At 41.4% G+C, this 57,671-nt stretch carries 50 protein-coding genes, 1 tRNA gene and 7 pseudogenes (1 of these 58 running past the window's edge); 30 read left to right on the plus strand and 28 right to left on the minus strand.

The window, feature by feature from the left end; translation table 11 throughout:
• A pseudogene (locus tag CZ367_RS15670) lies at positions 1-267 on the minus strand (IS66 family transposase); the annotation flags it as partial.
• Positions 268-351: 84 nt separating this feature from the next.
• Entirely contained in the window at positions 352-696 is a 345-nt protein-coding gene (gene tnpB / locus CZ367_RS00110; RefSeq protein ID WP_077195209.1) for an IS66 family insertion sequence element accessory protein TnpB, read from the minus strand.
• A 175-nt stretch (positions 697-871) separates the two neighbouring features.
• Between tnpB (CZ367_RS00110) and CZ367_RS00115 the strand changes: the two genes are divergently transcribed.
• A complete protein-coding gene (locus tag CZ367_RS00115; protein WP_077197305.1) occupies positions 872-2,158 on the plus strand; it encodes an MFS transporter in 1,287 nt (428 codons plus the stop codon).
• 95 nt (positions 2,159-2,253) lie between these two features.
• Here CZ367_RS00115 and CZ367_RS00120 read toward each other — a convergent pair whose 3' ends face one another.
• Together CZ367_RS00120 and CZ367_RS00125 are read right to left on the minus strand one after the other, a co-directional pair.
• Positions 2,254-2,697: a hypothetical protein gene (locus tag CZ367_RS00120; RefSeq protein ID WP_077195210.1), complete on the minus strand. Its 444-nt coding sequence runs from the start codon at positions 2,695-2,697 to the stop codon at positions 2,254-2,256.
• Positions 2,698-2,701: 4 nt separating this feature from the next.
• Positions 2,702-4,105: a Spi family protease inhibitor gene (locus CZ367_RS00125; protein WP_237581422.1), complete on the minus strand. Its 1,404-nt coding sequence runs from the start codon at positions 4,103-4,105 to the stop codon at positions 2,702-2,704.
• 235 nt (positions 4,106-4,340) lie between these two features.
• Here CZ367_RS00125 and CZ367_RS00130 point away from each other — a divergent pair, with 235 nt between their 5' ends.
• Complete coding sequence (locus CZ367_RS00130) at positions 4,341-5,642, plus strand: IS1380 family transposase (RefSeq protein ID WP_077195211.1); 1,302 nt, start codon at positions 4,341-4,343, stop codon at positions 5,640-5,642.
• Between the two features lie 380 nt (positions 5,643-6,022).
• Here the strand turns inward: CZ367_RS00130 and CZ367_RS00140 are convergent, their stop codons facing one another.
• From CZ367_RS00140 to CZ367_RS00190, 11 genes are all read right to left on the minus strand, one after another.
• Positions 6,023-6,769, minus strand: a complete 747-nt coding sequence (locus tag CZ367_RS00140) for a transposase (RefSeq protein ID WP_077195212.1) — start codon at positions 6,767-6,769, stop codon at positions 6,023-6,025.
• On the minus strand, positions 6,735-7,166 hold the full coding sequence (locus CZ367_RS00145) for a transposase (RefSeq protein WP_021668668.1): 432 nt from the start codon (positions 7,164-7,166) through the stop codon (positions 6,735-6,737). The genes CZ367_RS00140 and CZ367_RS00145 overlap by 35 nt, the downstream gene beginning before the upstream one ends.
• Positions 7,167-7,689: 523 nt before the next feature.
• Positions 7,690-9,285: an IS66 family transposase gene (tnpC, locus tag CZ367_RS00150; protein ID WP_077195213.1), complete on the minus strand. Its 1,596-nt coding sequence runs from the start codon at positions 9,283-9,285 to the stop codon at positions 7,690-7,692.
• A gap of 63 nt (positions 9,286-9,348) precedes the next feature.
• A complete protein-coding gene (gene tnpB / locus CZ367_RS00155) occupies positions 9,349-9,693 on the minus strand; it encodes an IS66 family insertion sequence element accessory protein TnpB (RefSeq protein WP_077195214.1) in 345 nt (114 codons plus the stop codon).
• Between the two features lie 131 nt (positions 9,694-9,824).
• A complete protein-coding gene (gene tnpC / locus CZ367_RS00160) occupies positions 9,825-11,393 on the minus strand; it encodes an IS66 family transposase (RefSeq protein WP_449421159.1) in 1,569 nt (522 codons plus the stop codon).
• The gene (gene tnpB / locus CZ367_RS00165; protein ID WP_237581426.1) at positions 11,305-11,508 is read right to left on the minus strand and encodes an IS66 family insertion sequence element accessory protein TnpB; all 204 of its coding nucleotides are present in this window, start codon (positions 11,506-11,508) and stop codon (positions 11,305-11,307) included. The genes tnpC (CZ367_RS00160) and tnpB (CZ367_RS00165) overlap by 89 nt, the downstream gene beginning before the upstream one ends.
• A 174-nt stretch (positions 11,509-11,682) precedes the next feature.
• On the minus strand, positions 11,683-14,934 hold the full coding sequence (locus tag CZ367_RS00170) for a hypothetical protein (protein WP_077195215.1): 3,252 nt from the start codon (positions 14,932-14,934) through the stop codon (positions 11,683-11,685).
• The gene (locus CZ367_RS00175; RefSeq protein WP_077195217.1) at positions 14,931-17,426 is read right to left on the minus strand and encodes an OmpA family protein; all 2,496 of its coding nucleotides are present in this window, start codon (positions 17,424-17,426) and stop codon (positions 14,931-14,933) included. Before CZ367_RS00175 ends, CZ367_RS00170 begins: the two co-directional genes overlap by 4 nt.
• 16 nt (positions 17,427-17,442) lie before the next feature.
• Positions 17,443-17,997, minus strand: a complete 555-nt coding sequence (locus CZ367_RS00180) for a DUF3575 domain-containing protein (protein WP_077195219.1) — start codon at positions 17,995-17,997, stop codon at positions 17,443-17,445.
• Positions 17,994-18,926, minus strand: a complete 933-nt coding sequence (locus CZ367_RS00185; RefSeq protein WP_077195220.1) for a DUF3575 domain-containing protein — start codon at positions 18,924-18,926, stop codon at positions 17,994-17,996. The genes CZ367_RS00180 and CZ367_RS00185 overlap by 4 nt, the downstream gene beginning before the upstream one ends.
• Before the next feature lie 58 nt (positions 18,927-18,984).
• Positions 18,985-19,065, minus strand: a tRNA-Leu gene (locus CZ367_RS00190).
• Positions 19,066-19,260: 195 nt separating this feature from the next.
• Between CZ367_RS00190 and CZ367_RS16380 the strand changes: the two genes are divergently transcribed.
• Together CZ367_RS16380 and tnpB (CZ367_RS00195) are read left to right on the plus strand one after the other, a co-directional pair.
• Positions 19,261-19,383, plus strand: coding sequence for a hypothetical protein (locus tag CZ367_RS16380; RefSeq protein ID WP_262500709.1), 123 nt, complete (start codon positions 19,261-19,263; stop codon positions 19,381-19,383).
• Positions 19,384-19,417: 34 nt separating this feature from the next.
• Positions 19,418-19,762, plus strand: coding sequence for an IS66 family insertion sequence element accessory protein TnpB (gene tnpB, locus CZ367_RS00195; protein ID WP_077195221.1), 345 nt, complete (start codon positions 19,418-19,420; stop codon positions 19,760-19,762).
• 382 nt (positions 19,763-20,144) lie between these two features.
• On the opposite strand, the gene CZ367_RS00205 is transcribed toward tnpB (CZ367_RS00195), so the two are convergent.
• Entirely contained in the window at positions 20,145-21,998 is a 1,854-nt protein-coding gene (locus tag CZ367_RS00205; RefSeq protein WP_077195223.1) for a DUF349 domain-containing protein, read from the minus strand.
• Positions 21,999-22,227: 229 nt separating this feature from the next.
• On the opposite strand from CZ367_RS00205, the gene CZ367_RS14580 reads away from it, so the two are divergent.
• The gene (locus CZ367_RS14580) at positions 22,228-22,383 is read left to right on the plus strand and encodes a hypothetical protein (RefSeq protein ID WP_202613100.1); all 156 of its coding nucleotides are present in this window, start codon (positions 22,228-22,230) and stop codon (positions 22,381-22,383) included.
• 219 nt (positions 22,384-22,602) lie between these two features.
• Here the strand turns inward: CZ367_RS14580 and CZ367_RS00210 are convergent, their stop codons facing one another.
• The gene (locus CZ367_RS00210; protein ID WP_077195224.1) at positions 22,603-24,057 is read right to left on the minus strand and encodes an aminoacyl-histidine dipeptidase; all 1,455 of its coding nucleotides are present in this window, start codon (positions 24,055-24,057) and stop codon (positions 22,603-22,605) included.
• A gap of 34 nt (positions 24,058-24,091) precedes the next feature.
• Positions 24,092-25,102 (minus strand): lysylphosphatidylglycerol synthase transmembrane domain-containing protein, encoded by a 1,011-nt coding sequence (locus CZ367_RS00215; RefSeq protein ID WP_077195225.1) that lies wholly within the window; start codon positions 25,100-25,102, stop codon positions 24,092-24,094.
• A 76-nt stretch (positions 25,103-25,178) separates the two neighbouring features.
• On the opposite strand from CZ367_RS00215, the gene rsmA reads away from it, so the two are divergent.
• The 6 genes from rsmA to CZ367_RS00240 all read left to right on the plus strand — a co-directional run bounded on the left by rsmA (position 25,179) and on the right by CZ367_RS00240 (position 29,119).
• A complete protein-coding gene (gene rsmA, locus CZ367_RS00220) occupies positions 25,179-25,982 on the plus strand; it encodes a 16S rRNA (adenine(1518)-N(6)/adenine(1519)-N(6))-dimethyltransferase RsmA (RefSeq protein ID WP_077195226.1) in 804 nt (267 codons plus the stop codon).
• A 20-nt stretch (positions 25,983-26,002) separates the two neighbouring features.
• Positions 26,003-26,128 (plus strand): hypothetical protein, encoded by a 126-nt coding sequence (locus CZ367_RS16385; RefSeq protein ID WP_262500710.1) that lies wholly within the window; start codon positions 26,003-26,005, stop codon positions 26,126-26,128.
• On the plus strand, positions 26,125-26,598 hold the full coding sequence (locus tag CZ367_RS00225) for a GAF domain-containing protein (protein WP_077195227.1): 474 nt from the start codon (positions 26,125-26,127) through the stop codon (positions 26,596-26,598). The genes CZ367_RS16385 and CZ367_RS00225 overlap by 4 nt, the downstream gene beginning before the upstream one ends.
• A gap of 82 nt (positions 26,599-26,680) precedes the next feature.
• Complete coding sequence (gene frr, locus CZ367_RS00230) at positions 26,681-27,241, plus strand: ribosome recycling factor (RefSeq protein WP_077195228.1); 561 nt, start codon at positions 26,681-26,683, stop codon at positions 27,239-27,241.
• Between the two features lie 63 nt (positions 27,242-27,304).
• A complete protein-coding gene (gene rsgA / locus CZ367_RS00235; protein ID WP_077195229.1) occupies positions 27,305-28,249 on the plus strand; it encodes a ribosome small subunit-dependent GTPase A in 945 nt (314 codons plus the stop codon).
• Positions 28,250-28,351: 102 nt separating this feature from the next.
• Positions 28,352-29,119 carry a hypothetical protein gene (locus CZ367_RS00240; RefSeq protein WP_077195231.1) on the plus strand — a complete coding sequence of 256 codons (768 nt, stop codon included), beginning with the start codon at positions 28,352-28,354 and terminating at the stop codon, positions 29,117-29,119.
• 218 nt (positions 29,120-29,337) lie between these two features.
• Here CZ367_RS00240 and CZ367_RS00245 read toward each other — a convergent pair whose 3' ends face one another.
• Complete coding sequence (locus CZ367_RS00245) at positions 29,338-30,264, minus strand: magnesium transporter CorA family protein (RefSeq protein WP_077195233.1); 927 nt, start codon at positions 30,262-30,264, stop codon at positions 29,338-29,340.
• 305 nt (positions 30,265-30,569) lie between these two features.
• Between CZ367_RS00245 and CZ367_RS00250 the strand changes: the two genes are divergently transcribed.
• The 8 genes and pseudogenes from CZ367_RS00250 to CZ367_RS00290 all read left to right on the plus strand — a co-directional run.
• A complete protein-coding gene (locus CZ367_RS00250) occupies positions 30,570-30,881 on the plus strand; it encodes a GNAT family N-acetyltransferase (protein WP_077195235.1) in 312 nt (103 codons plus the stop codon).
• A 51-nt stretch (positions 30,882-30,932) separates the two neighbouring features.
• Positions 30,933-32,336 (plus strand): C1 family peptidase, encoded by a 1,404-nt coding sequence (locus CZ367_RS00255; RefSeq protein WP_077195237.1) that lies wholly within the window; start codon positions 30,933-30,935, stop codon positions 32,334-32,336.
• Between the two features lie 1,540 nt (positions 32,337-33,876).
• Positions 33,877-34,746: an electron transfer flavoprotein subunit beta/FixA family protein gene (locus CZ367_RS00265; RefSeq protein WP_077195241.1), complete on the plus strand. Its 870-nt coding sequence runs from the start codon at positions 33,877-33,879 to the stop codon at positions 34,744-34,746.
• Between the two features lie 4 nt (positions 34,747-34,750).
• On the plus strand, positions 34,751-35,773 hold the full coding sequence (locus CZ367_RS00270; RefSeq protein ID WP_077197308.1) for an electron transfer flavoprotein subunit alpha/FixB family protein: 1,023 nt from the start codon (positions 34,751-34,753) through the stop codon (positions 35,771-35,773).
• 9 nt (positions 35,774-35,782) lie between these two features.
• Complete coding sequence (locus CZ367_RS00275) at positions 35,783-37,492, plus strand: acyl-CoA dehydrogenase family protein (RefSeq protein WP_077195243.1); 1,710 nt, start codon at positions 35,783-35,785, stop codon at positions 37,490-37,492.
• A gap of 396 nt (positions 37,493-37,888) precedes the next feature.
• Complete coding sequence (locus tag CZ367_RS00280) at positions 37,889-38,818, plus strand: DNA adenine methylase (protein WP_077195244.1); 930 nt, start codon at positions 37,889-37,891, stop codon at positions 38,816-38,818.
• Positions 38,819-38,847: 29 nt separating this feature from the next.
• Positions 38,848-38,994, plus strand: a complete 147-nt coding sequence (locus CZ367_RS16585) for a DpnII family type II restriction endonuclease (RefSeq protein WP_144005916.1) — start codon at positions 38,848-38,850, stop codon at positions 38,992-38,994.
• Positions 38,995-39,171: 177 nt separating this feature from the next.
• Positions 39,172-39,516 (plus strand): annotated as a pseudogene (locus CZ367_RS00290) (DNA-methyltransferase); the annotation flags it as partial.
• Here the strand turns inward: CZ367_RS00290 and CZ367_RS00295 are convergent.
• Positions 39,513-40,679 carry a metallophosphoesterase gene (locus tag CZ367_RS00295; protein WP_084793455.1) on the minus strand — a complete coding sequence of 389 codons (1,167 nt, stop codon included), beginning with the start codon at positions 40,677-40,679 and terminating at the stop codon, positions 39,513-39,515. The pseudogene CZ367_RS00290 and the gene CZ367_RS00295 sit on opposite strands and share 4 nt — an antisense overlap.
• 177 nt (positions 40,680-40,856) lie before the next feature.
• On the opposite strand from CZ367_RS00295, the gene CZ367_RS00300 reads away from it, so the two are divergent.
• The gene (locus CZ367_RS00300) at positions 40,857-41,756 is read left to right on the plus strand and encodes a diaminopimelate dehydrogenase (RefSeq protein ID WP_077195246.1); all 900 of its coding nucleotides are present in this window, start codon (positions 40,857-40,859) and stop codon (positions 41,754-41,756) included.
• Between the two features lie 71 nt (positions 41,757-41,827).
• On the opposite strand, the gene CZ367_RS00305 is transcribed toward CZ367_RS00300, so the two are convergent.
• Positions 41,828-42,685, minus strand: coding sequence for a DUF4435 domain-containing protein (locus CZ367_RS00305; protein WP_077195248.1), 858 nt, complete (start codon positions 42,683-42,685; stop codon positions 41,828-41,830).
• Complete coding sequence (locus CZ367_RS00310; RefSeq protein WP_077195250.1) at positions 42,669-43,544, minus strand: AAA family ATPase; 876 nt, start codon at positions 43,542-43,544, stop codon at positions 42,669-42,671. The genes CZ367_RS00305 and CZ367_RS00310 overlap by 17 nt, the downstream gene beginning before the upstream one ends.
• A 206-nt stretch (positions 43,545-43,750) precedes the next feature.
• On the opposite strand from CZ367_RS00310, the gene CZ367_RS00315 reads away from it, so the two are divergent.
• From CZ367_RS00315 to CZ367_RS16035, 5 genes and pseudogenes are all read left to right on the plus strand, one after another.
• Positions 43,751-44,140 carry a PH domain-containing protein gene (locus CZ367_RS00315; protein ID WP_144005917.1) on the plus strand — a complete coding sequence of 130 codons (390 nt, stop codon included), beginning with the start codon at positions 43,751-43,753 and terminating at the stop codon, positions 44,138-44,140.
• On the plus strand, positions 44,137-45,480 hold the full coding sequence (gene dacB, locus CZ367_RS00320; protein WP_077195253.1) for a D-alanyl-D-alanine carboxypeptidase/D-alanyl-D-alanine endopeptidase: 1,344 nt from the start codon (positions 44,137-44,139) through the stop codon (positions 45,478-45,480). The genes CZ367_RS00315 and dacB overlap by 4 nt, the downstream gene beginning before the upstream one ends.
• Positions 45,481-46,216: 736 nt before the next feature.
• Positions 46,217-46,576 (plus strand): Spi family protease inhibitor, encoded by a 360-nt coding sequence (locus CZ367_RS00325; RefSeq protein ID WP_077195255.1) that lies wholly within the window; start codon positions 46,217-46,219, stop codon positions 46,574-46,576.
• A 232-nt stretch (positions 46,577-46,808) separates the two neighbouring features.
• Positions 46,809-47,547, plus strand: a pseudogene (locus CZ367_RS00330) (hypothetical protein); the annotation flags it as partial.
• Positions 47,548-47,562: 15 nt separating this feature from the next.
• A pseudogene (locus CZ367_RS16035) lies at positions 47,563-47,751 on the plus strand (hypothetical protein).
• Between the two features lie 208 nt (positions 47,752-47,959).
• Here the strand turns inward: CZ367_RS16035 and CZ367_RS00335 are convergent.
• Both CZ367_RS00335 and CZ367_RS00340 read right to left on the minus strand, forming a co-directional pair.
• Complete coding sequence (locus tag CZ367_RS00335) at positions 47,960-48,736, minus strand: ABC transporter permease (protein ID WP_077195256.1); 777 nt, start codon at positions 48,734-48,736, stop codon at positions 47,960-47,962.
• Entirely contained in the window at positions 48,733-49,422 is a 690-nt protein-coding gene (locus tag CZ367_RS00340) for an ABC transporter ATP-binding protein (protein ID WP_262500711.1), read from the minus strand. Before CZ367_RS00340 ends, CZ367_RS00335 begins: the two co-directional genes overlap by 4 nt.
• Before the next feature lie 158 nt (positions 49,423-49,580).
• On the opposite strand from CZ367_RS00340, the pseudogene CZ367_RS00350 reads away from it, so the two are divergent.
• Positions 49,581-50,750, plus strand: a pseudogene (locus CZ367_RS00350) (IS1380 family transposase); the annotation flags it as partial.
• Between the two features lie 3 nt (positions 50,751-50,753).
• Positions 50,754-51,011: pseudogene (locus CZ367_RS16695) on the plus strand (IS1380 family transposase); the annotation flags it as partial.
• Positions 51,012-51,256: 245 nt separating this feature from the next.
• Here the strand turns inward: CZ367_RS16695 and CZ367_RS16590 are convergent.
• The gene (locus CZ367_RS16590; protein WP_077195257.1) at positions 51,257-51,574 is read right to left on the minus strand and encodes an ATP-binding cassette domain-containing protein; all 318 of its coding nucleotides are present in this window, start codon (positions 51,572-51,574) and stop codon (positions 51,257-51,259) included.
• A gap of 170 nt (positions 51,575-51,744) precedes the next feature.
• Between CZ367_RS16590 and CZ367_RS00365 the strand changes: the two are divergent.
• The 3 genes and pseudogenes from CZ367_RS00365 to CZ367_RS00375 form a co-directional block, all read left to right on the plus strand.
• A pseudogene (locus CZ367_RS00365) lies at positions 51,745-52,264 on the plus strand (IS1380 family transposase); the annotation flags it as partial.
• A 40-nt stretch (positions 52,265-52,304) separates the two neighbouring features.
• Positions 52,305-53,264, plus strand: a complete 960-nt coding sequence (locus tag CZ367_RS00370; RefSeq protein WP_449421160.1) for a transposase — start codon at positions 52,305-52,307, stop codon at positions 53,262-53,264.
• Between the two features lie 26 nt (positions 53,265-53,290).
• Positions 53,291-53,722, plus strand: a complete 432-nt coding sequence (locus CZ367_RS00375; RefSeq protein WP_144005918.1) for a hypothetical protein — start codon at positions 53,291-53,293, stop codon at positions 53,720-53,722.
• Between the two features lie 96 nt (positions 53,723-53,818).
• Here CZ367_RS00375 and cls read toward each other — a convergent pair whose 3' ends face one another.
• The 3 genes in view from cls to dnaG are tightly spaced (at most 3 nt apart) and all read right to left on the minus strand, a layout consistent with a single transcriptional unit that may run on beyond the window.
• Positions 53,819-55,240 carry a cardiolipin synthase gene (cls, locus tag CZ367_RS00380; RefSeq protein WP_077195260.1) on the minus strand — a complete coding sequence of 474 codons (1,422 nt, stop codon included), beginning with the start codon at positions 55,238-55,240 and terminating at the stop codon, positions 53,819-53,821.
• A gap of 3 nt (positions 55,241-55,243) precedes the next feature.
• Positions 55,244-56,905, minus strand: a complete 1,662-nt coding sequence (locus CZ367_RS00385; RefSeq protein ID WP_077195261.1) for a hypothetical protein — start codon at positions 56,903-56,905, stop codon at positions 55,244-55,246.
• Positions 56,902-57,671, minus strand: the 3' portion of a protein-coding gene (gene dnaG / locus CZ367_RS00390) for a DNA primase (protein ID WP_077195262.1). Its footprint extends 1,171 nt past the window's final position; only the last 770 of its 1,941 coding nucleotides appear in the window; its start codon lies off the right edge, out of view; it ends in the stop codon at positions 56,902-56,904. Before dnaG ends, CZ367_RS00385 begins: the two co-directional genes overlap by 4 nt.

Raw genomic sequence — 57,671 nt, forward strand, 5'->3', positions numbered from 1 at the left:
GGAACCCTCTTTGGCCCACTGCTCGTCAAAAAGCGTACCCGCCCAGCCGCTTGCACTCTCAGGCAGGCGTTTCTCGCTGCGCCTGCCAAATACCATGCGCTCAAGTTCAAGAATACGACGGGACTTTCGTTCCAGCTCAGCATCCTTAATCTTAAGTTCCGCATCCTTACTCTGAAGCTCCGCATCCTTAACCTTAAGCTCAGCATCCCTTTGCTCAAGAAGTTTAACAACAGCTTCCCGAGTTAGAGAATGGTAGTCAGATGTCATTGTGCAATGAGGTGTATCCATAACATTATCAGTTCTTTATATAATGTAAAGGTACGAAAAATATCTGACACTGGCAAGAAAATACTAAGATTTATTGTATCTTTTTCTTCGGTAGCAACTAAGGTTTATCCCTTCAATATAGAGTACCAATTCGTCCCAGCAAAGTTCATAAAATCCAGTTCTCGCCCGTATGATTTTAGGACTCAAGCAGCCCTGTGCCATCTGTTTGTGATAGACGACAAAACCACAGCGCTCCCAGTGAAGCAACTTGATTCGGTTACGGGAGCGATTGTAGAAAACGTAGACAACGCCATCAGAAGGATTGAAGTCATTGCTGCGTACAAATTGGGACAGGCGAAGAATACCCTGACGCATGTCCACAGGAGTGCAACAAACCCGAAAAACATTTGTTTCGTTGAGTACAAACATAAGTTTTTCGGGCAAAGGTAGTAAGGAAGGAAGACCACGCAAAGGCGGCTAATATTGGATGCTTACCTTGCATTTGTTCATATTCGGTTATAATTCTGTTTTTATCTTAGCTTTTTTCTTTACCTTTGCAAACGATGTGCAAATCAGTGCATTATTTTATAGTTCATCTAAGCGTATGTCAAATCAAAATTCTAACAAGAAAATATCTCCTTGGGCGTGGGTTTCTACGCTTTATTTTGCCGAAGGTTTACCTTATGCAGCCGTTACTTTAGTTTCATTGGTATTTTATCAGCAAATGGGATTGACCGATGCTGAAATTACTTTTTATACCTCTTGGTTCTATCTTCCATGGGTTATCAAACCATTATGGAGTCCGTTTTTAGATTTAATTCGTACCAAACGGTGGTGGGTTTTATCTATGGAAATGTTACTTGGAGCAGCTTTTGCAGGTGTTGCATTTACTATTAATACTTCATTTTGGCTGCAAGGAACTATTTGTTTCTTTTGGCTTTTGGCTTTTTCCAGTGCTACGCACGATGTGGGAGCCGACGGCTTTTATATGTTAGGATTGGACGCTCACGAGCAAACTTTCTTTGTTGGCATTCGTTCAACCTTCTATCGCATTTCTATGGTTGTGGGAAAAGGTGGTTTGGTTGCCCTCGCAGGCTTGTTGCAAGAATATATGAAAGTGCAACTTTCGTGGGCTTTGGTGTTCTACGGCTTGGCTGCAATATTTATATGTTTAAGCCTTTACCATAAATATATATTGCCTAAACCCGCTGCCGATGCTGAATATCCAACGCTTTCATCAACAGAATTGCTTAACGAATTTGTAGGAACTTTTGCAAGTTTCTTCCGTAAAAGACAAATTATAATGGCTATTGCTTTTATGCTTTTGTTCAGATTACCAGAGGCTTTGCTTAATCCTGTTGCCCCATTGTTCTTGCGTGCTGATGTTGCAAAAGGTGGATTAGGACTTTCATTAGAGGCTTTTGGTGTGGCAAATGGCATTGTCGGAGTTGTGGGACTGCTCATAGGTGGTATATTAGGCGGATTAATGGCAAGCAAAGATGGATTAAAAAAATGGCTTTGGACGATGACTTTTGCAATAACCTTACCCAATATAGCTTATGTTTACCTTGGTTTTGTCATGCCACAAAGTATTTTTGCGGTTAGTGCTGCCATTTTCATTGAAAATTTTGGTTATGGTTTTGGTTTTAGTGCCTATATGTTATTTATGTTATATTTCAGTCAGGGCGAACATAAAACCAGCCATTATGCACTCTGTACAGGCTTTATGGCATTATCAATGATGTTACCTGGATTTTTTGCAGGTGCTTTAGCCGATGCCGTAGGTTACAATATTTTCTTTGTTATTGTTATGGCTTCTTGTCTTTTCCCTTTCATTGTTGCATCAATGTTAAAGATAGACCCAGCATTTGGGAAGAAAGGTAGAATATAAAGGTCCGAAAAGCCATATCAAAAGCCCCAATCCTCATCGTTTGAGGAGGGTTAGGGTAAAAACTGCTATGGGGTAAAGGAATACCGCATGATACTCTATTCTGCCGACTGAAATACAGTAAACGAAGCACCAGGAATTTTCTGCCCCCAAGCCTCAAAGCATATTCCTCTTTCTTCTTTGATATCATTTTTTTCTACGAGTACTCTAATGTGTCTTTTATCCTTTGAAACAATAAAGGTAATCCAATCATAGTGAATTTTCTGTGTTCCATCACTTAAGGTAGAGATTTGTATCTTCTCTTTTTTTATAGTTCCATCTTCATTATAATCTTCAGTATGCTTAGTGTGTGTAAAAGGATATTTTTCTAACCCTTTAAATGTCCATAAGATTTTTTTTATTTTTATTTGCACAGATTGCTCTCCTCCCTTTGCATCGAAAAAGAGTTTAGGAGTATTAACTTGAGGTTCTCCACTAATGTCATCGCATGATGATAGCATGGAAAGCGAAAAGAGTAAAATTAGCGTTAAGATGTGTTTCATACGTTTAATTGTTTCTTGGCCATAAAATTAAATATGCAACTTTAGAACGATAGTCCATTGCATCATTACTTCCTGTATATTTAAATTCATCATTTACATTTTGAACATATAAATAATAACCATTTGAAAGACCACCCCAACCAGCATTAACATGATAAAGATGTCTTATTCCATTTCTCCACTTTTTAAATAAGCCTGTTCCAAGAAAGCCACTGCCTTTTATTCTTTTTGTAAATTCTACCATTCCATCAATAACGAATGTATGATATGATGTATAATTAAGGCTACCAGCAGAGGCTGTCATTATGACAAAGGCATTTGGATGACTGAAAAAGTCTCTTGCGACTTTTTTGTCTTCAGACCAACCATACCCATCAAAGTCTCCATCACCAACGATACAATTGTCATATCGTGATTCAATATTTCCACCAATAATTTTTCTTAAAAATTTTGTAGCATTAATATTAAATACCATTGTACCTTTCTTAAGGTAAGTAGGCTTACAATTTGCAGCAAACCAACCAAGAAATCTCTTTCTTTCAATTCTCCAGTATTCCGAATTTTCCATGTTCTCCCAAAGAACTTTTTCTCCATTTGAGTACTTTAAATCTTTAAATCCAGGAAAATTCCTTAAGGCATACATAACTTGTCCAAAAGCAACAGGAGTGCATCCAAAAGCCGTTGCCTTACCAGCTGTGCTTCTTAAAGAAATAGAGATATTAGCAGAGATATTATTTATACCTTTATTAAAGTATGCTATAGCATACGGTACTCCATTGGCATTAAAATAAAAATTATCTCCATCTACATGTTGAGTCCAATTTGTTGTTAGGCGAATTCCTGTCTGTCTTTGCATCGCCCAACCATCTCGTAGCATATTATTTATTGCATTTTCGGTATTCTCACCTGGATATCCTTTATGCCCCCTTGTTGTATTTTGGGGTAAACTTTCTCTTATTGTATTATTAAAATCGTTTATTTCCATATTGCTTCCTCTAACCATACCAACTATACAAGAGCGTAAAGTTTCATTATTGTATAAGTCGGTTTCCTTAAACTCTCCTGAGTCTAAAATAGCATAAAGGGGAAAGGTTCTATTGTCTTTTGACACTATCGCATAACCCTGTTTATTCTTGAAAGTAATAACATAGAATTTTTCTGCGAATGTGTTCAGAAAATCATTAGTTCTGGTTTTGGGATTTCTTTCTAAATCTATAACTTGTTCAATACTCCTTGTGTCTTTTGAACTACGTGTTGAGATACTGTTAGAAAGAAATTCTCTTACAGCACTTTGTGCTTCAGAAGGTGTTCTTGTGAAAGGAGATGATTTTGTCTCAGACGTTTGCATTTCTTTTACACTTTGTTGCAACATAGTTTCGTCTTGTTGACAACTTACGATTGTACTCATAATTATACAGAGTAATGAGTACTTGGTTAATTTTTTTATGAACATAATTTTTTTATATCATATTTTAATATTATATTAATGTATCATAGTTTTTTATATTACCTTAATTCCGCAGCATAAATTCTTGTGAGAACTCCAAGTGACTGAGAAACAAAGTTCTCAAAACACTTGGATATGTCAGAAATTTCACCTATCTTGGTGCTGAAAACATAACAAGTAAGCAAAAAAAACTGATATGGCAAAGGTAGCAATTAAAAACGAGAATATCACTTCTTTCGGTGGAATTTATCATATTATGGACGTTTTCTCAAAGTTGGGCTTTGAAAAACTTACCGAATCTGTATTGGGCAAACGTGGAAGTAGCGGCAAAGCATTCTGTTATGGAAGTATTTTTGGATCTCTCTTCTTCAGTTACCTTTGTGGTGGAGAATGCCTTGAGGACATCAATGCGCTTATTGGGCAGTTCAAGCAAAGACCTGATACGCTGTTACCCGGTGCCGACACTGTGGGGCGCGGACTAAAGGAGCTTACCGAGAAAAATATTGTCTATAAGAGCAAGACCTCCGACAAGTCGTATAGTTTCAACACAGCAGAAAAGTTGAATACCTTACTTTTACGGATGATACGAAGAATGGGGCTTATAAAGGTGGGCAGTCATGTTGACTTAGACTTTGATCACCAGTTTATTCCAGCCCACAAGTTCGATGCAAAATATTCTTACAAGCAGGATTTTGGCTATTTCCCTGGTTGGGCTTCCATTGGGGGAATCATAGTCGGAGGTGAGAATCGTGACGGAAACACCAATGTGAGATTCCATCAAGAAGACACGCTCCGTCGCATTATGGACCGTGTAACCTCAGAACTTGGTGTGGTAATAGAGCGTTTCCGTGCTGATTGCGGATCGTTCTCAAAGGAAATTATCCAAACCGTAGAGCAGCGCTGCAACACGTTCTATATACGTGCAGCCAACTGCGGCAGCCGACATGAGGACTTCCGCCAGCTGAAAGAATGGAAGAGTGTTGAGGTTGATTATGAGAGATGCGATGTCACCTCCGTCAGCATAGACAACTTAATAGAAGGAAAGTCATACAGGCTTGTCATACAGCGTAGTCCTTTGAAAGACAAGGATGGCAAGCAACAGACGGATATGTTCGGAGTGATATACACATACCGCTGTATCCTCACCAATAACTGGATGTCTACCGAGAAAGACATCATTACATTTTATAATGAGCGTGGAGCAAGCGAAAAGAACTTCGACATACAGAACAATGACTTCGGATGGTCACATCTGCCATTTTCCTTTATGGCTGAGAACATGGTTTTCATGATGGTTACCGCCATGCTGAAGAACTTCTATCTCTATCTCGTCCGTCATATCAGCGAGAAGGTCAAGCCGTTGAAAAAGACAAGCAGGCTGAAAGCCTTTATCCTCCATTTTGTCAGCGTACCAGCAAAATGGGTGCGCACTGGAAGGCAGAACGTTCTGAACCTATATACAAATAAAAACTACTACGCTGAGGTCTTCATTGAATAAACATCATTTTTTGTGGTTTTTCATACTTCCCCATTGGTTTGGGTGGGGGATTTTATGCTTAGAAAAGACCCAAAAAACACCGAAGCACCTCATACCAACATATAGAGCCCCAAAAAGACATCTCAACATATAAAATTTTCTCACAAGAAAAAATACTGCGGAATTAAGGTATTACTTGCAAAGATAATATATTACTTCCTAACTACAAATATTTTACATCATTTTTTTATTTGTTGTTTACAACAATAGTTAGGGCGCAGAGTCAACCATGCAAGTTCGTGGTATAGAAAAAACTCCTGCAAGTCCATTGAATTTGACGATAATACTCTTTTTGAAGTCTCTCGACCCTGTTTTTTCAAAAAAGAGACAAAGAAGTCCCCTTAGGATTTCATTATGTTTTTAGCGAAGAAGCAAGCTCCTATCCAAGTGTCAGCCGTATCGTTTAGTTTCGCCCAGATGTCGTTTGCCCGGTAAACCCTCTTGGAGGTTCCAAACGTGGCTTCAATCCAGTTCCTCTCACCGACAGCCCTTCTCTTGTCCTCCGCATGCTCATCGTTTTCTTCTTTCGGTGGCCGACCAAGCGGATGGTTGTAACAGTCGACGTGGCATGCCTTGATATACTTTCTGTTCTCCTTTCCAAGGTAGAGTTTGTCGGCCTGAACCTCCCGCAGGAGCATGCCGAAACGCTTTTTGTAGAGTTCCATCTGGGTGACGAGGTCGGACGACTCGTTGTATGCGTCCCAGCTGAGATGATCCACATAAGTGTAGCCGTTGACGATGCTGACACCAACCTTTGCCCCAAACTCGACCTTGGCCTTTGCCTTGCCCCTGACGATGGGACGGAGGTGAGGTTGGTAGATACTGATGATGCGGTCGGCACATCTGCGGACATTCTGCTCGAACATCATTTTCTGCTGCTCGAACATCTTGAATGCTGCATTGAGGCATTTGAAGTCATGCCGACTGAAACATGAGAGAAGGTCACTTGTGTGTCTACCGAGAAAATCAAGAAACGTTTGGAAATCAGCCTTCAAGCAACGTATCTGGATCAGCCTGGTCTTGTCTATGAGCTTCTTTCCCTTGCGCTTTTTCTTAATCAAGCAGATGAAAGCCTGGCTTGCTTCCATCCACCTCTGCAAGCATCAAGGTAAGCATGTTGAAGAAATCATGGTCAAGACGCTTGCGGACAAGGACGAACAACTCGGGAACGAATACCGGCTTTTCCGTGAACTTGTCAAGACCGAGCAGATATTGCATGTAAGGGTTCTCCTGAATGGCCTGAATGGTCTTCTCGTCACTCAAATTCTCCACATGCTTCACTATCAAGACACCTACCACCATGCGGACCGGTTTGTTGCTTGCACCGCAATGACTGTTCTTCAGGTGCTTGTTATATTCCTTCTCAATCCTGTCCCATGGAAGGTTGTCTGCAAGTTTGACCCAGCGGTTCAACTTGCTCAATCCTGAGAGGGACTCTTGGAGTTCAAACAAGTCGTGACTACGATATTGAGAGTAGTATTTCATTGTGCTTCGTTAATATTTTAACAACCAAAGTAGTCATTTTTGGTGAATTACACAAATAAAATAAGGCATATATTGTTGAATATCAGTGGCTTATATTTATTTAGTAGGCCCTAGATAAGTTTTTATTTTTGTGCCGAAACAGTCAAATTAGATGAATGTAGGAAGTCGAAAGCAAGTAAATGTTACCTGCTCGTTTTCAAATCGTTCCACAAGTTACTTTCTGATAATCAAAAGACGCTGATTATCAATTCTATAAATCCTATCATTTGCTTTTATGCGGAAACATCGAAGAATCCGAATTTATCAAAGATTCGAATCTATCGCCCTCTTCATCCAACTTGTCTTTGTTACTCCAAAAGCGGAAATTTTGACCAATTTTATATCTGTTTGAAAATCACAGGGTTACAAGTCATTTTTTTAGACTATTGTTTTGCGTTTCAAAACAATGTAAGCATCCAATATTAGCCGACTTTCACACCAACAAATAACCCTTATATGTCTGGCAGCATATAAGGGTTATTTGTTATTTGAAGTTTGAAGGTAGCATTTTCGTGAGTTCCTCCTCCGTCATGTCGAGCAGGGGTCTTGAAAGAACTTCCTTCATCCATTTGTATGGCTCTATGTCTGCTTCCCTGCAACACGCTATGAAGGTATAGAAGATGGCGTTGTTCTCCGCTCCCTCATTGTTACCACAGAACAGGTAGTTCTTTCTTCCAAGCGTGATGGGTCTGATGGCCTGTTCCATGAGGTTGTTATCTATGTTGAAGCGTCCGTCTTGCACATACCTGCCAATGCGTATCCATACGGCGAAGGCATAACGCAGTGCCTTCTCCATAGCTTCGCCTGGGGTGTACTGTTTGTGTACATCCAACATATAGGTCTCCAAATACTTAAGAATGGGGTAAGCTTTAGCCTTTCGTTCTGTCTCCACTTCCTCGGGTGGTGCTTTCTTGTGTTTGAGGTTTTCCTCCAACTCATAAAGCGTGGCTATCGTTTCGATGATATGGGCGGCGTTCTTATCGTCAGCCGCCAGATGTTCGAACTTACGTCTCACGTGTGCCATACATCCTAACAGCACGATGCCCTGAACGTTCTCAAACCTGCTGTAGACCTCATACCCATCAGACTGTATGGCACCCTGGTAGCCCTTGAAGAGTTCATCTGCCACAGCGCCCGACCGCGACCCGTCCTTCCAATGGAAGAACACACCCTGGGAGTGCATGGCGTCACGCACGCCCCACAGGTATCCCTTGCGCGTCTTTCCCTTGCGGTCGGCAACCTGTACGCTGGTCTCGTCAACTTGAAGATAAGGACTTTGCAGGATCTGTCTTACTTGAAGTTTGTAAAGTGGATAAAGTGCATCGGCGGCATCGTGAACCCAGCTGTTGACGGTTGAGGTGGGGATGTTCACGCCCAGTTCCTTCCATCTTTCACATTGCCTATACTCGGGCTGGTGATAGGCGAATTTGGCGGTGATGATTTCGGCGAGCAGGGAAGCGTCGGCAAAACAATCCACCGCTTGCTTTTTCAAGGGGGCTTCCAGGATGTCGACCTTCGCATCCGTTGGCCGGGCTTCCTTCAGGCGGCAGATGACACGATCTTCTACCCTGACATAAAAGGATGAGGGACGCAGACACAGATGCTCACTTCTGTCATGTCCGATGATGACCATGCGCTCAGCGTCATAACCCTCTGGATATATCTCCGTCACCTGTCGCTCTATATTCTCGGGAACATAGGAGGCGTAGGCCCTACCCTTTCTGGAAGGACGGCTCACACGGCGTGATGACCTGCGTTGTCCGGCCTGCTGTTTTATCTCCTTGATGATGGGAAGGGCTTCCACCTGAGCCAGGGAACCCTCTTTGGCCCACTGCTCGTCAAAAAGCGTACCCGCCCAGCCGCTTGCACTCTCAGGCAGGCGTTTCTCGCTGCGCCTGCCAAATACCATGCGCTCAAGTTCAAGAATACGACGGGACTTTCGTTCCAGCTCAGCCTCCTTAATCTTAAGCTCAGCCTCCTTGTTCTTAAGCTCAGCATCCCTTTGCTCAAGAAGTTTAACAACAGCTTCCCGAGTGAGAGAATGGTAGTCAGACGTTATTGTGCAATAAGGCATATCCATCACATTATCAGTTCTTTATACGATGTAAAGGTACAAAAAATATCTGACACTGGCAAGAAAATACTAAGATTTATTGTATCTTTTTCTTCGGTAGCAATTAGGATTTATACCTTCAATATAGAGTACCAATTCGTCCCAGCGAAGTTCATAAAATCCAGTTCTCGCCCGTATGATTTTAGGACTCAGGCAACCCTGTGCCATCTGTTTATGATACACGACAAAACCACAGCGTTCCCAGTGCAGCAATTTAATTCGGTTACGGGATCGATTGTAGAAAACGTAGACAACACCATCAGAAGGATTGAAGTCATTGCGGCGTACCAATTGGGACAGGCGAAGAATACCCTGACGCATGTCCACAGGAGTGCAACAAACCCGAAAAACATTTGTTTCGTTGAGTACAAACATAAGTTTTTCGGGCAAAGGTAGTAAAGCAAGAATGTTACACAAAGGCAGCTAATATGTAAGCATCCAATATTAGCCGCCTTTCACACCAACAAATAACCCTTATATGTCTGGCAGCATATAAGGGTTATCTGTTATTTGAAGTTTGAAGGTAGCATTTTCATGAGTTCCTCCTCCGTCATATCTAGCAGGGACCTTGAAAGAACTTCCTTCATCCATTTGTATGGCTCTATGCCTGCTTCCCTGCAACACGCCATGAAGGTATAGAAGATGGCGTTGTTCTCTGCTCCCTCATTGTTACCACAGAACAGGTAGTTCTTTCTTCCAAGCGTGATGGGTCTGATGGCCTGTTCCATAAGGTTGTTGTCTATGTTGAAGCGTCCGTCCTGCACATACCTGCCAATGCGTATCCATACGGCGAAGGCATAACGCAGTGCCTTCTCCATAGCTTCGCCTGGGGTGTACTGTTTGTGTACATCCAACATATAGGTCTCCAAATACTTAAGAATAGGGTAAGCTTTAGCCTTTCGTTCTGTCTCCACTTCCTCGGGTGGTGCTTTCTTGTGTTTGAGGTTTTCCTCCAACTCATAAAGCGTGGCTATCGTTTCGATGATATGGGCGGCGTTCTTATCGTCAGCCGCCAGATGTTCGAACTTACGTCTCACGTGTGCCATACATCCTAACAGCACGATGCCCTGAACGTTCTCAAACCTGCTGTAGACCTCATACCCATCAGACTGTATGGCACCCTGGTAGCCCTTGAAGAGTTCATCTGCCACAGCGCCCGACCGCGACCCGTCCTTCCAATGGAAGAACACACCCTGGGAGTGCATGGCGTCACGCACGCCCCACAGGTATCCCTTGCGCGTCTTTCCCTTGCGGTCGGCAACCCGTACGCTGGTCTCGTCAACCTGAAGATAAGGACTTTGCAGGATCTGTCTTACTTGAAGTTTGTAAAGCGGATAAAGCGCATCGGCGGCATCGTGAACCCAGCTGTTGACGGTTGAGGTGGGGATGTTCACGCCCAGTTCCTTCCATCTTTCACATTGCCTATACTCGGGCTGGTGATAGGCGAACTTGGCGGTGATGATCTCGGCGAGCAGGGAAGCGTCGGCAAAACAATCCACCGCTTGCTTTTTCAAGGGGGCTTCCAGGATGTCGACCTTCGCATCCGTTGGACGGGCTTCCTTCAGGCGGCAGATGACACGATCTTCTACCCTGACATAAAAGGATGAGGGACGCAGACACAGATGCTCACTTCTGTCATGTCCGATGATGACCATGCGCTCAGCGTCATAACCCTCTGGATATATCTCCGTCACCTGTCGCTCTATATTCTCGGGAACATAGGAGGCGTAGGCCCTACCCTTTCTGGAAGGACGGCTCACACGGCGTGATGACCTGCGTTGTCCGGCCTGCTGTTTTATCTCCTTGATGATGGGAAGGGCTTCCACCTGAGCCAGGGAACCCTCTTTGGCCCACTGCTCGTCAAAAAGCGTACCCGCCCAGCCGCTTGCACTCTCAGGCAGGCGTTTCTCGCTGCGCCTGCCAAATACCATGCGCTCAAGTTCAAGAATACGACGGGACTTTCGTTCCAGCTCAGCATCCTTAATCTTAANGATACACGACAAAACCACAGCGTTCCCAGTGCAGCAATTTAATTCGGTTACGGGCTCGATTGTAGAAAACGTAGACAACACCATCAGAAGGATTGAAGTCATTGCGGCGTACCAATTGGGACAGGCGAAGAATACCCTGACGCATGTCCACAGGAGTGCAACAAACCCGAAAAACATTTGTTTCGTTGAGTACAAACATAAGTTTTTCGGGCAAAGGTAGTAAAGCAAGAATGTTACACAAAGGCGGCTAATATTGGATGCTTACGCTAATATTGGATGCTTACTCTAAACCACCGCATACAAAAAATCCGATTGCCAAAGGTTGACAATCGGACTTTCTATATCAATAGTAAATATGTAAACGATATGTAGATTAAAAATTATACATCAATCCAAAGTTAATGGCATTTAGAGCTGTTATATTTCCAAAAAGGGTTGTGCCAGGGAGTAAATCTTTATTCCCCATAAACCCAAGGAGGAAGATATTATGATTGTAGAATGCTGACAATCGTTTATTGAGACGATGATCTAAGGTCATTCCCAAATTGATTGCCCCAGCTTTTGTATGCTCCTTGTCTATTTGAATACCTATTGCAGGACCTGTATAAAGGTTCAAGTTCCATTTGCGCTTAGGATTGTAACCACGGAAATAAGCCAACACATCTACTTGGAAATCTACAGCCACAAAAAGAATGTTTCGCTTTTCTTCAATAAGCTCTGTACTTCCGTTCTCGATATAACCATATTTGATGTCGTCCATTACATAATCTAAGCCCAAGCGGAGAGCCGATACTTCGTTTAAACGATAGCCCCCAAAGGCTGTTAAGTTCATCTTCGTTCCACCATCTTTATAACGATGCTTGCTTAAAAGAATATTCCAACCTCCGCCAACGCTTGCAAAGAAGCGATTAGGAGCTTTGTCTGCATACGACTTTAGGTCGGCATCTTCAAAGCGATTGAAACGATTTAAGAGTACGCTCAATCCCAATTTGACAGAGAAAGTGTTGCCCAGCTTCAAAGGTTTTGTGCCAATCTCCTCTGTACGATAGAACTTTGAACCATCATTGTTGGTAAATACCTTATCGTGAGCATTGAGTGTTGCATACATTGGTTCGATATTGAAGCGAAGATCACGACTTAATCGCACCCAGAATTGTACGCCCAATCGGAAACCATCTACTGTAATTTTAGATCCCTTAATGGTGCGTTCCTCATCATTCAGTACCAACAAACCATTCTGATAACCCAACACAAGGTGTCCGCCCACTAACGATTTCCAACTATAATTTTTATTCAGTCCTAAAGGATTAAAGAGCAAATCGCCTGTCAAGGTTGCCATTCCCAATCCGTGAAGTAGTTCTTCTTGTTTGTTTCCGTCCACATTGGTTGTGGTAAGGTCGCTGCCTTTAGCCATATTAAAGCCCACACGTGCACCAAGGAACGAGTTGCCCCACCAGCCAAGCGACAATTGCATTGTAGAACCCCACGAGTCTTTCGCTTTATTTGGAAGCATTGGGAAATAACCATAGCCATACCCATAATCCAAGAAAAAGCGATAACGCCCTGAATTAGGAGAACTCTTCCAAGGCAAATTCTTGATAGTCTTAAAGAACCCATCAAGATTGTACATTGCACCTACGTTCAACACATTAGACACAGCACCTGGTGTGGTGTATATCTGTCCCGAATCGTAATGCTCGCTTGGCATCCAATACACCGTGTGACTATAATAAAGTGAAAGATAAGGCAATACACGATAAGACAACATTCCACCAATATTTGCGCCCAAATCCACTTTCTTTCCATATTTGCTCAATACCAATGAAGGACCGCCATAAACGGATACATTCCATCGTCTACCCGGTCTGTATCCTGTCATTGCGTTGAGCAAATTAAGCTGATAATCGGCTGAAACAAAAGTGTTCTCATAAGTGAACTTGGTGTATTCGTTTCCTTTTTTGTAATTCCAAATTGGATTGGTAACATAGTCTACCATCAACTTGGCAGCGTGATACATATTGAAATTGTACCCCACAAATCCATTTGCATTGAGTAAAAGACCACGATTTTTCTCTGTATATCTCCACTTGTTCACCGTAGTATTCCAACCTAAACCCGCACCAACAAAAAAACCTGTTTCAGGAAGGTCGTTCTTTGCTTCCTCTGTAAGTTCATAATTGCGATGATACTTGTCTCTGAACAATACCGATACGCCCATTTTCATATCCATTTGGTCGTAACGTACACGCCCATCGGGACGGTCAAAATGTTCTATCAATACGTATGAAGGTTCAAAAGTTAGGCGTAAGTCATTTGTAAGCTTTGCCCAAAACTGCCCACCTATGCGATAACCTGCGTAATTGCCACTTGTTTTATCGCTCACATCTGCGTGCACCATCTGCAATTTACCCATCTCGTAACCTGCAAAGAGGTTTACACCGACAGGCGAATCCCATCGATAATGTCGTGAAAAACCAAATGGATTAAGCATTGCATCAACAAATACGCCCGACTTTCCTAATAGCGAGGTCGTGTTCTTTCCCTTTGTCCAAGCCGCATTGGTTATCGTTACGCCACCACGCATACCTATTGCAGACGACATCCATTGCCCCACGCTTGCGCTAATGCTATATCCGAGCGTCTCTTCAAGCTTCAATGGAGTGCGCTGGTAGAATGATGGACCTATGGAATATTCAAAAAACCAAGGTCTACGCCAGTTGGGCGCATTTGGGTCTTCAATAAATAAGCGTTCGCCATTGAGGAAACGACGCTTGAAATCTCCAGCATTGCGCTGCGAAGACATATTGTTATAGAAGTACCAAATGTAAGACAGGTTCACACCATAGCCTATTCCGAAATGATTAAACTTACTTCCTTTCACCAAATCCATTCCTTTCGTTCCTGCCATAATATAAGGTTCGACGGCTAAAGCTGCGTGTGTACCTGCCAAAAACTTAAATTGCAATCCTGTATGAACATTCATTGCAAAAGCATTCTTGCGCATTGCCTTAGCCACGTCCGATCCTTCATACTTTGTAAGCTGCGACTGTTGCACTCCTACACCCAATATTCCCGATACACTCAAAGGTCTGTCAGGTCTGAAACCTAAAAGATAATTAGAGAAATTAAACAAGTAGTCTGCATCAGCGCACATTGTCCAATTCACATTGGGTTCGCCACTTACATATCCCAATTCGCCGCCCACGCCTATGCGGAACGTACTCATCGGACTCAAGTCTTTACCCAATCTCACGTGAATGCCTGCCTGTGGCGTTAGCTCGTAGGTGTTGTTATGTTGATAAAACACAACTCCAGCCCCAAAGTCTAAGAATGTATGCTTCCCAAAACCTCCGCCTTTTACCCACTTATCGCCTTCATAGCGGTGTCTGCCATCTAAACTATATGCAAGCGCATTAAAGTCTTTTTGCTTGCGAGACCCATAATAAGTTGTATCTTTTTCGATTGCAATCTCCTCCTCAGCCATTTTCTTCTCTAAGTCGCTAAGGTCTCTTGCCGTTGTGTCAGTACTATTTACAACCTGTACTTGTGTTGTATCTGTTGGTGTCTGAGCCTGTACAGCTCCCACAACCATTGACGAAAGAACGAACGTAACTATCTTTTTCATTCCTTCACCTCCTCTTTATTGCTTGTTGTTGATGCCTCGCTTGCATCTGTCATCTTATTATCGGTTTTGTTTTCTTCTATATCCACGTTGTCTTCCGTTTCTTTTGGAGCTTCTATTTTCCCAGCTGCAATCATCAAGTCTATAAATTTCTGTCTGTACTCTTCAACCTTCTTTGTGTCGTAAGGATATTTTTTACGCACATCATCAGCAATGTTGGCATCTGAATTATAAAATCCCTTGTATTTGGGCTTCATATCAAAACTATGTTGGAAATAAGCCAAGAAGGTAGGATTGCTATTGTCCGTCATTCTTAATGCCACGTCCACACCATATTTAGTTGCCAATTCCATAAAGTCGTCATCGCTTATTTCAGGCTTTGTAGTCTCTATCACACCCTTCATATACCATTTCTTGGCACTGTTGTCTGGCAGCGAGTCAACTAATACTTCCAACTCATCGTAAGTCTTTCCCAATTCGGGGGCTAACTCAAAGTTGAGTATTGCATAGTTTTCAACATTCGAACGCAATACATAGTCGAGTGCTTCCTTTGCTCTACGCTCTTCATCAGGTGTCTTTCCTTGCTTAAAGAACAAGGTTTCTAAGTCGGTAAACATCTTTATATCCTTATACTCATCTGTGTCAGGAAGCTTGTTTGCCAAGTGATAAGCCTCTCCGAGTTTCATCGCCTTGAAACACATAATAGCCTGATTGGCAACTATTTCACGACGATTGACCATAAATCTATATTCATTATCAAACGATATAGGACGCGAAACTTCCAATCCTGCTTCCATATCTACAAACGGAGCAAGGATAGAAAGGTCTATCGAATCTTCTTCGATTGCATAGCAAGCCACACGATTGGCCAAATAAGCTGCAAAAGCACTATATTTCATTGTGCGTCGTGCTTTGTTTTCTTCCCACGCACGGAAAGTTAGTTTGCGCAATTCTGCCGAGTCGGTTATTTGAGTAAAGAGGTTGTAGTAATCGCCATTCGAGAATACACTCCTTCCCCCTTGTCTATATTCCTTATCGTTATAATATGTCCACAATGCCTCTTTGGCATCTAACACCTTGTTCTGACGTAAGGTGTAAGTGCAACGCATCAAACGTTGGTTTTGCATAATTTCTTGTACCACAGGCAATGCTTTCAACTCACGTATTCCTGCCATATTGTTATTGAAGGCATAATTGCGAAGTGTGGTAGCCTCAGTCTCTAAACCACGGGCTTTCAACGAGTCTGACACATCAAACCAAGTATATACCAATGGAGCTTTCACTTCGAATCCCGCACTCGATATTTTACTGCCTACAATGCTTAAAGCCTTGCGGGCGCGAGCATTGGCCAACTTTGTATTCCTGTCAATATTTCCTTCCGGCGATGATGTTCCCTGCACGGTAAAGTTCATTAAGGCTCTACCATACGATTGCAGTTCTCTCACCAATTGGTCAAGATTTTGCTGATTGGAAACATCAGCGGTCAACTCGTCACGCCCCACCATAAAAGTCAGTTGCAAGTCGCGGGGCACTTCACGCAATTGCGCACGGGCCTGTTCATAGTATTGCGGTGTGAGTTTTATCTCCTTCATAGCCATTGACACATCAAGCAGTTTCCAAGGTTTACGGGTGTTGCAAGTACCATTTTTCGCCCCGTCTTCAAAATAGATGTGCGTATAATCTTCCAATCTCAACACCGAACCCCACTTATAGCTCTTATTAGGGTTAGGCTTTGGATAGGTTACTTCCCATCTAAAGCTAAACGCATCATTGGTTGTAGCCTTGTCTGTTATATAGTAATTGTGCAACGAGTCGTTGCGATTGTAATCAAAGCTCTTTCTTCTTATCTGGTTGCTGTGATACTTCTTGCCTTCATACACTAAGGGTTCAAGGTATTGGATTGTGTCTTCTTCCTCACAATTGATAACCACAGGTTGGAAAATAAGTCGTGAATGGTCTTTTGTGTACCATTCTGGCAAACTTACCGTTACGTCCCAATGCAAGTTAGGACCATCGTCAATAGGCTTCATTTCCACAATGTTTGTTCCCAAACGCTTGCCCACAACAGTGGTATTTGCCAACAAAATGCTCTTCGTATCGCCTGAGAAAACAAAGTCGTAGTTGAGACTCGAACCAATGTTCATCACCTTCACTTCGCCATCGTTTATGACCATCAACGCACCTTTGGCCGACACGTCTGCTTCGAAATGTCCGTCATAGTCGGGCGTTACAGTGGCATTGCTGCGTATCGTAACCTCTTCGCTTACGCCTTTGCTCTTGCTTCTATAATTGTTAGCTTGCTTGTTTGCTTCGTTCTTATTGTCGAATATGTACACTGGAACGGACAGGGGCATCTTGTTTGTGCCGCTATTGTCCAGGCTTTTCATACTTTTATACACATTACCCGTTACGTGCATCACCTGCGCATTGATGTTGTTCGCACACAAAACCATCAATATCCACATCGTTATGCAACGATTCAATAATTGTTTCATCCCTTTATTTTTCTTCTTACCTTATTATATATGACAGCGTAACTCCGATTTTTGTAGGCAATAGCTGATAACCCATATAGCCGTGAGTGGTCAATGTTCCGTTGTTTGCAGAGAGGTCGGGGACACCGTCCATTGTCTTTTTTTGATGATACACCACTACGCCTACACCTGCGTGTGCATCAATCGTCCATCTGTTAGAGAGCGACACTACATAACCAAAGGTTACACCTCCGCCCACTGCAAACCCATCATAGCGTGTGTTTTTTATCTTTGTGTCATAGTCCACTGCCAAACCGCTCACACCCACAAAGTGGTGGTACATTGGCCTGCCACCGAAATAATAACGATATTCAGGTTGTACTCCTACTGCTTTGGTATCTTTTTCCCAATAAGGGTTGTTGGTTGTAAACACACCGAGACCCAAGGTGGAGCGATTGCCAATTGTCATTTCAGCCCCCACATTATAGGTTTGCAACGCCAACATTGCTACATCTGTGTTTACCGCTATCGACTGTGCTTCAACTCCCGTTGCTGCACAAAGACTCACCATTACCGCTACAATCTTTTTCATTTCTTCTCTCCTTTCTTCTTTTCCTCGTTTATACGGGCAGCCTTTGCTTCAGCTTTAGCCTTTTTCTTTTGTTCCTTATCGTATTCTTTCAGACGCTTGTTACGTGCCTTTTCTATGTGTTTAGCCTTCTTGCGCTCTATCTTGGCTGCCTTTAGCGTATCCTTACGATAAGCCTCGTTTGCCAATTTCAGTCTGTAAGTTTCGTCTACCGCCTCACGTTTCTTATAACGATTGGCAACCTTTGTGCCGAAATGGTAAATCAAAGACACCTTCACCACATCTGTTGATGCAGCGTAAACCAAGGGGTCGAATGTTATTTTGTAACAGTTCTGTGGCGCCGTGGTCGTATATACGTGCAGATTGTTTTGCAATTCACGGCTGTACTCTTCCCATTTTGCAAACACTACACCTGCATTAATACCTAAATCGAGGTCAAGACTTGCGCCATTCTGATAGCCATAGAGTTGGCAAATTGTACCAAACGTAAGTCCACCTGTAAACGCATTGCCTCGCTTGCCTGTAGCACTCAGTTTCATATCAAACTTGTTTGCACCGCCATATACGCCCCAATAAAACACTCTTCTCGGGTTGTTGCCGTGCCAATATTTACGCAGCTCTATCTTACCATCATACAAGTCGTACACATTATAAGCAAGGGTTTTAGGCTGTGTATTCCAATTCACACGCCCCGAAAGTCCCAATGTCCATTTGTTCCAACTCTTATCACCCAAGGTAAGTTCCAAACCTACATTTGGGGTAAGCGCAAGCCAATCTATAACGTTGGTTCGCAAACTAAGTCTATCCGAAAATTTTAAGTTTTCTACCTTATTATAATATAGTGCAGCCGCCTGCCCATACGTGTCCATAAGCATTGGCTTTAGACACAAAAACATAGCCAATACATACAGACTTTTTTTGTAGTAAGTCATAATCCTTTAAAAAATAATATAAAATAAGTGGGGCTATCTTATTGCAAAAAGAAAAAAGTGCGCCTGACAGGAATCGAACCTGCACGTCATAGACACTAGATCCTAAGTCTAGCGCGTCTACCAATTCCGCCACAGGCGCATTAATTCGGGTGCAAAGGTACATTAATTATTGTGAAATTCCAAATGTTTTGGGGAGATATTTTTAATTAGATGGCCTCCCCCCCCCAGCCCCTCCGTTGGGATTACTCGTTATACACATCGCTATTTAACAAAAATATTACTAAAAGAAAACTTCTTTTGAAACAGATTTTAATGTGCGCAAGGGGCGTGTAGTTTGGGGAATTGGTCAGACAAGTCGGACGGGTCAGACAGGTCGGACGAGTCGGACTGGTCTGACTGGTCTGACTGGTCTGACTGGTCTGACAGTAAGCATCCAATATTAGCCGCCTTTGTGTAACATTCTTACTTTACTACCTTTGCCCGAAAAACTTATGTTTGTACTCAACGAAACAAATGTTTTTCGGGTTTGTTGCACTCCTGTGGATATGCGTCAGGGTATTCTTCGCCTGTCCCAATTGGTACGCCGCAATGACTTCAATCCTTCTGATGGTGTTGTCTACGTTTTCTACAATCGAGCCCGTAACCGAATTAAATTGCTGCACTGGGAACGCTGTGGTTTTGTCGTGTATCATAAACAGATGGCACAGGGTTGCCTAAGTCCTAAAATCATACGGGCGAGAGCTGGATTTTATGAACTTCGCTGGGACGAATTGGTACTCTATATTGAAGGTATAAATCCTAATTGCTACCGAAGAAAAAGATACAATAAATCTTAGTATTTTCTTGCCAGTGTCAGATATTTTTTGTAATTTTACATCGTATAAAGAACTGATAATGTGATGGATATGCCTTATTGCACAATGACATCTGACTACCATTCTCTCACTCGGGAAGCTGTTGTTAAACTTCTTGAGCAAAGGGATGCTGAGCTTAAGAACAAGGATACTCAACTCAAGAACAAGGATGCTGAGCTTAAGAACAAGGATACTCAACTCAAGGATAAGGATGCTGAGCTCAAGGATAAGGATGCTGAGCTCAAGGATAAGGATGCTGAGCTCAAGGATANTCTGACAAAGTGACTCTAACTCCTAAAAACAAAAAAATCGAGGGTGATCAAAACTGACAAACCCTCGATTTTTGTTTTTATAAGAAGCTATCTTACTTGTTTTCAGCATCAATAACCTTAATTTTTTGCTTTATTTCTTCTACATCGTCTTTCAAGCGTTGTATGCGGCGGTTCATATCATCGATGAGCGAATTGCCTTTCTTGCTGCTGATGTTGAGGAAACCAAGGTTGTTTTCGTAAGTGTTGATTTCTTGTTTCAACTGTTCGTAGCGACGCATTAGGCGGCCACGCTCGTTGTCTAACGCATTTTCGCCACGTGTTGCCACCTTCTTGATATTGTTGCGGAAGTTGTCTACACGCTTGCGTGCAGCCTTTACATTCACATTCTTATATAAGGTGTCTAAGGCTTCGTGATACGCCTTGTAGAGCTTGTCTTTCTCCTTGTATGGTACATGACCGATGCTGTTGAACGCTTCTGTAAGTTTGTGTATCTCCTCTTGGAGGTTGTCTTTTGCCTCTTCGGTAAGCTGCTTGAGCTGTTCTACAATTTCCAACTTCTTCTTCAGGTTTTCTTGCTCCTCGCTGCGTGCGTCAGCGTGTACGGCATTGCGAGCTTCGAAGAAATGGTTGCAAGCTCCAAGGAAGTCGTTCCAAAGCTGGTCGCCCAACTTCTTAGGCACCATACCTATGGTCTTCCATTCCTTTTGTAACGCTACAAACTTATCGCCTGTAACCTTCCAGTCGGTAGAGTCCTTGAGTGCCAATGCTTGGTCTAACAAGGCTTGCTTCTTTTGTGCATTCTCGTTAAACTGTGCTTTAAGGTTGGTGAAGTATTCGCCCTTCTTTGCAAAGAAGTCGTCGCAAGCTGCACGGAAACGCTCAAATATCTTAACATTCATCTTTTGTGGTGCAAAACCTATGGTCTTCCATTCTTTCTGAATGTCTATTATCTCCTTGGTTTGCTTTTCCCACTCGTTAGCACTCTTGTATGTGCCTTGTGCTATAGTTTCCGCCTTTTCGCAGAGGGCTGTTTTCTGGGTAAGATTGTTTTCTTCCTTTGCTCTTATCTCTTCGAAATGCTGCTGGTGACGCTTGTTGATAACCGTACTTGCCGCCTTGAAACGTACCCAAATTTGCTCACGAAGTTCCTTCTCTACAGGACCTGTTTCACGATATTCAGCGTGCAACTCCTGCAACTGGTGGAAAGCACTGATAACATCGCTTTCTTCAGCAAGCTTTTCCGCAGCTTCGCAAAGTTGGGTTTTCTTCTCCAAGTTTTTCTTGAAATCATACTCACGTGCCTCACGGTTAAGGCTCAAGAGGTCGTAAAACTGCTCTACATAAAGCTGATAGTTGCGCCAAAGCTCGTTGCTCTTATCAGCAGGCACTTGCTTTATGGTTTTCCATTCTTGCTGAAGCGTCTTAAAGGTTTGAAAGTTTTGGCTGGCTTCTTCAGGTGTTGTCGCCATTGCCTTTATCTTTTCTATAATTTCTTCCTTCTTCTTTAGGTTTTCTTGCTTCACTGCCTCTTGTTCCAAGAAAGCCTTTTGGCGTTTCGCTTTGATAATGGACATCTTTGCTTTAAACATTTCTTCGTCCTCATCTGGCACGATTTGATATTTTTCAGGGTCACCTCCAGCGTCTAAGAAGGCCTTTTGCTGTGCTTCACGTTCTGCAAAGTGGAACTTATAGAACGTAGTTTTAAGATAGTCTACTTCAGCTTTTTCGGGTGTGTCTTCACTGTCTGCCAATGCCACAACACGCGCTACAATTTCTTTTTTAGAGCTATAGTGTCTATGGTTAGGAGTTTCTGCTTCTTCAGCTGTTGGGTTGTTTACCTCTGTTGTAGTGGTTGCGTCTGATGCTGTTGCTTCTTGTGCAACACCTTCATTCTGCTTCACTTCTTCTGTGCCCTGACTAAGAGCCTTCTCTTGAGAGTCCATCATTTCACTATTAGTTTATGATTCGAGTATTTTCATTCTATGTTGGCTTAGTGGGGCAAAATGTGCTCCGCTATGGCACAACCTGTTAATAAGGTGCAAACTTAGGTAAAAACTTTTAATCTACCTAAGATTAACTAATTTTTTTTGAGATTAGAACAGTATTTAGAAAGATTATTCTTGATTTATAGGGAAAAGGGGGAGTGTAGGGGGCAAATATTATATTGGTATAGTTTTGGCGAATTTGTCAGACAAGTCAGACCAGTCGGACGGGTCGGACGGGTCGGACGGGTCGGACAAGTCTGACTGGTCTGACTGGTCTGACAAAACTACAACCTCCAAGGTATTGGCTCTAACTCCTAAGCGAGGGACGAGCGGTAGCTCCACTTAACTCCTCTAACTCCTAAAAAGCTGAACTCGGTGAACCGAGTCCCTATACGCCTTGCACACATTAAAATCTGTTTCAAAAGAAGCTTTCTTTTAGCAATATGGGGATACAGCAAAAGCCACTGCCAACTTATTGCGAATGCACTTGTTGGTAGCGGCTTTTTATGATGTTGTATTTTATTCAATACGAAGATGGATAAAACAAGCTTGAAGAAAAGTAGCTTTACTTAGCAGGGATTTCTTCCAAAGCCTGAACGAGCAACTTCCAGAATGGTTCTGCTGATGCTATTTCGAAACGTTCGGTAGCTGTGTGAGGACTGCGAATGTTTGGACCAAGGCTCACAACATCGAGATGTGGGTACTTGCCAAGAATGATAGAACATTCGAGACCTGCGTGGTCTACCTGTACGATAACGTCTTCGCCAGTCTGCTCCTTGTAAACCTTCTTTAAGAGGTTGAGGATTTCGCTTTCTGGGTTTGGATCCCAACCTACATAGCTTGCGCTAAACTCGGTCTTAAATCCTGCCATATCGAAACAGCTCTTGATGGTTTGGCAGATGTATTCCTTCATATCCTCACGTGCCGAGCGAGCAAGTATCTTAATGTTGGTCTTGTTGGCATCGATATTGATAATAGCGAGGTTTGAAGAGGTTTCTACAACATTAGGATAAACAGGTATCATACGCAATACACCGTTGTGGCAGCCGTAGATAGCGTTGATAATGTTTTCTTGCATATCGGCAGGAACAAGTGTTGCAGGCTTTTCAGCATCTTCAACAAAGAACTCGATGTTTCTTTCGATGGTCTTAAATTCGCTTTCGAGCAATTGACGCTGTGCCTCAACCATTTCTTTGAGTGCAGCCACCTTGTCTTGAGCCAAAGCAAGTACTACTTCAGCCTTGAAAGGAATGGCGTTGCGCATATTGCCACCTTCCCAGCTAACGAGACGAACACCAAGTTCTACCATTGCTTTACGTACCAAGCGAGCCATTTCCTTGTTGGCATTGCCACGGCCTTCGTGAATTTCAAGACCAGAGTGACCGCCACGGAAGCCCTTCAATGTTACCTTTACAGCTGCTTCTTGGTCGTTGGCTACTTCCTTGTATTCCAAAGATGTTGTGATGTCTATACCACCTGCAGAACCGATGGCAAACTTGCCCCAGTTTTCAGAGTCGAGGTTGAGAAGAATGTCGCCGTTGAGTTCGCCCTTAGGAAGGTCGTTAGCACCAAACATACCATTCTCTTCGTCACGTGTGATAAGTCCTTCGATAGGGCCGTGCTTCAAGGTCTTGTCTTCCATAACAGCCATAATTGCTGCCACACCTACACCGTCGTCAGCACCAAGGGTGGTGTTGTTGGCATATACCCATCCGTCCTTAATGTGGGTAACGATAGGGTCGGTCTCGAAATTGTGTGGGCTGTCTGGGCTCTTTTGAGGCACCATGTCCATGTGAGCCTGAAGAATTACACCCTTGCGGTTTTCATAACCGGGGGTAGCAGGCTTGCGCATTACTACGTTTCCAGCCTCGTCTACAAATGCTTCTACACCTACTCGCTTAGCAAAATCGAGCAAGAAAGCTTGCACTTTTTCCATGTGTCCTGATGGACGAGGAACTTGTGTTAAATCGTCAAAGTTTCTCCAGAGAATTTCTGGACTTAGATTTCTAATTTCACTCATAGTTGTTTTTATTTTAAGGGGTTATTACTTATTGTTATCTGTTTACTTCTATTGGGGCTGTTGCTTTCCTTGTAAAGGCTAAAGCTATCCAAGCATAGATGCCTAAAAGAATAACAAGGAGGGTTTGCAACGTGTGTACGATAAGTACAAAATATAACGCTCGCTCGTCGGTTATGCCATAGAGAATGAGCATTGTCTTTACAGCAAAATGCCACGGACCTGCACCATTGGGAGTGGGAACGATGACTGCCACCGAGCCTACAACAAAGCATACCAAAGCACAGGTAATGCCCAAAGTGGTAGTTTCTTGAAAACAAAAGAAGGTGAGGTAGAAGTGGAGGAAGTAGCTTATCCAAATGGCAAAGCTGTAAAAAAGGAATAGCGGAATGTTTTTTACACCCTTGAGCGACATAACGCCTTGCCAAATGCCCGACAAGGTTTCTTTCACCTTATTGTATATAGTAAGGTGACGGCGCACAAGATAAAGCAAGATGAGGGCTGAAACGGCACAGATGGCTGTAACAAGCCAGCCCATTGGGGTGAACATTCCGAATATATCGTCGATGCGTGTTCCTGTTTTTGAAAAGAAATTGGTGAACACACGTATCTGCGAGAGGAAGGCTATGGCGGTGATGAGTAGCACGATGAGCGAGTCGACAGCACGCTCTGTTACCACTGTTCCTAAGGCTTTGGCGAACGACACTCTGTCGTAACGGCTCAATACGCCGCAACGAGCAAATTCGCCCACACGAGGGATAACAAGACTTACAGCATAGGAAAGAAAGATGGAATTGACCGATACGGAGTTGCGCACACGTTCGCCCATTGGCTCTAAGGCTTGTTTCCATCGCCAGCCACGAAAGGTTTGCGCAAGAATACCGAAGGGCATAGACCATAACATCCACGTCCAATTCATTTCATTCTGTACGACTTGCAACATCTTTCCAAAGTCGAAGCCACGGTACATCCAATAAAGAATACCACCACCCAAAATGAGCGGAAGTACTATCTTGATGGTGCTATTGAGCAACTTCTTTGTATCCATACGGAAAGCAAAGATACTAAAATGCTTTTAAATACAAAATTTAATTCATATCTTTGTAGCCAAATAAAGATAAATTATGAAATTAGTCAAACCCAAAAAGAATCTCGGACAGCACTTTCTTACCGATTTGAACATAGCAAAGCGCATTGCCGACACTGTGGACGCATATCCTGAAATTCCCGTACTTGAGATTGGACCGGGTATGGGTGTGCTGACACAATATTTAGTGGAGAAATCTCGTGAAGTAAAGGCTGTGGAGATAGACGCGGAAAGTGTAGCTTTTCTTTATGAGAAGTTTCCTTCTTTGCAGCAAAACATCTTGGGAGAGGACTTTCTTCGTATGGATTTGAACGATGTTTTCGGGGGCAAACAGTTTGTGCTTACGGGCAATTACCCCTATGATATTTCATCGCAAATTTTCTTTAAGATGCTCGATTATAAGGATTTGATACCTTGTTGCACGGGAATGATACAACGCGAAGTGGCACAACGTATGGCAGCTGTACCCGGGAACAAAAGTTATGGCATCTTGTCGGTGCTTATTCAGGCGTGGTACGATGTGGAGTACTTGTTCACTGTTGATGAAAACGTGTTCAATCCTCCCCCAAAGGTGAAGAGTGCGGTTATTCGTATGATGCGCAACGATGTAACACAGTTGGGTTGTGACGAACGCTTGTTCAAACGTTTGGTTAAGACTGTGTTCAATCAACGTAGAAAGATGTTGCGTGTAAGTTTGAAGCAGATGTTCTCTGCAAAGCCTCGTGAAGGTTTTTACGAGCAAGAAATAATGACCAAACGCCCTGAGCAGCTTAGTATTCCACAGTTTGTGGAGCTTACAAATATGGTAGAAGAAGAGCTGAAACTTCAAAATCACGCCTAATAAACATAGAAAAATCAGCCTTGCCTGACCTATCTGTCTTATCCGACCCGTCCGACCAGTCCGACCAGTCCGACTTGTCCGACCAATCCGACTTGTCCGACCAGTCTGACAAACCCCAAAATCCTCCAAACAACCCCAAACTATGAACAAAAAAGAGAAATACGAACTGATATTAAAACAAATAGAAAGCCTCATTGCAGGCGAAAAAGACAACAAAGTGGGTGTACTTGCCAATGTTGCAGCCTTGCTCCATCACGAGTTTGACAGCTTCTTTTGGACAGGTTTCTATCTTTTAGCACCTGATGGAAAGCTCAAGCTCGGTCCTTTTCAAGGTACAATAGCGTGCTTTAATATTCCTGTAGGTAAAGGCGTGTGCGGCACATCGTTTGCCGAACGCAAAACATTGGTCGTTCCTGACGTGGAAGCGTTCCCTGGACACATTGCTTGCAGTTCGCTTTCACGTTCTGAAATCGTTGTGCCTATCTATAACAAACAGGGCGATGGCATCGGTGTACTCGATATTGACAGCACAGCACTTGATGCTTTCGATGATACAGATGCGCATTATTTGGAACGTGCAATGCAGCTCTTGACGGCAGAAATTTATGCCGACTAACAGAAAAACGCTGTATTCTTTGTATAATTAAGCGAAATTCTATAAATTTGTACATTACAAAATAACATTACAACAAATAATTATGATAGACGTTAAAGCAACTTTAGGTGAAGCCGAAGAACGTATGGAGATGGCTGCAATGTTTCTTGACGAGCAATTGCAGCGTATTCGTGCGGGTCGTGCTAACGTAGCTATTCTTGATGGCGTACGTGTGAGTTCGTATGGTTCGATGGTTCCTTTGAACCAAGTGGCATCTGTTACTGTTCCCGACCCACGCACTATTGCTATTAAGCCTTGGGACAAAAAGGCTATACGTGATATTGAAAAAGCTATTATGGACTCTGATGTGGGTGTAACACCTGACAACAATGGCGAAATCATTCGTCTTAGTTTGCCACAACCAACCGAAGAGCGTCGCAAGGACTTGGTGAAGCAAAGCAACAAGATAGGTGAACGCACAAAGGTAGAAGTTCGTAATGCACGTGCTGACATTAAGGATAAGTTGAAGAAAGCTATCAAAGACGGACTTTCTGAAGACTTGGAAAAGGACGCAGAAGAGGACTTGCAGAAAATTCACGACAAGTTTATCAAGCGCATTGATGCACTTCTCGCTGAGAAAGAGAAGGAAATAATGACAGTATAAAACCATAAAAAGTCTTCTTCAACTTGCGCTTGCAACTTGAAGAAGACTTTTCTTTTTCTATTTATGCGAGGCTTAGTAATAAAGAATACAGGTAGTTGGTACACGGTGAAGACCGATGATGGGCGCATCGTGGAAAGCAAAATAAAGGGCAATTTCAGACTTAAAGGAATTCGCTCTACTAACCCTGTGGCGGTAGGCGACTATGTGCAACTCATTATCAATCAAGAGGGAACGGCTTTTATTTCTGAAATAGAAGACCGAAAAAACTACATTGTGCGCAAATCGCCTAATCTTTCTAAGCAGAGCCATATCATTGCAGCAAACCTTGACCAAGCCTTTTTGATAGTAACGATAAACTATCCAGAAACTTCGCTTACTTTTATCGACCGTTTTCTTGCAGGTGCTGAGGCTTATCGAGTGCCTGTAACGTTGGTTTTCAATAAGTATGACTTGCTTTCAGACGATGAACGCCACTACCAAGAGGCAGTGATGAACCTTTATCGCACCATAGGTTACGATTGTATAGAGGTACAGGCGACAGCTGATGCGTCAACAGAAAAAAGTCTCGAACGCCTTAAACCCCTCCTTGCAGGCAAGGTTACACTGATGAGCGGTAATAGCGGCGTGGGCAAATCTACCATTATTAATGGATTACTACCACACGCCAATCTCCGAACAGCTGAGATTTCAGATACACACAAAACAGGTATGCACACCACAACATTCAGCGAAATGCTCGAATTGCCATCGGGTGGCTACCTCATTGATACTCCTGGAATTAAAGGATTTGGAACGTTTGATATTGACCGTGAGGAATTGACAAGCTATTTTCGTGAGATATTCAAATTCTCCGAGCAATGTCGTTTCTCCAATTGCACCCACACTCACGAACCAGGGTGTGCTGTCCGCCAAGCCGTAGAAGAGCATTTCATTTCCGAAAGTCGCTACCATAGCTATCTATCAATGCTTGACGACAAAGACGAAAACAAGTATCGTGAGGCTTTCTAATGTGCGTATTTGAATATAAAATACAAACATAGAAATTAGAAACTTCTTTATTCTCATTTTAGAACCCACTATTTCAAAATACTAAGCTCAATTCTTTTGTATATGTTTCCTTTTAGTGAAGAACAAGAAAGACGAATAACACAAACCCAACGGTTGGTTTGTTATGCATTGACCAACTATGCAGATAAAGTTATATCTGTTGCACGAAGGGGCGAATTTGATAGAAGTATTTTAGATGATGTGGGCGAGTTTAAAAATAAATTACCCCTTTATAAATTAGCTAAACTCCATTTAATATTCCTTGAAAATTTAAATCTACCACCCTCATACTATAAAGATATAATAGATAACTGCACAGAAGAGGCATATCGGTTAATAGATTTTTGGAAAACAGAATTTGGGTTTCCTGCTGATGAGGATATAGACTTTTCGCTATATGAAGATGAATGTGGGCATTTTGACGAGTCACATCTTGAAATACCATTTGGAGGAACAACTGACGATTTGCTTGTCCAAGGGTATAACTATGATGAAGTCTTGTTATGCCAAGCTACAATGACCTATAACACAAAGGTTTTAAGAGAACAAATAGAGAAGGGAACTAATCCAAACGTGTGGATTACCGCTCAATATAATTTTTCAGAAGCTCAGCAAAACAAGGATGGCTACAACGCTCTTGAAATCTGTACCGACCTTATTGATATATGTACAGAACAACATTACCCTAACTTTTGGACCTGTAGAGGGAAACACGCTTTTAGAATACACATTGACGCGCTTTATGATTTGATGGAAGGTGCTGCATACGCTCACTTGCGAACTATATTTCGCAAAATGATAGCAGGTGAGGAGTATAAACTTCTTTTTTGAGGAAAACCATAAGGACATTGCACGCTTGTGAAAACACCTTTATGCTATCAATCAATTGTATTAAACCCAAATACTTATGGGGGGGGGTAACGTAGGGGCTCGATAAATCGAGCCCCTACACGCCCCTTGCGCACATTAAAATCGGTTTCAAAAGAAGCTTCCTTTTAGCAATATTTTCGTTAAACAGAGTTGTATAAAGAGTAGTTGCTACTAAAGCCTTAAATTAGCCGCTTATGTCTTAATATCCACCAAGTTACGCCCGAGACCACAACAGAGATAACAAGTGCGATGCCAAAGCCCCAACGGCTACGCTCCATTCCGTTGATAAGGTTCATACCAAAGAGCGAGGAGATGAGCGTCGGAAACATCATTATAATAGATACTGAGGTAAGGGTACGCATAACGGTGTTCATATTGTTATTGATGATGCTTGAATAGGTGTCCATCGTCGACTCTAAGATGTCCGAGTAAATGCTCGTTGTTTCGCGTGCCTGACTCATCTCAATATTAACGTCTTCAATAAGGTCGGCGTCCAATTCGTCCACTTGTAGCTTGAATTTAAGCTTAGCCAAGAGGTTCTCATTACCACGAATAGAAGTTATGAAGTAGGTAAGCGAGTCTTGCAAACGACTGAGGCCGATAAGGCTTTCATTGTTCACCTCTTGATCAAGGTTGCGTTTTGCTTTATCAATAAGTGTGCTTATCTGCTTCAAACGCTTCAGATACCACACAGCAGAACAAAGGAAGAGGCGGAAAATCATATCCACATAGTCGGTAAATCCCTCACCACGCTTCTGCTGATACGACACAAAGTCGAGCATCATATTGGTTTCAAAGTTGCAAACCGTAATCGTTACGTCACGTTTGTGAATGATACCAAGCGGCACAGTGGTATAAGGTGTGCGCGAGCGAATTTCCTTTACATAAGGAATACGCAAGATAATAAGCATCCAACCATCGTCATACTCGTAACGAGCACGCTCATCGGTATCGGAAATATCCGACATAAAATAGTCGGGGATATTAAATCTTTCTTCTAATTCTTGCTGTTCTTGTTCTGTTGGACAAGTTACTTGTATCCAACAATTAGGTTGCCATTCCTTAATGGCACTTAGTTTTCCGCTAATGTTCCAATATGTTTTCATTTGCTAATCTCCAAAGTTTAGTTAGGTGGGGATTAGCAACTTGTCAAGTTACAATCCTCACGTTTAAAATTTTAAACTATTCGAAAGGTAATCGTCCATTGATTTTTTAAAAATTGGTTTACGGCTGCAAAAGTACATAAAATTATCTACAAGCGCAAACATTGTATGTAGTTTTTGTAGATAAATAGCAAAATGGAGAAGATATGAACTGCAAAAGAGTAAGGAAAAGGTGGTGTATATGTGCTTTTTTTAGGCAAAAATAAAGCATTATGTAAGAAAAGTATTATCTTTGCACTATTAAGTTTATGGAAACAAAGTTAGCAATATACGGTAACAAAGCTACCATTAAAGCAATAGAAAATGGTATACAGGTAGGCGAGCTCAACTTTTTGATAGCCCAAAAGGTTGCTATCATAACCCATACCTATACATTTAAAGGACACGAAGGCAGAGGCATAGCGATGAACCTTACGTTGGCTGCTATAAAATATGCAGAGAAACAGGGAATGAAAATAAGACCCAATTGCAAATATGCCTACAACTTCTTGATGAAGCACACCGAGTTTGCCCATCTTTTAGATGAGAAAATAGATGTAGGGCTATCGAGTGTTTTATAACCTAAGAATAAAAAATTTAATAACTAATTAATAAATAAGAACAAAAAATCTATGAACAAAAAAACGTTTTTGGTTTGTGGTCTTGTGAGCCTTTCGCTTGCTATGCAGGCGCAAACTAAGGGTGGTGGCATCGACAACCAAATGATGCAGAAGATTACAGCTGGTCATTCATCAGCTGCAAATCGTGCATTGGCAAATGCTATCGCAATGAACTCTATTGACAACTTGGCAAAGAACTTCCGCAACTCTGGAGCTTTCGACACCAACTTTAGTGTAGAAACTCCTAAGCAGAACATTCACAACCAGCACAGCTCTGGTCGTTGCTGGTTGTTCACAGGTATGAACGTGTTGCGCGCTAACTTTGCACGCAAGCACAAAGATAGCCTTCGTGTAGAATTTTCACACGTTTACCTTAGCTTCCACGACCAGTTGGAGAAGGCCAACTTGATGCTTCAAGGCACTATCGACAATGCTAACAAGCCTTTCAAAGACCCTATCGTACAGTATTTCTTTAGGAACCCAATTAGCGATGGCGGTACATTCTGCGGTGTGGCTGACTTGGTAGACAAGTACGGACTTGTACCTATGGAGGTGCAGCCTGAAACTTATTCAGCTGAGAACACATCTCGTATGGCTAAAATCATTTCGTCAAAGCTCCGCCAATTTGGTTTGGAATTGAGAAATATGTGCCAAAGCAAGACTTCAGCTAACGCTATCAAGAACCGCAAAACCGAAATGTTGGGCGAAATCTACAACATTCTCGTGCTTTCATTGGGCGAACCTGTAAAGACTTTCCAATATGCTTTCAAAGACAAGAATGGGAAACAGATAGGCAAACCTAAGACTTATACGCCACAGTCGTTCCGTGACGAAGTGATGGGTGGTAAGCTCGCAGGTTCATTCCTTATGGTGATGAACGACCCACGCCACGAGTATTACAAAACTTACGAGGTAGAATACAACCGCCACACCTACGATGGGCAGAACTGGAAGTACATCAACCTCCCTATGGACGAAATAGCTAAGCTCGCTATCGCTTCATTGAAAGACTCTACAAAGATGTACTCAAGCTACGATGTGGGCAAGCAGTTGGACAGCAAGCGTGGCTACCTCGCACTCGACAACTATGACTATGCAACCCTCTATGGTACAACTTTCCCAATGACAAAGGCTGAGCGCATCTCTACATTCGATAGTGGTTCTACACACGCTATGACATTGACAGCTGTCGACCTTGACGAGAATGGTCAACCTAAGAAGTGGAAGGTGGAAAACAGCTGGGGTCCTACAAATGGTCACAACGGTTGTTTGATTATGACAAACGACTGGTTCAACGAGTATTCTTTCCGTCTCGTAGTAGACAAGAAGTATGCTTCTGAAAAAATTCTCAAGGCTGAAAAGACCAAGCCTGTTATGCTTATGCCAGACGACCCATTGTTCGACGCAGATAAGTAATCCGCATTACGATGATACAACTATCCCCTGCCAAAGTTTTGGCGGGGGATTTTTTTTGCAGTATAGTGCAAAGGCGTGAAAGGAAAAACAGAACAATAAGAAACAAAGGACAAACGCCCAACAACCGCATCGTAACTACCTGACTATAAAAGAGATACAAACACGTTCCCAAACATATATGTTTTACCATCCAATACATATATGTTTTGGTGGGCAAAACATATATGTTTCACCTTGTCAAACATATATGTTTGGGAATTAAAAGATAGATGTATTATTTTCAAAAGATAATAAGAGGAAAAATAGAACAATAAATTCCGAAAGACCTGTAGCCTCATCACCACCTTATTATATATAAAGGGTACTCTTTATACACATCTCTGTTTAACCCAGATCGGGCATTAGCCCGCAAAGGCTTTTTAAAGCGTTTAGATGTTATGCTTTTCTTCGTCTTTGCACCTTATTTTGGCTCTTTTCGTTTGTTTTTTCAGTTGTTTAGCTCGCTAAACGTCTTCAAAAACAACCAAAAATAGCTCAAAATAAGCTCGCAAATCTCGAAGAAGTCTAACGAGCGACTTGGGATAAATTGTTCTTTTCGGGTAAAATACAGAAAAAGAAGTTCCCTCCTTTTCGCCGTTAACCATTGTTTTTTGAAGGAAATACTTAGTTTTTTATTCCCCAAATCCAATACCCCTATATAAAAAATGATATAATTGAAGAAAAATATTTTTCAATTTAACAAACTGATTATCAACATATTAAAATCAATAATAGACATATTTAAAATACAAATATATGTTAAACAGAAAATAGGCATAGGGGTTTTTCGGTTTTTCCGTGTTTTTGTAAGTGAAGATGAGAATTAAACTTATACGCCTACAAAATTGAGTAAAGAATATAACTTTATCTACAGATGAGTTTTTTATAACTATGTGATGAATAAGTTGTGGCTCTCCGTTGTTTGAAATGGGGGGCGCAACACTTTTAAAAAGCAAAACTTTTATACCATAACCCATAAAACTAAAATGACATTAAAAAGTGATCATACAAATAGGTTCCATTGAGGGTAAATGGATAAAACAAAGAAAAGGAATAGCAGAACACAAATTTAGAGAGTGTGTAATACTTATTGATAATAATCGAAGGTTTCACGAGGAGAGCCGTTACAGCAAAGTTTCGATGAGAAACAACAAGGCGTAAATGTGCTTGAATAAACATTTGGAGTTATGATTGATATATATGATAAGGTGTTAAACCAAATCTAACAGCTCTCCTCGTTTTAAAAAAGAATGAATACTTCAGTCTATATATACTTGTGACCCCATCGGAAGAGTGATTCTTGTGATGGGGATTTTTTATGCCAATAGCCAACTTATTTTCAGTTCTAAATGAATATAATAAGTGCATATTTATTGCGCAAAAGGGCTTATTTGTGCACGCAAACACGGTTTTTGTGCATTATATTTGCGTGATTTATAAAAATAACGTACTTTTGTTATCTAAAATCTAAAAAACAAAGATTCTAACAACACACTATTATATGAGTTTGAAAATTGTAGTACTTGCAAAACAAGTACCAGACACACGAAACGTAGGAAAAGATGCAATGACAGCAGAGGGCACTGTAAATCGTGCTGCACTGCCTGCTATCTTTAACCCTGAAGATTTAAATGCGCTTGAACAGGCATTGCGATTGAAAGAGCAGAACCCTGGTTCTACTGTTGGTATCCTCACAATGGGTCCTCCACGTGCAGGAGAAATTATACGTCAAGGTCTTTATCGTGGAGCAGATACAGGCTGGTTGCTCACCGACCGCAAGTTTGCAGGTGCTGACAGCTTGGCTACCTCGTATGCTTTGGCTACTGCTATCAAGAAGATAGGCGATGTAGACATCGTTCTCGGTGGTCGTCAGGCTATTGATGGCGATACGGCACAGGTAGGTCCACAGGTGGCACAGAAATTGGGCTTGAACCAAGTAACATACGCAGAGGAAGTAATCAAGGTGGAAGATGGTAAAGCTACCATTCGTCGCCAAATAGATGGAGGTGTAGAAACTGTTGTCGCTCCGTTGCCAGTAGTAATTACGGTGAATGGTTCGGCAGCTCCTGTACGTCCTTGCAATGCTAAACTTACAATGAAGTATAAGTATGCTACCTGCCCTATGGAGCGTACGGGCAAAGAACCTTGGAAAGAGCTTTACGAAAGCCGCCCTTACCTCACCTTAAACCAATGGTCGGTAGCCGATGTAGATGGCGATGAGGCACAATGCGGTCTTTCAGGTTCGCCTACCAAGGTGAAGGCGGTTCAGAACATTGTGTTCCAAGCGAAAGAAACCAAAACCATTACAGACTCTGATGCCGATGTAGATGGATTAATCAAAGAATTGTTGGACGAGAAGATTATTGGATAAGGCTATGAAGAACGTATTTGTATATTGCGAAATAGAAAGAACTACCGTTCAGGAAGTATCTCAAGAGCTGTTGACCAAGGGTCGTAAGCTCGCCAACCAATTGGGTGTAGAACTCCACGCTGTCGTTGCCGGTACAGACATAAAGGGTAAGGTGGAAGACCAAATTTTACCTTATGGCGTAGACAAGCTCTTTGTATTCGATGGTGAAGGCTTGTTCCCTTACACCTCTGCACCTCATACCGATATTATGGTGAACCTCTTCAAGGAGGAAGACCCACAAATAGCACTGATGGGCGCAACTGTTATAGGTCGCGACCTTGGCCCTCGTGTGTCTTCATCGCTTACTTCAGGTCTTACAGCCGACTGTACTCAACTTGAAATTGGCGACTATGAAGACAAGAAAGCTGGCAAGAAGTACGATAATATCTTGTACCAAATTCGTCCAGCATTCGGTGGAAACATTGTTGCAACCATTGTCAACCCTGACCATCGTCCACAGATGGCTACTGTACGCTCTGGTGTAATGCAGAAAGCCATTTATGATGGTAAGGCCAAAGGCGAGGTGGTATATCCAGAAGTAGGAAAGTATGTTTCTGAAATGTCGTACGCTGTGAAGGTTATCGACCGTCACGTGGAAGCTGCTAAGAACAATCTGAAGGGTGCAGCTATCGTTGTTGCTGGTGGATATGGTGTAGGTTCTAAGGAGAATTTCGACCTCTTGTTCCAATTGGCTAAGGAGCTACACGCCGAAGTTGGTGCTTCACGTGCTGCCGTAGATGCAGGTTGGGTGGAGAACGACCGTCAGGTGGGTCAGACAGGTGTTACGGTTCACCCTAAAGTGTATATCGCTTGCGGTATCTCTGGTCAAATTCAGCACATTGCAGGTATGCAAGATGCAGGTATTATCATTTCAATCAACAACGACCCCGATGCGCCAATCAATCAGATAGCCGACTATGTTATCAATGGTACAGTGGGCGAGGTAGTTCCAAAGTTGATAAAATATTACAAGCAAAATAGTAAATAAAGAAACAAAATGGCAAATTACTATACAGACCAACCAGAGATAGCGTTCCACTTAGACCATCCTCTGATGAAGCGCATTGTTGAGCTAAAAGAGCGCAACTATGCTGATAAAGACAAATTTGAAGATGCTCCTGTAAATTATGAGGATGCTATCGAAAACTATAAAAAGATATTAGACATTACGGGCGAGATTGCAGCCAACGTGATAGAACCTAATTCGGAAGCGGTAGACCTTGAAGGTCCTCACCTCATTGACAGCCGTATGCACTATGCAAGTAAGACTTACGAGAACCTTGATGCTACGCGCAAGGCTGGACTTTGGGGCGTTAGTATGCCACGCCAATATGGTGGTTTGAACCTTCCTAACGTGGTATTCTCAATGCTTTCAGAGATGATTTCGTCTGCTGATGGTGGTTTCCAAAACATTTGGTCTTTGCAGTCGTGCATCGATACCCTCTACGAATTTGGTAACGATGAGCAACGTGCAAAGTATATTCCACGCATTTGCAATGGCGAAACGATGTCGATGGACTTGACAGAGCCTGATGCTGGTTCCGATCTTCAGCGTGTAATGCTCAAAGCAACCTTTGATGAGAAAGAGAATTGTTGGCGTCTGAACGGTGTAAAGCGTTTCATTACCAATGGCGACTCTGACCTTCACCTTGTTTTGGCTCGCTCTGAAGAAGGCACACACGATGGTCGTGGACTCTCTATGTTTATCTACGACAAGCGTGATGGTGGTGTAGATGTACGTCACATTGAACACAAATTGGGTATCCACGGTTCACCAACTTGCGAATTGGTGTACAAGAATGCCAAAGCAGAATTGTGTGGTAACACTCGTATGGGTCTTATTAAATATGTGATGGCATTGATGAATGGCGCACGTCTTGGCATTGCTGCACAGAGTGTGGGCGTATCTCGTGAGGCTTATATGGAAGGTTTGAACTATGCACAACAACGTGCGCAGTTTGGCAAGAAGATTATCACCTTCCCAGCTGTTTACGATATGTTGTCAAGAATGAAAGCGAAGTTGGATGCAGGTCGTTCGTTGCTTTATCAAACAGCACGCTATGTAGATATTTACAAGGCATTGGAAGACATCTCACGCGACCAAAAGCTCACAGCAGAGGAACGCCAAGAGATGAAAAAGTACACTCGCCTTGCTGATGCCTTTACGCCAATCGCAAAGGGTATCAACTCTGAGTACGCTAACCAAAATGCTTACGACTCTATTTCTATTCACGGAGGTTCGGGCTTTATTATGGAATACAAGTGTCAAAGATTGTATCGTGATGCACGCATCTTCTCTATCTATGAAGGTACAACACAATTGCAGGTTGTAGCAGCGGTGCGTTATATCACCAATGGCACCTATCTCAACATTATGCGTGAAATGCTCGAAGAAAACGTTTGCGAATGTATGGGCGCACTAAAGACTCGTGTTGCAAAACTCATCGACCTCTACGAAGAATGTTTGGAGAAAATCAAAGCCAACGAATGTCAGGACGTTCAAGACTTCCTTGCTCGCCGTTTGTACAATATGACAGCCAGCATCATTGAGTCGCTCCTCCTCATTCAAGATGCCAGCAAAGCACCTGAGCTCTTTAAGAAGTCTGCTCATGTATTTGTACGTATGACCGAAGAGGAAGTAGCTGGTGCAGCTGCTTACATCAAAGCCTTCGAAGCTGAAGATTTGGAACACTTTAAGGCAGAGTAACAACTAATTCTATAAAAATAAACTCACCACTGTTAAGGACTCTCCCTTAACAGCGGTGAGTTTTTATATTTTATCCTCTCTACTCTCAATTATGTAGAAAGAATTGATTACTTTTGCAAATGACAAGCAGTAAACCCAAATCGGCCATTAGCCCGCAAAGGCTTTTTAAAGCGTTTAGATGTTATGCTTTTCTTCGTCTTTGCACCTTATTTTGGCTCTTTTCGTTTGTTTTTTCAGTTGTTTAGCTCGCTAAACGTCTTCAAAAACAACCAAAAATAGCTCAAAATAAGCTCGCAAATCTCGAAGAAGTCTAACGACCGATTTGAGGTAAAGATATAGCAGCAAAAGTATAACTTTCGGAAATAGTCATAAAGAAAATAAGTAGAAAGGAAACAAATGGTAAAGACAAAACACACGGAGGCAAAACCTTTTGTGAAGTGGGTTGGGGGTAAAACACAGCTATTGGGCGATATAGAAAAGTATTTGCCTAAAGATTTTGCACATCGTAACATCACTTACGTTGAACCATTTGTAGGTGGAGGGTCTGTCTTGTTTTGGATGTTGCGCACCTTTCCTAACATTTCACACGCTGTAATCAATGATATAAATCCCAAACTCATCAATGTTTATCGTGCAGTAAAAGAAAGTCCAACAGAACTTATCTCGCTTTTACAAACACTTGAAAATGAGTATCTGCCGTTAGATGCAGAACACAGAAAGGCTATGTTTTTAGCCAAACGTCAACTATTTAATAGCAATGAAATCAATGCAATGGAGCAAGCTGCGCTGTTTGTTTTCTTAAATCGTACTTGTTTCAATGGGTTGTATCGTGAAAACTTAAAGGGTTTGTTCAATGTTCCTCACGGCAAATATGCTAAACCTATGATTTGCAATGAAGATACCATAATGGCTGATGCTGAACTGTTACAGAAAGTAGAAATTTTGAATGGAGATTTTGCTTCCACAGCAGCTTTTGCAGGTGAGAATACATTCTACTATTTTGACCCTCCTTACAAACCTTTAAGTAGTACTTCATCATTTAATAATTATGTGAAAGAGAACTTTGATGACACAGAACAGATTCGCTTAAAAGAATTTTGTCAATATGTGGCAGCAAAGGGCAGTGAGTTTATTCTCAGCAATTCTGATGTGAAAAGCCACAACCCTGAAAACGATTTCTTTGACAACCTCTATTCCGATTACACTATTCACCGTGTATGGGCTTCCCGTATGGTAAATTCCAATGCCGAAAAGCGAGGAAAACTCTCCGAACTAATGATCTCGAATGTTAAACAGACGGCTTATAGAAACTTGTTTGATAAATAATAATATTTTCATTCTAAAACTTAGAAATTATGGTAACTCGTACAGAAAAAGATTTTGAATTGTTTATGTCTCAATTAAAAGAGACAACTATAAGCTTAGACTTTTATACCAATTTCCATAAATGTTATTCAAATATACAAGCAATAGAAATACATTTAACCCAAATCGGTCGTTAGACTTCTTCGAGATTTGCGAGCTTATTTTGAACTATTTTTGGTTGTTTTTGAAGACGTTTAGCGCGCTAAACAGCTGAAAAAACAAACGAAAAGTGCCAAAATAAGGTGCAAAGACGAAGAAAAGCATAACATCTAAACGCTTTAAAAAGTCTTTGCGGGCTAATGATCGATTTGGGTTTAATGAAAGAAATGAATAGTGGTAAACAGATGACCGATGTTTGGCATCTCCCTGCAATTGCACGGTGGGAAAAGTCGTGTCAAAAGCATCCAACCCAAAAACCACTTTCTTTATTAACAAGAATAATATTAGCTTCTACAAAAGAAGGTGATTGGGTGCTTGACCCATTTGCAGGAAGTAGTACAACAGGGATTGCTGCAAACTTATTTGGGCGTAGATATTTAGGCATTGAGCAAGAAGTTGAATTTTTAGAAATATCTAAAGCACGTAAAATGGAAATCGAAAACACTGAAACAGCCATAGCCTATAAAGAGAAAATTCTGAAAACACTGAATAATCCTTAGTCCTTTCTTCTCAATTCAATAACATTTACCTCTGGCCAAGCTCCTAAACGGAAAGGCATAGTGCCGCCAATGCCTAACGAAACATAGAGCATACTATTGCCTTCGGTGTATTTCCCACCCCATTCGTTGTATGCCCAGCGTGAGGGGGAGAAGCGTCCTATCTTCACTTGACCTGCGTGGGTATGGCCTGAAAGGGTAAGTGCTATATCAGTTTTATGGAGTACTCCGCTGCGCCAATGGGTGGGATCGTGGCTCAACAATACTTTGAATGTGCCATCAACCAATCCTTCCATCGCCTTGGACAAACTGCCAAAGCTCTTAAAAGGTGGTTTGCCTATGTTTTCGACACCAATAAGCGAGATGGATTCGCTTTTGTTTACGCCATTTTCATTGCGCAACCGCACAATATTAACGTGCTCATTCATCAACATTCGCCACCCCATTTTACCTTCCAAATACGCTAAAATGCGTTGATGGCGTTGAGCCGTAGTCTCTGCATTGCTACCTTTTTCTGCTGCTTTTTCACGTGTTGCCTCCATTCCATATTCACAATAATCGTGATTGCCCATCACGCTATATATGCCATCGGGAGCAGTTATGGAACTCAGACTTCGCATAAAAGGCCGCACTTCTTCAGCGTGTATATTCACAAGATCGCCTGTAAAGACCACAAGGTCAACCTGTTGTTTATTAATAGTTTGCACTACCTTTTCCACAAACTTAGGATTACGCAAGAAAGTACCCACGTGCAGGTCGGAAAACTGCAATATGCGATAACCATCGAAAGATTTTGGAAGCAAAGCAGACTCACAAGTAGCAGTTCGCACAACTATTCTACGCCAACCAAAGAAAAAACCATAGAGCAGAAAAGCCACAAGAAGACCCACCAAAGCTAAAGACAGACTGACAGAAAGCACAAACTGAAGCAGCGTAAAGACAAGTTTGGGCAATGCCATCAGCAAGACCAAAGAGAACAAAATGCGCAAGAAAGCATTATGATACACTCCCTTACGTGCCATAAAGAAGGCTGTAAGCGAAAAGATAGTAGGCAAAAACCACAACACATTGAACACCCACGAATGTAAAGGTTGAATATACGCTGTCCAGAGGTAAATATCGGGAACGAGGAGTAGGAATACGAAAAGAAGAATTTGTAGTATCATAGGCGTACAGCATTTTGATATGGCAAATATAACGATTAAATACTAAAAAGTCAAATTTTAAAGTGCAATATCCCAACTTTCGATTAAAAAAAACTAATGCCTTGATGGTTCTTCATTTTTTTATCGTATTTTTGTGGGCTAAAAAGGTATTTAATTTAATAAAAGGTAAAAAGAAGAATGAAGAAAATAAGAGCAGCCGTAGTAGGTTACGGCAACATTGGACGCTTTTCGGTAGAGACTCTTGAGGCATCAGCTGACTTTGAAATAGCTGGTATCGTGCGCCGTCAGGGTGACAAAGACAAACCTTTAGAACTTACGCCTTACGAGGTAGTTGACGATATAGCAAAGCTTAAAGATGTAGACGTGGCTATTCTTGCAGCTCCAACACGCAGTTGTCCCGAATATGCAGAACGTATTGTGGCACTCGGCATCAACACAGTAGACTCGTTCGACATTCACACAAGCATTCTTGACTATCGTACAAAACAGATGGAGAATTGCAAGAAGGCAGGAAAGGTGAGTGTTGTTGCAGCTGGTTGGGACCCTGGTTCAGACTCGGTAGTTCGTATCTTGATGGAGAGCCTTGCACCAAAAGGACTCACTTACACCAATTTCGGACCCGGTATGTCAATGGGACACTCTGTTTGTGTACGTGGTAAGAAGGGTGTTAAGAATGCTTTATCGGTTACAATTCCACTTGGTCAGAGCATTCACCGCCGTATGGTGTATGTAGAATTGGAAGAGGGAGCAAAGATAGAAGATGTTACAGCCGAAATCAAAGCCGACCCTTACTTCGCTCACGATGATACCCACGTGTTTGCAGTGGCAAGTGTTGACGATGTGCGCGATATGGGACACGGTGTAAACCTTGTTCGCAAGGGTGTGAGTGGTAAAACTCAAAATCAGCATTTCGAGTTCAATATGAGTATCAACAACCCTGCCCTTACCGCTCAAGTACTCGTAAACTGCGCCCGTGCTACAATGCGTCTTACACCAGGTTGTTACACAATGCCCGAAATCCCTGTAATCGACTATCTTCCTGCATCACGCGAAGAGATTATCAACTCTTTGGTATAAACTATTGAAGATAAACAAATAAAATAGAAAAAGGATTTTCTTCATCTCGGAGAAAATCCTTTTTTGTGTTATTACGCATTCAATATAGTTCTTAAATCATTGTAGATTTTATTCATCTCTACGTATTCATCACGAGACACTTGTTGGAGAATATCTTTAAAAAAACTACCATCCTCTACTTTATAGATACGTGTACCGATATAACGCACTAAGTCGTAAATGGCATGACCACGTACAAAGAGATATGCCGTAGAAGAGTTTAACCCTAATGCAGTGTATTGTTGCTCTTCTGTTTCATAATCAAACGAAAGTGCTTTATCAAGATACGGAGAAAAGTTTGATGAGATTTTCTGAATGAGTACTTCACCATTATTTTCAATTTCGTTACTCATACATTGTTGCGGTACACAAGCTCGGAACTGCTGCATTGTAAGCAAGGCTTTTCCTTCCTTTGTACTATGTAGCAACAACAATAAAGGTTTGTACAAGACAGACGAAAGACTGGTCAAAAATACATTAAAGTCAAAACCAAAGTCTCCTTTCTCATCAAGCCTTCTTTGCAATACTTCCGCTCTGCAAAGATGGTTTTCCCACGAGTAATAATAGGTTTGAGCAATGAAATGACTTGCGTCTATTTCGGGTTCTTGCAACAAATAACGCAAGTCGCTATCTATACAAATAAAAAAGTTCTTACAAAGATAAGGCTTGTAAGCTAAACATTGTTCACAGCCTGACGTTTCATTTCCCTTTTTGCTTTTACTATGTGTAATGTAATTAAACTCACCTTCCGTTGTACGTTGCAAAAGCGTATCCCAAAAGAAAATATCGTCTTCGTTTTCTAAATGTACAGAAGCAACAATCTTTGGATAGAGGATAGGCACATTTGCAAAGTAGCAAGCTTGGTTCAAATAGTTATTTTGCTGTTGCATCGCTTAAGATATTTTCCATATAAACAACCTTATCGCCCCACCCACTGCCAAATATCATAGGCGAATGGGTTGTTGTAATGATTTGCACATTAGGATTAATCTGGCGTATCCAATTTAACAATTCATATTGCCAACTAATGTGTAGCGATATTTCGGGCTCGTCCATAAGAACAATATGTTCCTTCTCGTCTTGCATCAATATTGTAAGTAGAATAATGAGCAATTGTTTTTCGCCTGCCGAAAGTCCATCAGCATAAATAGACGAACCATCGGTATCGAAAATAAATTCCAACTTACTCTTTTCTGCATTCAGCCTTTTACCCGTCTCTTTGAATGCTGTACCAATGATAGACTTAAACATATCGTTAGCACGATATATCTCTTTCACCTTTTCTTGGTCAATTTTCCCCTCTGCCTGTACAGTGTCAAGCATACGTTTAGACAATTCCGAAAGGTAATAGCCATACTCGCTTTGGAGCTTTTCCAACTGAGTATCAAGCACCGACTTATCGCCCGAGGTCTGAAACTTTATATCATTGGTTGAGATAAGGCTAAGATGAAGTTTTTTCTGTAAAGTTTCAGGCAATTTTGATGGGTCTATAACCTCACAAGGAGTCGAAATACCCACACCCACCTTATCAAGTGAGAGCTTATAATCATTAGTAAAACAAAATTCAACACGCTGATAATCACTTGATTGTTTTACTTCTATCGTGTTTAGCGTATTATTGATAATTTGCAATAGCGTAGTTTTAAACGATCCATTTATACCCGAAAGGATATTGACATCCTCGTGTAAGGCGAATGTAATATCATATTTGTTATAGAGTCCGTTTATCTTAATGTTTTTAATTTTCATACGCTATACTTATCCGTTATAAACTTTTAGCCTTATAGGCATTATTTCAGCAAAGTTACAAATATTCTTTTAATTTCCCCCTCCTTCATCGTTATATTTCAAGGTGTTACCACTATTCCCTATTTTTTTTGTACTTTTGCAACACAATAGTAAATAGAGGTAGCCAATAGGGACGGCTATCGCAGTTGAGAAATAATAAAGCAATAATGAATAGAAGTTTTAACCATCACCCAATGCTGTTAGATTGGGCTGCAATCCTGATGTTCACCTTGGGCGCATTATATGGTTTTTGGCATCGCGAAAATAGTATTTTGGTAGTGTTGGGCGTTATGTTTGTGCTGCTTACGATGGTGGCTTTAGACAAAGCGTTGCACACCATTTATGTGCTAACCGATGATGGTAAACTCACGATACGCAGAGGGAGATTTAAGAAAAGCAAGACCATTTTGTTGGCAGATATTAAAGAGGTAAAAACACTACCTTTGGCTTTCCGATTGGGAAGTTATGTGCTGATAGAATTGAAAGATGGAAAAGTGGAGAGTATCCAACCCGAAACAAGCGAAGCGTTTATTGCAGCAATAAGAAAAAGATTATGAAACTAAAGTATATATATGCTGTGGCGATGGCTGTAGTTTTTACAGTTCAGGCTTCCGCACAATCTAAAGTGTATCTTGATAGTGCTACAGTGGCACGCATTATTAGTGGAAAAGACATTGCCCCACCAACCCAACCCACAACTGTTGAAAGCAGACAAATAGACAATACTTCTGAAGATGCTGGAGAAGATAACGAGACAACAGAGCGTTTTCAGACCGACAATAGTCTCTCTTGGGAACAAAACATAAAGGCACGACTTGACGGAATACTACAAAGCGACATTACACAAACTACTTCGGTTGGGGTAATGGTGTGGGACTTGACCGATGACAAAAGCCTTTATAACTATCGTGAACGCACGCAGATGCGCCCTGCTTCTACAATGAAATGTATTACAGCTATTGCAGCATTAGACCGCCTGGGAGCTGATTATAATTTCAAAACTTCGGTTTACTATACAGGTACTTTGAACGACTCTACACAAACGCTTGATGGCGACATTTACTGTGTGGGCGGAATGGACCCTATGTTAAGCAATACAGACGTTACAGCCATTGCCGAAGCGATAAAGGACTTGGGTATTCAGAACATCAATGGCAGCATCTATGCCGACTTGTCGTTCAAAGATAAAAACGAGTTTGGCAAAGGCTGGTGTTGGGACGATAAAAATCCCCCACTCCGTCCTTTACAGATAGGCAAGCGTGATGTGTTTCTCTCAACGCTGAAAAGCAAACTTCGTGAGTGTGGCATTTCGCACAATGGCATAATGGGCGAAAAGGTTTTGCCACAAGGTGTTACACTCATTACAGAACGCACCCACCCTATCGCACAAGTAATGTATAAGATGATGAAAGAGAGCAATAATCTCTATGCAGAGTCGATGTTTTACCAAGTGGCAGCTTCAGTAGGGGGGAAATGGAACTCGGTTCGAAAGGGCGAAATGGTTATCAATAAACTGATACAAAAGTTAGGCTTGCAACCCCGAAACTATAACATTGCCGATGGTTCAGGGCTATCGCTCTACAACTATGTCAGTCCCGAATTAGAGATCCAACTGCTTCGTTATGCTTACAAGCAACCCAACATTTACCCCACCCTTCTCAACACTTTGCCTATTGCAGGTGTCGACGGAACATTGAGGAAACGTATGCGAGGTACGGCAGCAGCAGGCAATGTGCGAGCTAAAACAGGTACGGTAATGGGGGTAAGTTCGTTAGCAGGTTACCTCACCGCATCAAATGGACACACGCTCTGCTTCGCTATCATCGTAAATGGGGGTATGTCGCAAGCACCAATGCGTGGTTTACAAAATCGCATTTGTGTAGCTTTGTGCCAATAGTGTTCCAACCGATAATTTGCATTAGGATATTGTTCTATTTTTCCTCATTCCATTTTAGACTTATCAAACATCAATGATAAGAAAGCAAAACATATATGTTTGGTGTTGTCAAAGTTGAACTTTGGGAGGCTCAAACATATATGTTTTATTGTGTCAAAGTTGAACTTTGAGAAGCTACCTTTCAAGCCTCTATAAATCAAGTATTTACAAGTATCAAAACTATATTTCTCCCTCAAGTCTTAATTGTTCTATCCTTCCTTTTACTAAAAGCCATATACTTTCATCACAAACCTTACTCTTGAACTACGCAAATAGCATCATAGACTAAAATATAACCTTAAAAAACTACACTTACAAGTGTTCAAATATAGATAGAAAAATATATTTTAAACCCAAATCGGTCGTTAGACTTCTTCGAGATTTACAAGCTTATTTTAAGCTATTTTTGGTTGTTTTTGAAGACGTTTAGCGAGCTAAACAACTGAAAAAACAAACGAAAAGAGCCAAAATAAGGTGCAAAGACGAAGAAAAGCATAACATCTAAACACTTTAAAAAGCCTTTGCGGGCTAATGATCGATTTGGGTTTAAATATTGTTAAAAACGTATTTCGAAAAAATAAAGTAATTATCTTTGCAGCCAAAATACTACAAAAAAACATAAATAAACAATTAACCAAACTATCAGTTATTATTTCTCTTGTTGCTTTTACAAGCTGTCAACAAGAAAGTTATAGACTTGGCAAATGAACCACAATCAAGAGCAAACGACAAACTTACTGAGTTTGCAGACAATTTTTATGTAGTAACATTTGAAAATGAACACGGATATGCCATAGTGTCTAAGGATAAAAGAACTTTCCCTGTTTATGCAGTATTAGATTCTGGAAGGTTTAAGAAAAACATCTTGCAAGAAGCTGAAATGCAACACCATATTCAGAATATGATTGCAGGTAATAATAAGGAAATACAGGATTGCCAAAAGGAAGCACAACAATATAAAGCAATGTGTACAACAAGAGGAAATAATGATAAACCTGCACTAAATACAGAAAATGCAATACAAGAGAGGCACTCAATGAAAAATGGAGAAATGTAGGTAATGAATTTAAGTATACAGGAAAGAATAATGCTATGGATTATCGTTCAAAACCTGCTTATCTTATTTTATGGCCAAAACAAGAAAATTAATATACCCTTAATTCCGCAACACTATTATAACTTAAACTATTTAAGTACCTGAGCAACAAAAAGTTGCTCAGGATTTTGCCATGTCAAAGAATTCACTTATCTTAGTGTTGCAAAACAAGCAAGCAAAACTCTGATATGGCATGGCAAAAATACATATTAAATCCGAGAAACTCACTCCTTTTGGGGGATTATTTTCAATCATGGAGCAATTTGACTCCACATTATCATCTGTAATCGACTCAACCCTCGGTCTAAGGTGTGGATCGTTTGGTTATCAGTACAGCGAAATCATCCGTTCTCTCATGAGTATCTACTTCTGTGGCGGTTCATGTACCCCAGGATGTCACTACTCATTTGATGAATCACCTCTCGCTTCATCCGACACTTCGCACTTGTAGCTCTGATACTATCCTCAGAGCGATAAAGGAGTTGACGCAAGAAAACATCTCATACACGTCAGATACGGGTAAGAACTACGATTTCAACACGGCTGACACTCTCAATACTTTATTGCTCAATTGTATATTTGCATCTGGCCAACTGAAAGAGGGTGAGATGTATGATGTTGATTTCGACCATCAGTTCATAGAGACAGAGAAGTATGATGCAAAGCCTACATACAAGAAGTTCCTTGGTTATCGCCCTGGCGTGGCGGTTATTGGCGATTTGATAGTCGGTATAATCCGTAACTTTTACAAGGCCATTATTCAAAGACTTGACGTAAAGAAGTTCGGACTCAATGCAACAAGTCGCATAAAAGCGTTTGTCTTCAGGTTTATCTCTGTACCAGCCAAGTGGATCAGGACATCAAGGCGGTATGTGCTGAATATCTATACCTGTAATAATGCTTACGCAGATGTTTCCCATACTGATTTTGGATCATGCCTACAACTTATGGGAATGATATTGTGTATTGCCTCAAGTCACATTGTGGGGTAAGGGGATATTGTAGGCAGAAGTGGGTGCTTCAAGTTCAAATTATTTGCAAATTCAGTAATGAGAGGACGGGTAAACGCAATAAGGACGTTCAAGGGCTTAGTTGCAGATTTGAGGCTTAATTTTTTCATAATTTTAAGTTGTTAAGTTATTATTACCCTAATATTACGCTAGGGACTGCATTTTGTTTCATGTATAAATCTGATGATACTAAAGTTGAATTCTTTCAGAAGATTTGTAGTAATATATCCACTAGTGTATTAATGAAATACTCTTTTGAAGTGCTAATTTCTGTAACATCTCTAAAGTTTTATTTCTTAATTAATTATTTGATTTTTTCACCGAAGGGTATCTTTTATTTTTTCCTTATAAATACAAAAAAAGAGATAACGACAAAGAATAACACATAGGCTATGTTTACGTATTCGCCTTTCGAAAAGTTTATTATCCCGCTATAAAAACAATAGTTTAATCTCCACACTGTACTATAGGGTATAAGGTAGATATAATCTTTATTTTGAGCAATAATACCAAAAATCGTCATGAGGCTAGCAAACCCAATAGGTAAAACAAAACTCTTAAAAATCAAACTAAGATAATATTGTATAAATGAAACAGCAGAAAGTGCTATAAACAAATAAGAGAAATAAGAAGCTATTAGGTTATTAACATTATAACTGGAGAATTCATATCCAGGTAATAACTTATCCAGAGCAAAACCAGACAGGAGGAAAGTAAGATAACCTATAAGGAAAGAAATAAAGTTAATCTCTAAAAGGAAGACTATTTTGCTCGAATAAATTGTCAGCTTGCTAATTGGTCTTGTAAAAAGAAGTCTAAATCCATAATTCTTATATTCTACATCGCATAAAGAATAACTCAAAATGGCTGCAAGAATTGGATAAAGCAGAGCATAGGAGTCGAAGATGTATCTACCCAATACCCATACCCAAGGATTATAATCAAAAGTTATTACCGGATTATAGATATCATCAGCATGTTTATGCAAAACATATATATCGACGCATAAAGTCATGAACAAAGGAAATAGCAAGAAAAGCCAAATGGCAATATTAAATCTTAATTTATAGTGTTCACTTTTAAGAATAGTAAAGAACGATATAGGTTTCATAAGTCGGTTTTTATTAGATGAAGGAATACAGACTCCAAATTTTCTTGGTATGTATCTGCAAATAAAATTTGAATGTGGTTTTGTTGCATTAATTTTTTAAAACTGTCAAAGGAACCATCTTGCTCTATTTCTATAATAAGCGTTGCTTCAGAGATCCTTTTTGTGGGAATCAAGTGTTCTTTACATATCTTCATGCATCGTTCCGGTTGGTCCGTATGTATTAAATAAGATTGCTTTTTCTGATTGAGTAGACTATTAATTTCTCCTTGAAACAATAATCTTTTATTATTTAATATTCCGATGTGTGTGCATATTTTCTCCATTTCAGCTAAGATATGTCCTGAAATGAAAATAGTTTTTCCTTTACTTTTAAGTTTGAACATTAGCTCTCTCATTTCAAAAACACCTTGAGGATCTAGTCCATTGAGTGGTTCGTCAAGAATGAGTAATTTAGGATTATGAAACATTGCCATCGCAATTCCCAAGCGTTGTTTCATTCCTGTAGAATATTTTCTAACTTTTTTGTCTTTATCTTTAGTCAAATTCACAAGCTCTAGAACCTCTTGAATGCGTTTTTGTCCACAATGATATAGTATATCCAAATATTTTAGATTCTCATAGGCACTCAAATCTGCATAAAAGAATGGATGTTCAATCAAGCATCCTATATTTTGAAGGATATGCAATCTGTTGGAATGAAATTCTTTTTTACCTTAATTCCGCAGCATAAATTCTTGTAAGAACTCCAAGTGCCTGAGAAACAAAGTTCTCAAAACACTTGGATATGTCAGAAATTTCACCTATCTTGGTGCTGTAAACATAAACGAGTAAGCAAAAAACTGATATGGCAAAGGTAGCAATTAAAAACGAGAATATCACTTCTTTCGGTGGAATTTATCATATTATGGACGTTTTCTCAAAGTTGGGCTTTGAAAAACTTACCGAATCTGTATTGGGCAAACGTGGAAGTAGCGGCAAAGCATTCTGTTATGGAAGTATTTTTGGATCTCTCTTCTTCAGTTACCTTTGTGGTGGAGAATGCCTTGAGGACATCAATGCGCTTATTGGGCAGTTCAAGCAAAGACCTGATACGCTGTTACCCGGTGCCGACACTGTGGGGCGCGGACTAAAGGAGCTTACCGAGAAAAATATTGTCTATAAGAGCAAGACCTCCGACAAGTCGTATAGTTTCAACACAGCAGAAAAGTTGAATACCTTACTTTTACGGATGATACGAAGAATGGGGCTTATAAAGGTGGGCAGTCATGTTGACTTAGACTTTGATCACCAGTTTATTCCAGCCCACAAGTTCGATGCAAAATATTCTTACAAGCAGGATTTTGGCTATTTCCCTGGTTGGGCTTCCATTGGGGGAATCATAGTCGGAGGTGAGAATCGTGACGGAAACACCAATGTGAGATTCCATCAAGAAGACACGCTCCGTCGCATTATGGACCGTGTAACCTCAGAACTTGGTGTGGTAATAGAGCGTTTCCGTGCTGATTGCGGATCGTTCTCAAAGGAAATTATCCAAACCGTAGAGCAGCGCTGCAACACGTTCTATATACGTGCTGCCAACTGCGGCAGCCGACACGAGGACTTCCGCCAGCTGAAAGAATGGAAGAGTGTTGAGGTTGATTATGAGAGATGCGATGTCACCTCCGTCAGCATAGACAACTTAATAGAAGGAAAGTCATACAGGCTTGTCGTACAGCGTAGTCCTTTGAAAGACAAGGATGGCAAGCAACAGACAGATATGTTCGGAGTAATATACACATACCGCTGTATCCTCACCAATAACTGGATGTCTACCGAGAAAGACATCATTACATTTTATAATGAGCGTGGAGCAAGCGAAAAGAACTTCGACATACAGAACAATGACTTCGGATGGTCACATCTGCCCTTTTCCTTTATGGCTGAGAATATGGTTTTTATGATGGTTACCGCCATGCTGAAGAACTTCTATCTCTATCTCGTCCGTCATATCAGCGATAAGGTCAAGCCATTGAAAAANCGATTGCCCAAATCCTTCATGGCAGAGAACACCGTGTTCCTTCTTCTTACAGCACTTATCCGTAACTTCTACAAGGCCATTATCCAAAGACTTGATGTAAAGAGGTTCGGACTCAATACAACAAGCCGCATAAAAGCGCTTGTCTTCAGGTTTGTCTCTGTACCAGCAAAGTGGATCAGGACATCAAGGCAGTATGTGCTGAATATCTATACTTGTAACAATGCTTACGCGGATGTGTTCCAGACAGATTTTGGATAACGCCTACAACTTATGGGTATGATACTGCGTATTGCCTCAAGTCGCATTGTGGGGTAAGGGGATGTTGTAGGCTGAAGTGGGGATTTCAGTTCTAATTATCTGCAAATTCAGTAATGAGAGGATGTGTACACGCAAGAAGGACGTTGAAAAGTTAAGTTGCGGATTTGAGGTATACAATGAAAAAATCTATCTTACTTCAATACTTCGTTAATTCTAATGTAATCGTTTGAAAATGAGAGAGTTAATTAACTTAATATAACTAATAAAATTTGGCCAAGTGGCTGATTATCAGTAACTTTATAGTAGCAAAAACATAAAGCAAATGACATCAGAACCACTCGACCAATATACAGAAATCTGCAGAGATGCCNTTTATTGAAAAATACCGTATTTATTTTAGTTTGCTCCAATCCTAAAAGTATCTTTATCGTTGTTGATTTACCCTCTCCATTCTTGCCTAAGTATCCATAAATGGAACCTTCTGGAATCTTCAAGTTAATGTCTTCTAATACAGAATGATTTCTGTAGTTAAAAGTGAGATGGCTAGTTTCAAGTATATTCATAATCAACACTTTCTATTAAAATTATTCGTATTTAACCTTAATTCCGCAACACTATTATAAATTAAACTTATTAAGTACCTGAGCAACAAAAAGTTGCTTAGGATTTTGCCACGTCAGATTTTTCACTTATCTTAGTGTTGTAAAAAAAACAAGAGAATCCGACGATAGGCATGGCGAAGATACAAATTAAATCTGAGAAACTCACTCCTTTTGGGGGATTATTTTCAATCATGGAGCAATTTGACTCCACATTATCATCTGTAATCGACTCAACCCTCGGTCTAAGGTGTGGATCGTTCGGTTATCAGTACAGCGAAATCATCCGTTCTCTCATAAGTATCTACTTCTGTGGCGGTTTATGTACCCCCGGATGTCACTACTCATTTGATGAACCACCTCTCGCTTCATCCGACACTTCGCACTTGTAGCTCTGATACTATCCTCAGAGCGATAAAGGAGTTGACGCAAGAAAACATTTCATACACATCAGATATGGGCAGGACCTACGAGTTCAATACGGCTGACACTCTCAATACTTTATTGCTCAATTGTATATTTGCATCTGGCCAACTGAAAGAGGGTGAGATGTATGATGTTGATTTCGACCACCAGTTCATAGAGACAGAGAAGTATGATGCAAAGCCTACATACAAGAAGTTCCTTGGTTATCGCCCTGGCGTGGCGGTTATTNGTTAAGTTCAACCTCTACCTTTCCCAGCGTTATCTGAACATGGACGGACTGTTGGCTATAGCCATAGATCCGAGCTACATCAGTAAGTCAGGCAAGAAGACTCCGCATGTTGGTACTTTCTGGTCCGGCTGTGCAGGTTCCATGAAACACGGACTTGAAATCATGGGACTTGCCCTTGTCGATGTCTACGCCAACAACTGTATGATGCTTCGTGCCCATCAAACCCCTTCTACAAGAGAGTTGAAACTGCGTAGCATGACTCTTGTGCAGCATTACATTGCCGTCATCAAACGCTACAGGAAAGAATTGTTGAAGGTCACCGATATTGTTGTCGCTGATGCTTTCTTCTCTATCCGTCCGTTTGTGGAGGGAATCAAGGAGCAAGGCTTTCATCTTGTCAGCCGTTTCAGGGATACGGCGAGCCTATACTATGTGTACACGGGACCTCGTTCCAATAAGCCCGGGCGTCCCAAAACACTTGACGGGAAAATCAATTACAAGAAACTCGACCTCACGCGTATGGCGAAGATGCATATCGAAGGACTTGAAGGCACAGCTTACACACTCATCGCCTATTCAAAGGCACTGAAGCAGAAAGTGCGTCTTGTCATTTGGGTGATGCCGAACGGCAAGCACAAACTTTTCTTCTCTACAAAGACAGCCATATCAGGTGAGGAAGTGTTGCGCACATACCGCTCAAGATTCCAAATCGAGTTTTGCTTCCGTGATGCCAAGCAGTATACCGGACTCGCGCATTGCCAGGCAAGGCACAAGAATCAGTTGGACTTCTCCTACAACGCATCATTTGCATCACAGAATGTGGCAAAGGTGATGATGAAGGAAAACGGGCTACCGTATTCCATGGCTTCTTTCAAGGAGCTCATGGCGAGCACATACATTGCAAAATTAATTTTCGACAGGTGTCGGAGCATACCGAACCGAAAGTTAATTAGTCATACTATCAAAGAACTCTTTGGCTGGCAGAGGAAAGCTGCGTAACAATTATCTCAAATTTTAACGAACTATTGTTACTTATTACAAATGTTTTATTTCTTGTGTTCTGTTTAACAGCTTGTGACGATTTAAGTCAAGAAGCAAGAAGCAAATATATAAGTTTAGCATTTGATGCTCAAGGAGGAACGCAAATTAACGAAGTAATCTTGAAAAAGCATCCTTGGTGGTTTAACACCTTATATCTTACAATAAAAGATCCTGACATAACTAAAGAAGAATTTAAGGACGGAAGAATTGATCCTAAAAAAATAGAAAATGAACTTTTGCCTAATGGTGTTCAACGAATACACTATGATTGGGTAACATTCTATATTGCAAACGATTTAAAATCTATTGAAGTAAAGGTAGAGAAAAACAATACGCATAAACCAAGAGGTATTGAATTTGTTACTTATGGATACAGAGAAAGTGCTGTAGATTTTTTTGTATATCAAGAGGCATAAAAAGAACTTTGTTATACCTCATATAAAAGCCATAGACAGCTTTGCTTTTGCTTTGCTGTCTATGGCTATAAAAGATGGATTGCACACTTTATCAGTCTATAACAACGGGCTAAGCAGTCGCACTAAAGATTCCCAAAGACGGAAAAGGAACGATTCGTTATTGATAGTACGGAGCTGTTCTAACGGAATAGTATCGACAGAATCTGTAAGGAATATTTCTTTGATGCGTATTGCGGTGGTAGTATCGTAGAAGAAAGCATTGCCCTCAAAATTGTTTTCAAAACTTCGGAAATCAATGTTGGTCGACCCTATGGTAGCAATGCTGTCATCGGCTACAAGAAGTTTGGAATGGTTGAAGCCCTTTGTGTAGAGCAACACCTTTGCACCTGCCTTTGCTATTTGACAAAGATAAGTGCGTGAAGCCAAACTTACGAGTTTAGAATCAGCGTTTAAAGGAAGCAACAGGCGTACATCTACACCCGCCAATGCTGCTGTGCGAAGGGCAAAGAGTATAGGTTCGGTAGGCAAGAAATAAGGGCTCTCCATATAGATGTAATGCTTTGCGCTCATTAGAATTTTTAGATAGCCCTGCTCTATTTCTGGCCACAGATTTGTAGGACTGCTTGTTACAATCTGAATAAGGCTATTGTTGGGCGTAAGGGTGGTTTCGGGATAGTATTTTCGGTCGGTAATGAGTGTGCGATCGGCAAAAAACCAGTCGATAAGGAAAGCACGCTGAAGTCCATAAACGGCAGCTCCCTCTATCCTGACGTGAGTATCGCGCCACGCTTCGCGCTGTGTCCCTTTTACATAACGTAGAGCGATGTTCATTCCCCCTATAAAGCCCACCTTGCCATCAACGACGATAATTTTGCGATGGTTGCGATAATTCACCTTTCCCGTAAATGCAGGAAAGCGCACAGGCATAAACGAGTGAACCTCAATGCCTTCCTCACGCATTTCTTCAAAGAAACGATTGCTTGCTTTCCACGAACCCACATCGTCGTAAAGAAAACGCACCTCAACGCCCTCACGAGCCTTTGCAATGAGGGCATCACGTACGAGGCGCCCTAAAGGGTCGTCTTCGATGATATAAGAAACAATGTGAATATGGTGTTTTGCCTTGTTAAACTCAGCCAACAAGGTAGGAAAAAATTCGTAACCAGAGGTATAGACTTCCGTTTCGTTGTTTTTGAATGGTAAAGCCCAATTCTGATTCATAAAAAGTTGTATGATTTCTTTATGTTCGGTTGGAATTTGAAGGTTCTTTTGTTCTACAAATTCCACCATCGAACGCTTGGTCAGTTGGTCAAGACTGCGCTGCCAGATATGCCTATCTTTACGAGTGCGCCGCCCAAAGAAGAAGTACAGGACAATTCCCAACAGCGGCATAAAAGCCAGCACCAATATCCAAGCAATGGTTTTGGCAGGTTGGCGATGCTCCATTACAACGGTTATCATTGCCAAAATGGCAATAACGGTGTAGGCAACGAGAACTATCCAGTGTACATAAATCATAGGCTACTCTTTCTTTTTATTGCGCAAACTCTGCAGATAAGCCAATTCTTGTAAGGCAAAGTCGGTGCTACGAGGGTCGTTAATGAGTACATTAAGTAGCTTTTCGGCCTCGTCCCAACTACCCTTCTCTATGAAAAGGAATGCTTTCTGTCGATTGAGAAAAGAGCGAAAAGCCTGTATGTTTTGGTCTAAAGTTTCTTCTTCATCGTCACGATTTTGATATTCCCCCTCCATTTCTCGTTCTATATTTTCTATATAGTTGAGCGCACGAACATCGTGCATCGCTATAAGCGTGTTGATATATTCTTCTGTGTAGGTGATACGATTGAGGTGAATGGTGAAAGAGAGGTAATAGAACGCTGTTTCGTGTTGCTGAATTTGATTGTAACAGAAACCCAACATATAGCAAAGGTCATAAAAGAACTGCTGGTTATCGGCTTCCATTGCGTCAGCTTTGGAGTGTAGTAAACCGAAAGCATTGCTCAACCAAAGTATAGCCTCATAGTATCGCTTGGCAAGATAAAGTTTTCGCCCACGATAAAGATAACCTGCAACATCGGGCAATACCACTTCGGCTATGAGACGTTGCTCGTCTGATAGTTCTGATACTGCGCCTTTTTCCAACTTGTCTTTTGCATCTTGCCACATATACTTAAACTCTGCCATCAATTGCTTGTTGTCTCTAAGGTCGAAAGCTACAAGTACCGAGTGCGAGTAAGACTGTATATGTTCTGCATAAATGGTTTCGGACGTAGTAGGCGACAACGATTGCAGCATTGACGATATACGATAATAAAGTGCATCATTGGTTGTGTCCACCTGCTGAACAAAGAAAGTCATATAACGGCGGCGGTCTGGCTCGGAAGGGATAAAGAATGTAAGGTTGAGTGTGAGGTCTTTGCGTACAAAAGCATTGTCCTTGATGAGCGCATCGGAGAAGGTAAACGCCTCAATAGCAGCCTTATCGTTGATGGTCTCTACCCTATCGGTTATCACGCTCAATTCGGATACCACAACATCGCTCCACCCCCACGCTGTGCGCAACCATTGTCCAAGAGTAAGCGGTTCAACAGGATTACTTCGCCATTGGTCTGCCATTTTCTGATGGTTCACTTCTTGTTCACGAAGAAGGAAAAGTTCGCACATCAACTGGCTTTCCGACACTTCCGTATCGCTATTCTTGTTTTCTTTCTGCGCCTTTATTACATCGGCTAATTTACGCATCAACAATGCTTGCCAACCAAACATCTCACGCATAGCAAGCGAGATGATGTCGGATGAACGGTCAGGATCTAACAAAATAGAGGTGAAGAGATGGAGGTCGATAGTATTCGTTTCGTTATTGATAGAGTAAACAAAACGACTGCTATCTGACGATAAATTAAGATGATTGCACAATTGTCTTACATTGCTGAGATATTCCATTTGTGCATCGGCTATAAAGAGATAAGATAAGACGGCATAAGGTGTAGACTCTTGTAGGCGAATACCAAAATGCCCATTTTGATAGTCGTACAACGCAAGCCAATCTTTATCCTCTTTCTTCCATTCGTATTTGCTATTCAAGGAAACAAGAGCCGTCTCCACCATCTGCTTGTTGGTATTCATATTCACATCAGATAGGCGGAGCTTAGTTCCAAATAATTTTCTAAAAATATTGATCATACCACAATGTCATTACCAAGTTTGCGAGCAAGAATATTACGCATATCCTGCATTTGCTTTATTTCGCCCATCTTTTCCATCATCTTTGTAAGGTCGTTTTCGGAAGATAGGGCTGCTTGTAATTCCTTTAAGCGATGGTCGACATAGTCCATTCGGTAGTCGAGAATGAGGTGTACGATGCGATCTTTCAAGTCTGTCTCTCTTTCCTTTACCTGCATACTTTCCGAAAGGTGGAACTGGTCTACGCTCAATTTCACAGCCAATGTAGAAATGAGTGCATCTGTGTGATGGGTAAAGTATTCTTCGGCTTTAAATCCTTCCTCCCCGCTATGCTCCACAGCTTCAGCAAGTATCTGAACAGAAAGTGGATTGGCAAACGAAAGGTCATCTAAGCCAAGATCGTAAGCGATGTATTGTGCCACATTCAGACTTATTTTCTCTCCCGTTTCTTCGTTTTCAATATCTCGGAAGATTATCTTTTCACCGTCACGCACAATGGCTTGCACAAGCATTGTTTCTACCTTTGATGCTTGCTGCATAGGTGTGGCAGGACGAAGAGGTTCGGGTGTGGCAGTAATTGCTTCGGCACTTTGTGCGGCACGTTCTTGTTCACGGCGTTGCTGTTCTTTATCGTTATAGATGAAACGGTTCATCTGTGTGATGAGTGTTTCCTCCTTTACGCCTGTACGATGCGCACATTCACGCAGATAGGTGTCGCGTAGTATGGGGTCTTTGATTACGGCAATGCTTTGTACAATAGAGTTTA

This window comes from Prevotella ihumii (assembly GCF_900155655.1).
GTDB lineage: Bacteria > Bacteroidota > Bacteroidia > Bacteroidales > Bacteroidaceae > Prevotella > Prevotella ihumii.

Excerpts from the sequence above, each read along its gene's own strand:
- tnpB (WP_077195221.1), top strand. The coding sequence starts at position 19,418 with ATGTTTGTACTCAACGAAACAAATGTTTTTCGGGTTTGTTGCACTCCT.
- CZ367_RS16585 (WP_144005916.1), top strand. The coding sequence starts at position 38,848 with ATGGTAACTCGTACAGAAAAAGATTTTGAATTGTTTATGTCTCAATTA.
- CZ367_RS00120 (WP_077195210.1), bottom strand. The coding sequence starts at position 2,697 with ATGAAACACATCTTAACGCTAATTTTACTCTTTTCGCTTTCCATGCTA.
- CZ367_RS00275 (WP_077195243.1), top strand. The coding sequence starts at position 35,783 with ATGGCAAATTACTATACAGACCAACCAGAGATAGCGTTCCACTTAGAC.
- rsgA (WP_077195229.1), top strand. The coding sequence starts at position 27,305 with ATGCGAGGCTTAGTAATAAAGAATACAGGTAGTTGGTACACGGTGAAG.
- CZ367_RS00130 (WP_077195211.1), top strand. The coding sequence starts at position 4,341 with ATGGCAAAGGTAGCAATTAAAAACGAGAATATCACTTCTTTCGGTGGA.
- CZ367_RS00215 (WP_077195225.1), bottom strand. The coding sequence starts at position 25,102 with ATGGATACAAAGAAGTTGCTCAATAGCACCATCAAGATAGTACTTCCG.
- CZ367_RS00280 (WP_077195244.1), top strand. The coding sequence starts at position 37,889 with ATGGTAAAGACAAAACACACGGAGGCAAAACCTTTTGTGAAGTGGGTT.
- CZ367_RS00385 (WP_077195261.1), bottom strand. The coding sequence starts at position 56,905 with ATGATCAATATTTTTAGAAAATTATTTGGAACTAAGCTCCGCCTATCT.
- CZ367_RS00240 (WP_077195231.1), top strand. The coding sequence starts at position 28,352 with ATGTTTCCTTTTAGTGAAGAACAAGAAAGACGAATAACACAAACCCAA.
- CZ367_RS00245 (WP_077195233.1), bottom strand. The coding sequence starts at position 30,264 with ATGAAAACATATTGGAACATTAGCGGAAAACTAAGTGCCATTAAGGAA.
- CZ367_RS00370 (WP_449421160.1), top strand. The coding sequence starts at position 52,305 with ATGGACGGACTGTTGGCTATAGCCATAGATCCGAGCTACATCAGTAAG.
- CZ367_RS00265 (WP_077195241.1), top strand. The coding sequence starts at position 33,877 with ATGAGTTTGAAAATTGTAGTACTTGCAAAACAAGTACCAGACACACGA.
- tnpC (WP_077195213.1), bottom strand. The coding sequence starts at position 9,285 with ATGGATATGCCTTATTGCACAATAACGTCTGACTACCATTCTCTCACT.
- CZ367_RS00115 (WP_077197305.1), top strand. The coding sequence starts at position 872 with ATGTCAAATCAAAATTCTAACAAGAAAATATCTCCTTGGGCGTGGGTT.
- CZ367_RS00255 (WP_077195237.1), top strand. The coding sequence starts at position 30,933 with ATGAACAAAAAAACGTTTTTGGTTTGTGGTCTTGTGAGCCTTTCGCTT.
- CZ367_RS00140 (WP_077195212.1), bottom strand. The coding sequence starts at position 6,769 with ATGGAAGCAAGCCAGGCTTTCATCTGCTTGATTAAGAAAAAGCGCAAG.
- tnpB (WP_077195209.1), bottom strand. The coding sequence starts at position 696 with ATGTTTGTACTCAACGAAACAAATGTTTTTCGGGTTTGTTGCACTCCT.
- frr (WP_077195228.1), top strand. The coding sequence starts at position 26,681 with ATGATAGACGTTAAAGCAACTTTAGGTGAAGCCGAAGAACGTATGGAG.
- tnpB (WP_077195214.1), bottom strand. The coding sequence starts at position 9,693 with ATGTTTGTACTCAACGAAACAAATGTTTTTCGGGTTTGTTGCACTCCT.
- CZ367_RS00175 (WP_077195217.1), bottom strand. The coding sequence starts at position 17,426 with ATGAAACAATTATTGAATCGTTGCATAACGATGTGGATATTGATGGTT.
- CZ367_RS00125 (WP_237581422.1), bottom strand. The coding sequence starts at position 4,105 with ATGAGTACAATCGTAAGTTGTCAACAAGACGAAACTATGTTGCAACAA.
- CZ367_RS00300 (WP_077195246.1), top strand. The coding sequence starts at position 40,857 with ATGAAGAAAATAAGAGCAGCCGTAGTAGGTTACGGCAACATTGGACGC.
- CZ367_RS00185 (WP_077195220.1), bottom strand. The coding sequence starts at position 18,926 with ATGACTTACTACAAAAAAAGTCTGTATGTATTGGCTATGTTTTTGTGT.
- CZ367_RS00305 (WP_077195248.1), bottom strand. The coding sequence starts at position 42,685 with ATGCAACAGCAAAATAACTATTTGAACCAAGCTTGCTACTTTGCAAAT.
- CZ367_RS00210 (WP_077195224.1), bottom strand. The coding sequence starts at position 24,057 with ATGAGTGAAATTAGAAATCTAAGTCCAGAAATTCTCTGGAGAAACTTT.
- CZ367_RS00170 (WP_077195215.1), bottom strand. The coding sequence starts at position 14,934 with ATGAAAAAGATAGTTACGTTCGTTCTTTCGTCAATGGTTGTGGGAGCT.
- CZ367_RS00205 (WP_077195223.1), bottom strand. The coding sequence starts at position 21,998 with ATGATGGACTCTCAAGAGAAGGCTCTTAGTCAGGGCACAGAAGAAGTG.
- CZ367_RS00145 (WP_021668668.1), bottom strand. The coding sequence starts at position 7,166 with ATGAAATACTACTCTCAATATCGTAGTCACGACTTGTTTGAACTCCAA.
- rsmA (WP_077195226.1), top strand. The coding sequence starts at position 25,179 with ATGAAATTAGTCAAACCCAAAAAGAATCTCGGACAGCACTTTCTTACC.
- CZ367_RS00295 (WP_084793455.1), bottom strand. The coding sequence starts at position 40,679 with ATGATACTACAAATTCTTCTTTTCGTATTCCTACTCCTCGTTCCCGAT.
- dacB (WP_077195253.1), top strand. The coding sequence starts at position 44,137 with ATGAAACTAAAGTATATATATGCTGTGGCGATGGCTGTAGTTTTTACA.
- CZ367_RS00270 (WP_077197308.1), top strand. The coding sequence starts at position 34,751 with ATGAAGAACGTATTTGTATATTGCGAAATAGAAAGAACTACCGTTCAG.
- CZ367_RS00250 (WP_077195235.1), top strand. The coding sequence starts at position 30,570 with ATGGAAACAAAGTTAGCAATATACGGTAACAAAGCTACCATTAAAGCA.
- CZ367_RS00315 (WP_144005917.1), top strand. The coding sequence starts at position 43,751 with ATGAATAGAAGTTTTAACCATCACCCAATGCTGTTAGATTGGGCTGCA.
- CZ367_RS00335 (WP_077195256.1), bottom strand. The coding sequence starts at position 48,736 with ATGAAACCTATATCGTTCTTTACTATTCTTAAAAGTGAACACTATAAA.
- CZ367_RS00180 (WP_077195219.1), bottom strand. The coding sequence starts at position 17,997 with ATGAAAAAGATTGTAGCGGTAATGGTGAGTCTTTGTGCAGCAACGGGA.
- cls (WP_077195260.1), bottom strand. The coding sequence starts at position 55,240 with ATGATTTATGTACACTGGATAGTTCTCGTTGCCTACACCGTTATTGCC.
- CZ367_RS00310 (WP_077195250.1), bottom strand. The coding sequence starts at position 43,544 with ATGAAAATTAAAAACATTAAGATAAACGGACTCTATAACAAATATGAT.
- CZ367_RS00225 (WP_077195227.1), top strand. The coding sequence starts at position 26,125 with ATGAACAAAAAAGAGAAATACGAACTGATATTAAAACAAATAGAAAGC.